Origin of the sequence: Streptomyces sp. LMG1-1-1.1 (genome assembly GCF_040815545.1) — a bacterium.
Classification (GTDB): Bacteria; Actinomycetota; Actinomycetes; order Streptomycetales; family Streptomycetaceae; genus Streptomyces.
In genome coordinates this window covers 113,376-170,610 of the sequence record NZ_JBFPNH010000013.1, presented here as the reverse complement: position 1 = coordinate 170,610, position 57,235 = coordinate 113,376, and the positions used below count along the sequence as shown (strand labels likewise).

Genomic DNA, 57,235 nt, shown 5'->3' with positions numbered 1-57,235 from the left:
CTCGTGGAGGCCCGCGATGGCCGGCAGGTCCCACCAGCGGGCCACCGCCTCCGCCGTCGCCGCGTACCCGAGGTGGTCGCCTCGGAACAGGTCCACGTACGGGGAGAGTTCGAGCCGCTCCAGGGCGTTGCGGGTCTCGTCGTACAGCCGCGCGGGCGCGATCCAGACGCCCGGCGCGGCCGATCCGAAGCCCAGCCGGGCGAGCCGCGAGCGCAGCAGGTGCCGCTTGTGCCGCTCGGCCTCCGGCACCGAGAAGACGGCCAGGACCCACCCCTCGGACAGCTTCGGCTCCGTACGGGCGTAGATCCGGCGGTCGCCGTCGTCCAGGAGCCGCCGCGCGTCCTCCGACAGGGCGTACCCCGCCGCCCCGTCCGCCGTCCGGCCCGGCAGGAGCAGCCCGCGCCGCTTCAGCCGCGACACCGAGGAACGCACCGACGGCGCGTCCACCCCCACTGCCGCGAGCAGCCGGATGAGCCCGGCCACCGGCATCGGCGAGCCGTCGGGCCCACGGCCGTACGCGCCGTAGAGGGAGACGATCAGGGAACGGGGAGTGTGCTGCTCGGCCACGTGATCACTTTAGGGGGTGTCCAGCCGATCGGGCCGGGCTCGCGGCGCCTCACACCCCTCGCACCTCCTCGCGCAGCCGGTAGCGCTGGAGCTTGCCCGTGGCCGTGCGGGGCAGCGCGTCGAGGAAGACGATCTCCCGGGGCGACTTGTACGGGGCGATGCGGGCGCGCACGAAGGCCCGCAGGGCGGCGGCGGTGCCGGCGTCGCGCGGCACCCCGGCCCGTACCACCGTGTACGCCACGACGACCTGGCCGCGCAGGTCGTCCGGGCGGCCCACGACCGCCGTCTCGACCACGTCGGGGTGGTCGAGGAGGACCTCCTCGACCTGCGGCCCCGCGATGTTGTAGCCGGCCGAGATGATCATGTCGTCGGCGCGTGAGACGTAGCGGAAGTAGCCGTCGGGTTCGCGGACGTACGTGTCCCCCGTGACGTTCCAGCCGTCCCGTACGTACTCGGTCTGCCGCGCGTCGGCCAGATAGCGGCAGCCCACCGGGCCGCGCACCGCCAGCAGCCCCTCCGTGCCGTCCGGGACGCCCCGGCCCTCCCGGTCCACGATCCTGGCCTGCCAGCCGGGCACCGGGCGGCCGGTGGTGCCGGGGCGGATGTCGCCGTCGGCGGCGGCGATGAAGATGTGCAGCAGCTCGGTCGCGCCGATGCCGTTGATCAGGCGCAGGCCCGTGCGTCCGTACCAGGCCCGCCAGGTCGCCTCCGGCAGGTTCTCGCCCGCCGAGACGCATCGGCGCAGCGAGCTCACGTCCGGGGCGGTGCCGTCGGACAGCTCGTCGACCATCACCCGGTAGGCCGTCGGCGCGGTGAAGAGCACCGAGACGCGGTGCCGTTCGATCGCGGCCAGCAGCTGCTTGGGGCCGGCCTGGGGGAGCAGGACCGCGCTCGCCCCGGCGCGCAGCGGGAAGACGACGAGCCCGCCGAGGCCGAAGGTGAAGGCGAGCGGCGGCGAGCCGGCGAACACGTCGTCGGGCAGCGGGCGCAGGACGTGCGCGGAGAAGGTGTCGGCGACGGCGAGGACGTCCCGGTGGAAGTGGACGCAGCCCTTGGGCCGTCCGGTGGTGCCGGAGGTGAACGCGATGAGGGCGACGTCGTCGGCGGCCGTGGCCACCGCCTCGTACGGGCCGGGGCGGCCGGCCGCGAGGGCCAGCAGGTCGTCCGGGCCGTCGCCGCCGAACGGGGTGACGCGGAGGCCGGGTATCCGGGCCTGGAGGAGGTCGTCGAGGACGTGGGCGTCGCAGAGCGCGTGGGTGCAGCGGGCCGCGTCCGCCATCACGGCCAGCTCGGCCGCCCGCTGCTGGGCCAGGACGGTGACGGCGACCCCGCCCGCCTTCATCACGGCGAGCCAGCAGGCGGCCAGCCAGGGGGTCGTCGGGCCGCGCAGCAGGACCCGGTTGCCGGGCTTGACCCGCAGGTCGGAGGTGAGGACGTGGGCGATGCGGTCGACCCGGTCCCGCAGCTCGCCGTAGCTCCAGACGCCGCCCTCGCCGTCGTGGAAGGCGGGCCGGTCCGGGCCGAACCGCTGCACCGTGCGGTCGAGGAGTTCGGCCCCGCAGTTGAGCCGGTCGGGGTACGCGAGCTCGGGAAGGTCGAAGAGGAGGTGCGGCCAGCGGTCCGGCGGTGGCAGCCGGTCCCGGGCGAAGGTGTCGAGGTGGGCCGAGGGTGTCAGCTCCATGAGTCCGTCCCCCTGTCGTGGTGGGGTCGCTCAACGCCACACGAGCGTATCGTGTTGGTGACGACAGTCAACGGTCCGCGACAAGGTAGCCCCACGGCACAGGGACGAAGACGCCCGAGGGCGTCAGAGAGGGCCCACATGCCCGCATTCTCGCTCGATCCGGAACAGACCACCTGGTGTGCGGAGCTCCGCGCCCTCGCCGCCGAACGCCTGAAGCCCCTCGCCGAGAAGGGCGAACCCGGCCGGGTCAACCGCCCCCTCGTCGCCGCCCTCGGCGACCTCGGCCTCCTCGCCCGCCTCTTCGACGCGGGCGCCCTCGAACTCTGCCTCCTGCGCGAATCCCTCGCCCGCACCTGCACCGAGGCCGAGACCGCCCTCGCCCTCCAGGGCCTCGGCAGCCACCCCGTCGCCGCCTTCGGCGCCCCCGCCCAGCGCGCCCGCTGGCTCCCCGAGGTCACCTCGGGACGCGCCGTCGCCGCCTTCGCCCTCTCCGAGCCCGGCGCCGGCTCCGACGCCGCCGCCCTCGCCCTCGACGCCGTCCCCGACGGACACGGCGGCTGGCACCTGCACGGCGAGAAGCGATGGATCTCCAACGCCCCCGAGGCCGACTTCGCCACCGTCTTCGCCCGCACCACCCCCGGCGCGGGCGCCCGCGGCGTCACCGCCTTCCTCGTCCCCGCCGACCGCCCCGGACTCGGCGGCGAACCCCTCGACATGCTCGCCCCGCACGCCCTCGGCACCCTCACCTTCGACGGCGTCCCCGTCGGCCCCGACGACCTCCTCGGCGCACCCGACCAGGGCTTCCGGGTCGCCATGAACACCCTCAACCTCTTCCGGCCCAGCGTCGGCGCCTTCGCCGTCGGCATGGCCCAGGCCGCCCTCGACGCCGCCCTCGCCCACACCGCCGCCCGCCCCGCCTTCGGCGGCGTCCTCGCCGACCTCCAGGCCGTCTCGCACCGCATCGCCGACATGGCCACCCGCACCGAGGCCGCCCGCCTCCTCGTCTACGCCGCCGCCACCGCCTACGACACCGGCGACCCCGACGTGCCCCGCCGCTCCGCCATGGCCAAACTCCTCGCCACCGAGACCGCCCAGTACGTCGTCGACTCCGCCGTCCAACTGCACGGCGCCGCCGCCCTCCAGCGCGGCCACCTCCTCGAACACCTCTACCGCGAGGTCCGTGCCCCCCGCATCTACGAAGGCGCCACCGAGGTCCAGCGCACGATCATCGCCAAGGAGCTGTACGCGTCCCGCCGGGAGGACCATGGAGAAGGGGCACCCGGCGCCGCACCGCGCCGCGCCGCCGCTCCCCGTACCGAGGAGGTCCCGTCCGCATGAGCCTGCACCGGCACAACCCGGCCGAACTCGCCCCGCCCGCCGGCTTCACCCACGCCGTCACCGCCACCGGCACCCGGTTCGTGTTCCTCGCCGGACAGACCGCCCTCGACACCGAGGGCAAGGTCGTGGGGGAGACGCTCCCCGAGCAGTTCACCACCGCCCTCGCCAACCTCCTCACCGCCCTGCGCCACGCCGGCGGCACCCCCGCCGACCTCGCCCGCGTCACCGTCTACACCACCGACGTCGACGACTACCGCGCCCACGCCCACGAACTGGGCCGCGTCTGGCGCAGGTTGGCGGGCCGCGACTACCCCGCGATGGCGGTCATCGGAGTCGTACGCCTCTGGGACGAACAGGCACGCGTGGAGCTGGACGGCTTCGCGGTCCTGGACGAGCCCGCCCACGCTTGATCAACTGGTCACCCGTCCGGGCCGGGCTTAGTGTCGAAAGGTGGACTGACCGGCCCACGGCTCACTCACCAGGCGAGGCCCGAGGCGCCCAATGAGTACACCAAAGCCGACGACACCAGCGCAGACCGCCACCCCGCGCAAGGGCGGTGACGGAAAGGGCATCGCCCTGTTCGTGATCGCGTCCTGCCAGTTGATGGTGGTCCTCGACATCACGATCGTGAACATCGCGCTCCCGCACATCCAGAGCGCCCTGGACTTCTCCACGACCAGCCTGTCCTGGGTCGTCAACGCCTACACGCTCACCTTCGGCGGCCTCCTGCTGCTCGGCGGGCGCGCCGGCGACATCCTGGGCCGGCGACGCGTCTTCATCTTCGGCGTGCTGCTCTTCGGACTCGCCTCCCTCTTCTGCGGACTGGCGCAGAGCGAATGGCAACTCCTCGCGGCCCGCGCCCTCCAGGGCGTCGGCGGCGCGATAGCCTCGCCGACCTCGCTCTCCCTCATCACCACGACGTTCGACGAAGGTCCGGAACGCAACCGGGCCTTCGGCGTCTTCGCCGGCGTCTCGGCCGGCGGCGGTGCGATCGGCCTGGTCGCCGGAGGCATGCTCGTCCAATGGCTCGACTGGCGCTGGATCTTCTTCGTCAACGTCCCGATCGCCCTGGTCATCGCGCTCCTCACACCCCGCCACGTCAAGGAGTCCGAGCGCCACCCCGGCCACTTCGACCTCGCCGGCGCGCTCACCTCGACGCTCGGCATGGTGGCGCTGGTGTACGGCTTCATCAGGGCCGCGCAGGAAGGCTGGAGCGACCCCTACACGATCGGCTCGTTCGCGGCCGCGGTCGTCCTCCTGGCCGCCTTCATCCTGATCGAGCGCCGCTCCCAGCAGCCCATCACGCCACTGCACATGTTCGCCGACCGCAACCGCTCGGGCACCTACGTCATCATGCTGTGCCTGGCGGCCGCCATCTTCGGCATGTTCTTCTTCCTCACCCTGTTCGTCCAACAGGTCCTGGGCTTCAGCCCCCTGACGACGGGTCTGGCCTTCCTCCCGGTCAGCGCCATCATCGGCGTCGGCGCCGGCCTCACCTCCAACCTGCTTCCCCGGTTCGGCCCCAAACCCTTCATGGTCACGGGCTCGATCCTCGCCGCGGCCGGCCTCTCCTGGCTCACGCTCACCGACGTGAACTCCACCTACCTGGGCAGCATCCTCGGCCCCATCCTCGTCTTCGGCCTCGGCATGGGCCTCATGTTCGTCTCCCTGACCATCATGGCCCTCTCCAACGTCGAGCCCCAGGAATCCGGCGCCGCCTCCGGCCTCCTCAACGCCATGCAGCAGGTCGGCGGCTCCCTCGGCCTCTCCATCCTCGTCACCGTCTTCGGCACCGCCAGCCGCAACGAGGCCGACACACAGGTCCCCGCCTTCCTCTCCCAAGCCGGCCCCCTAGAAAAGGCCCAGTTCGCCAAGACCGGCCAACTCCCTCCCCCCTACGCCGACCAGGTCCTCACCTCCGGCGTCTCCGCCGGCTTCGTCACCGCCGCCATCTTCGCCGTCGTCGGCGCCCTCGTCGCCCTCTTCGTCATCCAAGTCCGCGCCTCCGACCTCGAACGCCTCAAGGGCGGCATGGGCCCCCCGGGCGCCGCCTGAACAAGACCGGCCCCACCGACCCGTAGGAGGGTCGGCGGGGCCGTCGCTGGTGGGGTGGTGCCCCCCCGCGAAAGTTCCTAGATGTCCCGGAAGATCTCGATCTGCGCGCCGATCGAGTTCAGGCGCTCCGCCAGGTCCTCGTAGCCGCGGTTGATGACGTACACGTTCCGGAGGACCGACGTGCCCTCCGCCGCCATCATCGCGAGGAGGACCACGACGGCCGGGCGCAGGGCCGGCGGGCACATCATTTCGGCGGCGCGCCAGCGGGTGGGGCCTTCGACGAGGACGCGGTGGGGGTCGAGGAGTTGGAGGCGGCCGCCGAGGCGGTTGAGGTCGGTGAGGTAGATGGCGCGGTTGTCGTAGACCCAGTCGTGGATGAGGGTCTTGCCTTGGGCCGTCGCGGCGATGGCGGCGAAGAAGGGGACGTTGTCGATGTTGAGGCCCGGGAAGGGCATGGGGTGGATCTTGTCGATCGGCGCCTCCAGTTTGGAGGGGCGGACCGTGAGGTCGACGAGGCGGGTGCGGCCGTTGTCGGCGGCGTACTCGGGGGAGCGGTCGTGGTCGAGGCCCATCTCCTCCAGGACCGCGAGCTCGATCTCCATGAACTCGATGGGGACGCGGCGGATGGTCAGTTCCGACTCGGTCACCACGGCCGCGGCGAGGAGGCTCATCGCCTCGACCGGGTCCTCGGAGGGGGAGTAGTCGACGTCGACGTCGATCTGGGGGATGCCGTGGACGGTGAGGGTGGTGGTGCCGATGCCGTCGACCCGGACGCCGAGGGCCTCCAGGAAGAAGCAGAGGTCCTGGACCATGTAGTTGGAGGAGGCGTTGCGGATGACGGTGACGCCGTCGTGGCGGGCCGCCGCCAGGAGGGCGTTCTCGGTCACCGTGTCGCCGCGCTCGGTCAGGACGATCGGGCGGTCGGGGGCGATGCGGTCGACCTGGGCGTGGTAGATGCCCTCGGTGGCCGTGACGTCGAGGCCGAAGCGGCGCAGCGCGATCATGTGCGGCTCGATCGTGCGGGTGCCGAGGTCGCAGCCGCCGGCGTACGGCAGCTTGAAGCGGTCCATGCGGTGCAGCAGGGGCCCCAGGAACATGATGATGGAGCGGGTGCGGATCGCGGCCTCGGCGTCGATGGACTCCATGTCCAGCTCGGCGGGCGGCACGATCTCCAGGTCGACGCCGTCGTTGACCCAGCGGGTGCGGACGCCGATGGAGTTGAGGACCTCCAGGAGCCGGAAGACCTCCTCGATGCGGGCGACGCGGCGCAGGACGGTGCGGCCCTTGTTGAGGAGCGACGCGCAGAGCAGCGCGACGCAGGCGTTCTTGCTCGTCTTGACGTCGATGGCGCCGGAGAGCCGGCGGCGGCCGACGACGCGGAGGTGCATGGGGCCCGCGTAGCCCAGGGACACGATCTCGCTGTCGAGGGCCTCGCCGATCCGGGCGATCATCTCAAGGCTGATGTTCTGGTTGCCGCGCTCGATCCGGTTGACGGCGCTCTGGCTTGTGGCCAGCGCTTCGGCGAGCTGTGTCTGTGTCCAGCCGCGGTGCTGCCGGGCGTCACGGATGAGCTTGCCGATGCGTACGAGGTAGTCGTCTGCCATGGCGTCACGTTATCTCAGATATGAGATGCACCCCGTCATCGGGGTGGGCCGTCAGGGTGAATTGCCGTGAGCGGTGGGGTGGTGCGGTTCGTACAGGGGGAGTTCGGTGCCGCTCGGGAGTCGGACGGCGGCGAGCAGCCCCCATCCCTCGTCGCTGATGGCCCGTGAGATCTCCACACCCCGTTCGTCCAGAGTCGTCAGGGTCTGGGCGAGGTTGTCACACATGAGGTACATCTCGTGCCGCGGCTCGTCGTCCGTCGGGTGCACCGCGACCTCGGCCGGCGGGAGCTTGAAGATGAGCCAGCCCCGCCCGGCGTCCACGTGCTCGAAGCCGAGCACGTCCCTGAGGAAGGCGCGGTCCGCCTCGGCGTCCCGGCTGTAGAGGATCACGTGCGCGCCACTGAACATGCTCCGATCCTCGGCCGCCCGGCCCGGCCCGGCAATCGGGCCGCGGCCGTACGGGGTGGCTCGGGCGTCGGGCCGCGGCCGTGCGGGGTGGCGGATCGGACGTCGGGCCGCGGCCGTGCGGGATGGCCCAGGCATCGGACCGCGGCCGTGCCAGGTGGCCCGGACCTCGGATCGGGGTCGTACGCGATGGCCCGGCGGGAAGCCCGTACCGGATCCGGGGCATGCCAGGCATGACCGCGCGGCGGTGATGTACTAGAGTTATCTCGACATCGAGATATCTGCCGAGGCGCACCGCTGCCACGACCCCGGTAAGGTTTACCTAACTTAGCCTTACCTTAGCGGATCGACGACGTGTACGTGGCGGCAGGATGTGGTGGAACGCGCACATATATGAAGGAGACTGTCGTGTCGGCGAACAGCTTCGACGCCCGCAGCACGCTGCGCGTGGGCGACGAGTCGTACGAGATCTTCAAGCTGGACAAGGTCGAGGGCTCCGCGCGCCTCCCTTACAGCCTGAAGGTCCTCCTGGAGAACCTGCTCCGCACCGAGGACGGCGCGAACATCACCGCCGACCACATCCGGGCCCTCGGCGACTGGGACTCCCAGGCCCAGCCGAGCCAGGAGATCCAGTTCACGCCGGCGCGCGTGATCATGCAGGACTTCACCGGCGTCCCCTGTGTCGTCGACCTCGCCACCATGCGCGAGGCCGTCGCGGCGCTCGGCGGCGACCCGGCGAAGATCAACCCGCTCTCCCCGGCCGAGATGGTCATCGACCACTCCGTCATCGCCGACAAGTTCGGCACCAACGACGCCTTCGCGCAGAACGTCGAGCTGGAGTACGGCCGCAACAAGGAGCGCTACCAGTTCCTGCGCTGGGGCCAGACCGCGTTCGACGACTTCAAGGTCGTCCCGCCGGGCACCGGCATCGTCCACCAGGTGAACATCGAGCACCTGGCCCGCACGGTCATGGTCCGCAACGGCCAGGCGTACCCCGACACCCTCGTCGGCACCGACTCGCACACCACCATGGTCAACGGCCTGGGCGTGCTGGGCTGGGGCGTCGGCGGCATCGAGGCCGAGGCCGCGATGCTCGGCCAGCCGGTCTCCATGCTCATCCCGCGCGTCGTCGGCTTCAAGCTGACCGGCGAGCTCCCGGCCGGCACCACCGCCACCGACCTGGTCCTCACGATCACCGAGATGCTGCGCAAGCACGGCGTCGTCGGCAAGTTCGTCGAGTTCTACGGTGAGGGCGTCGCCGCCACCTCCCTCGCGAACCGCGCCACCATCGGCAACATGTCGCCGGAGTTCGGTTCCACCGCCGCGGTCTTCCCGATCGACGACGAGACCCTGAACTACCTCAAGCTCACCGGCCGCTCCGCGCAGCAGGTCGCGCTCGTCGAGGCGTACGCCAAGGAGCAGGGCCTCTGGCTCGACCCGGCCGCCGAGCCCGACTTCTCCGAGAAGCTGGAGCTCGACCTCTCCACGGTCGTCCCCTCCATCGCCGGCCCGAAGCGCCCGCAGGACCGCATCGTCCTCGCGAACGCCGCCGCGCAGTTCGCCCAGGACGTCCGCAACTACGTCGACGAGGTCGACGAGGCGGGCAAGGAGTCCTTCCCGGCCTCCGACGCCCCGGCGAACCACCCGAACGGCGCCCCGTCGAAGCCGGTCCAGGTGACCGCCCCCGACGGCACGACGTACGAGATCGACCACGGCGCCGTCACCGTCGCCGCGATCACCTCCTGCACCAACACGTCGAACCCGTACGTGATGGTCGCCGCCGCGCTCGTCGCGAAGAAGGCCACCGAGAAGGGCCTGACCCGCAAGCCGTGGGTCAAGACCACCCTCGCCCCGGGCTCGAAGGTCGTCACCGACTACTTCGACAAGGCGGGCCTCACCCCGTACCTCGACAAGGTCGGCTTCAACCTCGTCGGCTACGGCTGCACCACCTGCATCGGCAACTCCGGCCCGCTGCCGGAGGAGGTCTCCAAGGCCGTCAACGAGCACGACCTGGCCGTGACCTCGGTGCTCTCGGGCAACCGCAACTTCGAGGGTCGCATCAACCCCGACGTCAAGATGAACTACCTGGCCTCCCCGCCGCTGGTCGTCGCGTACGCCATCGCGGGCTCCATGAAGGTGGACATCACCAAGGACGCGCTCGGCGTCGACCAGGACGGCAAGCCCGTCTACCTGGCCGACATCTGGCCGTCGGAGGCCGAGGTCAACGACGTCGTCGCCAACGCCATCGGCGAGGACATGTTCAACAAGTCCTACCAGGACGTCTTCGCGGGTGACGCCCAGTGGCAGGCGCTGTCGATCCCGACCGGCAACACCTTCGAGTGGGACGCCGAGTCCACCTACGTCCGGAAGCCCCCGTACTTCGAGGGCATGACGATGGAGACCTCCCCGGTCACCGACATCGTCGGCGCGCGCGTCCTGGCGAAGCTGGGCGACTCGGTCACCACCGACCACATCTCCCCGGCCGGCGCCATCAAGGCCGACACCCCGGCCGGCAAGTACCTCACCGAGCACGGTGTGGAGCGTCGTGACTTCAACTCCTACGGCTCGCGCCGAGGCAACCACGAGGTCATGATCCGCGGCACGTTCGCCAACATCCGCCTGCGCAACCAGATCGCGCCGGGCACCGAGGGCGGCTTCACCCGCGACTTCACCCAGGCCGACGCGCCGGTGTCGTTCATCTACGACGCCTCGCAGAACTACCAGGCCGCCGGCACGCCGCTGGTCATCCTGGGCGGCAAGGAGTACGGCTCCGGTTCGTCCCGCGACTGGGCCGCCAAGGGCACCGCGCTCCTCGGCGTCAAGGCCGTCATCACCGAGTCGTACGAGCGCATCCACCGCTCGAACCTCATCGGCATGGGCGTCCTGCCGCTCCAGTTCCCGGCCGGCCAGTCGGCCGACTCCCTCGGCCTGACCGGTGAGGAGACCTTCTCCATCGCCGGTGTCACCGAGCTGAACGAGGGCACCACGCCCAGCACGGTGAAGGTCACCACCGACACCGGTGTCGAGTTCGACGCGGTCGTCCGCATCGACACCCCCGGCGAGGCGGACTACTACCGCAACGGCGGCATCATGCAGTACGTGCTCCGCAACCTCATTCGTGGATAAGCACCGTCGCGGCTGACCCCCCGGCTCCAGGCAGCACGAAGCGGGCCCCGCTCCTCGGAAGAGGAGCGGGGCCCGTTCGGCTTTCCCACTGACCGCGCCACGAGGGCGCGAGGCGTCAGGAGAAGATGAGGCGGTACGTGTTCCAGCCGGTGCCGATCTTCGTACGCGGCTTGAACGCCGGGTAGGAGATGCCGGAACCCGGGTACAGCCACAGCACGCCGGTCGAGTCGCGGGCGACCACGTCGGGGATGCCGTCGAAGTTGACGTCACCGGGGGACACGAAGGCGTTCAGGCCGTTCCACCCGTTGCCGGCCTTGACCCGGGGGCCGAGCGGCTTGAGGTAGTTGCCCGTGCCCGGGTACAGCCACAGGTAACCGGCGGAGTCGCGGGCGATGACGTCGTCCTTGCCGTCGCCGTTCATGTCGCCCTTGCCGGTGATCTGGTTGAAGATGTTCCAACCGGTACCGATCTGCACACGCGGGGCGAGCTTGCCGTTGCCGTACCCGAGGTACAGGTACAGACGGCCCGCGGTGTCGCGCGCCAGCAGGTCCGGAGCGGCGGCGCCACCCAGGTTGCCGGTCGAGACGACCTTGTTGAAGACGCCCCAGCCGGAGCCGAGGGAGACGCCGTCCTGGCCCCACGCGGTGTAGGACAGCTGGCCACCGGTGACGTCCCAGGCGCCGTCGGTCTCGCCGTCGCCGTTCTGGTCGGCCATGGTGAGCTGGTTGGTGTACTTCCAGCCGCTGCCGACGTACTGACGGCCGATGAAGCCACCGGTGCCGTTCGGCAGGTACGCGTACATGTAGCCGTTGCCGTCGACGCCGCGCAGCTCGCCGTCGGCGACGGTGGAGGCGGAGGAAGCGGCGAGGGTGCTCGCCTTCGGCGCCGCCTTCTGGACGGCCGAGGCCGAACGGGCGGGCTGCGGGGCGTCGGCCGCGACGGCGGCCGTGGTGGTGCCCACGAGGGCCGCGGTTATCGCCGCGACCGTGACACGGGACAGGACGCCCGTGCGGTTCAGGCCAGAAGACTTGGCCACGTAGTACTCCAGTTCCGAGTGGAATAAGGCAGGTGCCGCCGCGCGTGTGCCCGAGGGGCGGAGGCGGCGGAACCTCTATGATCCAGGATCCTTCTCACGGGATCTTCACCGGGCAACCGGTTTGTGACACGACTGTTTCGATCCAAGACCGTATGTCCTGATTGTCGGTTAGTGTCCCACCGGTATCCGGGCCGGCCTCGCCGGTGACGGCGCGTGGGGCCTCAGTACGGGCAACTCGGGCGTGGTGTCAAGGGTGTTGGTTGACGAATGGTTGGACGAAACGCCGCAGATCCAACGTGCTTATCCCGCAGGTCTCAACTCGGGAAAGATGGCCGTGAAAACCTGCTTTCGATCTTGCTCCGGCGAAGGGAAGTGGACTATACCTGTCGGCGTCCAGCCAGTCGTTTCCATCGGACGACGGCCCGACGCCTGCACGACCCGGCTGCAAATGACCGCGGTGGCGGGGCCCTTCGCCTGTGGCGAGCGAGTAGTACGGGCGACCGGTACACCGCCTGAGTCCTGAATGAAGGCGAGGACTTGAGCATGGGATCCACCCCCGCACAGACCAATGAGGGCGGCCTCGGCCGTCGCGATCTGATCAAGCGTTCTGCCGCTATCGGTCTGATCTCGGTGCCGACGATGAGCTTCCTGTCCGCCTGTGCGAGCAGCGACAGCGGTGGCAACGGGAAGGTCGAGAAGGGCACGAAGTCCGAAAAGAACCCGCTCGGGGTGAACGAGTCGGCCCCGCTCGATTTCGTCCTCTTCGACGGTGGATTCGGACAGGAGTACGCCAAGGACGCGGTCAAGATCTACGAGACCAATTTCCCCAAGGCGAAGGTCAAGTTCACCCCCACCCAGAAGATCACCACCACGCTCCAGCCGCGCTTCAACGGCGGCAACCCGCCGGACCTCATCGACAACTCCGGCGCCGAGCAGATGGACATGGGTGTCCTCGTCGGCCAGAAGCAGCTCGCGGACCTCACCCCGCTGCTCGACTCGCCCTCCGTCGACGACCCGAAGAAGACGGTCCGCGACACCCTGCGGCCCGGCATCGTCGAGATGGGCCAGTTCGACGGCGAGCCGTGCTGGATCCTCAACTACGCCTACACGGTCTACGGCGTCTGGTACTCGCAGAAGCTCCTCGACTCGCTCGACGCGAAGTACCCCGAGACCTGGGACGAGATGCTGGCCGTCTGCGAGAAGGCCAAGAAGAAGGGCATCGCGGGCTGGACGTACGCCGGCAAGCACCCGTACTACGTCCCCTTCTCGCTCTACCCGATGATCGCCAAGGTCGGCGGCCGCGAGGTCCTGGACGCCATCGACAACCTGGAGCCGAAGGCCTGGGAGCACCCCGCGGTCAAGGCGTGTTTCGAGGCCTACTACGAGCTCGTGCAGAAGGGGTACATCCTCAAGGGCACCCCCGGCCTCGACCACATCCAGTCGCAGACCGCCTGGACCGAGGGCAAGGCGCTGTTCATCCCGAACGGCTCCTGGGTCGAGAACGAGGCCGCGAAGACCATGCCGGCCGACTTCGGCCTGGCCGTCTCGGCCCCGACCGGCATCGACGCCTCGGACAAGATGCCGTTCGGCACCATCTGGGCCGCCGGCGGCGAGCCCTTCATCGTCCCGGCCAAGGCGGCGAACGCCGAGGGCGGCATGGAGCAGCTGCGCATCATGCTCAGCGAGGCCTCGTCCAAGAACTTCACCCAGTCGGTGAAGTCCCTGACCGCCCTCAACGGCGGCACCGACGGCATCGAGCTCTCCCCGGGCCTCAAGTCCGGCGTCGCCGCCCTGCAGAAGGCCGGCCAGAACGTCGTCAACCCGCGCCTCCAGGACTGGTACGTCGCCCTCCAGAAGGAGAAGATCGGTGTCGCCGGCATCGGCGAGATGATGGCCGGCCGCGCGACTCCGGCCGAGACGATCAAGAAGATCCAGAAGTACGCCGACGAGGCGGCCCAGGACTCGTCGATCAAGCACTACAAGCATCAGTGAGCAGTGCCGGGGCCCCTTCCCGCCGACCGGGAGCGGGCCCCGGCCCCCTCGCGCGCAGCACCAGCGGCGCGCCTCCGCGGGAAGATCGGGGTCGGTAGGAATGCAACACGGCAAGTACCGTTTCATCGTGGGGTTCCTGGCGGCCCCCCTCGCGCTCTACGTGCTCTTCGTCATCTGGCCGTTCATCCAGTCGATCTACTACTCCTTCACGGACTGGACCGGACTGAGTCCCGAATTCGGGATGGTCGGATTCGACAACTACAGCAGAATGCTGGACGACGAGATCTTCTGGAAATCGCTCCAGCACAGTCTGACCTTCGCGGTGGTGCTGCCGCTGGTGACCGTCGGTCTCGCGCTGTTCTTCGCCTTCATGCTCAATGTCGGCGGTCGGCGCCGCAGGGGGGCCGCCATCGCGGGCGTGCGCGGTTCGTCCTTCTACAAAATCGTGTACTTCTTCCCGCAGGTGCTGTCGATCGCGATCGTGGCGCTGCTCTTCCAGTTCGCGTACAACCCGAATAGCGGAGCGATCAACTCCGTACTGAAGGGGGTCGGGCTCGGAAGCGTCCAGCCGGACTGGCTCGGCGATCCGGATCTCGCCCTCATCTGCGTGATGGTGGTTCTCGTCTGGTCCACCGTCGGATTCTTCGTCGTCCTCTTCTCGGCCGGCATGGCGTCCATTCCGAGGGATTTCTACGAGGCCGCGCTGCTCGACGGCGCGAACCGCTTCACCACGTTCTTCAAGATCACCCTGCCGCTGCTGTGGGACACCGTGCAGTCCGGCTGGATCTACATGGGCATCCTCGCGCTCGGCGCGGAGTCCTTCGCCGTCGTCCAGATCATGACCGTCGGCCCCAACGGCGGCGGGCCCGACTACTCGACCATCGTCATGCCGCTGTACGTGTACCAGAAGGCATTCCGGGACGGTCAGGCCGCCTACGCAACGACCATCGGCGTCGCGCTCCTCCTCGTCACGCTCGCCTTCGCGGCCGTCGTGATGAAGCTGGGCCGGCGCGAGCGGCTGGAGTTCTGATGAAGACGACCGACACTGCCTCCCCCGGCGTCGAGGACCCCTCCGGTTCCCCGGCCGGCCCGGGCCCGACGCTCGGCAAGACCTCGACCCCGGCCTCCGCCGAGCGCTCCAAGGGGACCAAGGGTTCGAAGGGCGAGGGCGCGACCCTCAACGTCTTCTCGCACGGGATGCTGATCGTCTGGGCGATCATGGTCGTCATGCCGCTGCTGTGGGCGGTCATGACCTCCTTCAAGACCGACCGGGCGATCTTCACCTCGCCGTGGGCGCTCCCGGACAAGCTGCACTTCGAGAACTGGTCGCGCGCCTGGACCGAGGCGCACATGGGCGACTACTTCCTGAACACCGTCCTGGTGGTCGCCGGATCGCTGGTGGGCACGCTCCTGCTCGGCTCGATGGCGGCCTACGTGCTGGCCCGCTTCGACTTCCCGGGCAACCGCTTCATCTACTTCCTGTTCATCGGCGGGATGAGCTTCCCGATCATCCTCGCCCTGGTGCCGCTGTTCTACGTGATGCAGAACATGGCCCTGCTGAACACGCTGCACGGCCTGATCCTCGTCTACATCGCGTACTCGCTGCCGTTCACCGTCTTCTTCCTCACCGCCTTCTTCCGCACCCTGCCGACCTCGGTCGCGGAAGCGGCCTTCGTGGACGGCGCCTCGCACACCCGGACCTTCTTCCAGGTGATGCTGCCGATGGCCAAGCCCGGTCTCATCAGCGTCGGCATCTTCAACTTCCTCGGCCAGTGGAACCAGTACCTGCTGCCGACCGTGCTCAACACCGAGCCGGAGAAGAAGGTGCTCTCCCAGGGACTCGTCCAGCTCGCGGTCAGCCAGGGCTACAAGGGCGACTGGTCAGGGCTCTTCGCCGGCCTGGTGATGGCCATGCTCCCGGTCCTCGCGGCGTACATCGTCTTCCAGCGGCAGGTGGTGGCCGGTCTGACGGCCGGTGCCGTGAAGTAAGTCGTGAAGTAACCCGTATCGCGGTCCGAAGGGCCCCCGGCGCACCCCGCGCCGGGGGCCCTTCGCGTCGTGTGACCCGTACCGTCGGCAACTCAAGGTCTTGACGGGGAGCAAGCCGAAAGAGTCCCCTTAGAGTTCACATGTTGGAGAAAACGGTGGGAGTGAGTGAGTCGATGGAGACTCCGGGGTCGCAGACGTCTCTGCACAGGGCCAATCTCGAACGGGTCGTCCGGGCGGTGCGCATGGCCGGCTCGCTCACCCAGGCGGAGATCGCCAGGGCGACGGGCCTCTCGGCCGCCACGGTCTCCAACATCGTGCGGGAGCTGAAGGACGGCGGGACCGTCGAGGTCACGCCGACCTCCGCGGGGGGCCGCCGGGCCCGCAGCGTGTCGCTCTCCGGTGACGCCGGCATCGTCATCGGCGTCGACTTCGGCCACACGCACCTGCGGGTCGCGGTGGGCAACCTCGCCCACCAGGTCCTCGCCGAGGAGTCCGAGCCGCTCGACGTGGACGCCTCCGCCGCCGAGGGCTTCGACCGGGCGGAACAGCTGGTCAACCGGCTGATCCAGGCCACCGGCATCGGCCGGGACAAGGTCATCGGCGTGGGCCTCGGCGTGCCGGGACCCATCGACGTGTCCTCCGGGACCCTCGGCTCGACGTCGATCCTGCCGGGGTGGAGCGGCATCAATCCGGCCGAGGAGCTCTCCGGGCGGCTCGGCGTGCCCGTGCACGTCGACAACGACGCCAACCTCGGCGCGCTGGGCGAGCTGGTCTGGGGGAGCGGCCGGGGCGTCAAGGACCTGGCCTACATCAAGGTGGCCAGCGGCGTCGGCGCCGGCCTGGTGATCGACGGGCGGGTCTACCGGGGGCCGGGCGGCACCGCGGGCGAGATCGGGCACATCACGCTGGACGAGTCGGGCCCGGTCTGCCGCTGCGGCAACCGGGGCTGCCTGGAGACCTTCACGGCCGCCCGCTACGTCCTGCCGCTGCTCCAGCCGAGCCACGGCCCCGATCTGACCATGGAACGGGTGGTCCAGCTGGCCCGGGAGGGCGACCCCGGCTGCCGCCGGGTGATCGCCGACGTCGGCCGGCACATCGGCAGCGGCATCGCCAACCTCTGCAACCTCCTGAACCCGAGCCGCGTGGTGCTCGGCGGCGACCTCGCGGAGGCCGGAGAGCTGGTCCTGGCGCCCATCAGGGACTCCGTCTCGCGGTACGCGATCCCCAGTGCCGCCCGCCAGCTCTCGCTGGCCCAGGGGGCCTTGGGCGGCCGCGCCGAGGTGCTCGGCGCACTCGCCCTCGTCCTGAGCGAGATGGGTGATTCGTCCCTGTTGGAGAGTGCGCTGCCCGCGGCCGCTCCGGTCTCGCGGCTTGCCTTCACTTAGATAACGAACACCACCGTTGTCATCTCGTTAAGAATTTACTTCTTGACGGCAACGTTGCGGCCGAGTTGACTTCGGGACACCTCGGCCGCAACGTCGCGGCCTCGTCAGGGAGGCAACCACACATGAACGCAGTGACGCGTCGTGCCGTCATAGCAACGGCCGCGGTCTCGATGGCTCTCACGCTCGGCGCCTGCGGCAAGGCCGGCGGCGACGACAGCGGGGACAAGGGCAGCTCGACCAAGATCGGTCTGCTCCTCCCCGAGAACAAGACCTCGCGCTACGAGGCGCTGGACAAGCCGCAGTTCGAGAAGGCCGTCAAGGCCGCCTGCGGCGACTGCGAGATCGTGTACAACAACGCGGTCTCCGACGTCGTGAAGCAGAAGCAGCAGTTCGACCAGCTGATCGCCGACGGCGTCAAGGTCATCGCCCTCGACCCGGTGGACGCCGAGAAGGCCGCGGGCTGGGTCAAGGACGCGAAGGCCAAGGGCGTCAAGGTCGTCGCGTACGACCGTGCCGTCGCGGGCGCCGACGCCTACGTCAGCCACGACAACAACAAGGTCGGCGAGCTCCAGGGCCAGGCCCTGGTCACCGCCCTCGGCGCCAAGGCCGCCTCCGCCAACGTCGTCATGATCAACGGTGACGAGAAGGACCCGAACGCCGGGCTCTTCAAGAAGGGCGCCCACACCGCGCTCGACGGCAAGGTCGGCAAGATCGCCTACGAGGCCTCCGGTGAGTGGGACCCGAAGATCGCCGGCGAGAAGATGGCCGCCGCCATCTCCTCGGTCGGCAAGGACAAGATCGGCGCGGTGTACTCCGCCAACGACGGCATGGCCGGCGGCATCATCACCTCCCTCGAGAACGCCGGCATCAAGGGCATCCCGGTGGGTGGCCAGGACGCCGAGGTCGCGGGCATCCAGCGCATCATCGCCGGTACGCAGACCTTCACCATCTACAAGTCGCCGCTCCAGCTGGCCCCCGAGGCCGCCAAGTTCGCGGTGAACCTGCTCCAGGGCAAGGACCTCGGCGCCCAGGGCGCCACCGACGGCGTGCCGTCGACGCTCTTCGCCCCGGTCGTGGTCGACAAGACCAACATCCAGACCACGGTGGTCCAGGACGGCATCTACAAGGCCGCCGACCTCTGCACGGCGGACCTCGCCGCCAAGTGCACCGAGCTGGGCATCAAGTAGTCCTCGCCCCACCCCGCCGGGCCCCCGAAGGCCCGGCCCCCCGGATCCCCGGTACGGGGCGCGCACAGCGCCCCGCCGCCTCCCCTGAGCGAGCCGCCCCGGTCGCGTACACCGGGTGAACACCCCGTGATCACCCGCGTACGGCCGGCCGGTGCCGCTCGGCGAACGGATCCGTCCCCCAAGCCCGTCCGGTCCCCGGCCGACCCAGACCCCGCTGTCGGTCCGGGGGCCGGACGAGCCCAGCCCCCCTCGAAACTTCGGCGCTGCACCGGCGGCGCGACATGCCGCCGCCCGCGGGCGGCGAAGGAGTTGGTTCACGTGTCCCAGACGCCCGTGCTGGCGTTGCGCGGGATCTTCAAGCGGTTCGGAGCGGTTCAGGTCCTCTCCGGTGTCGATCTCGAAGTCCACGCAGGAGAGGTCGTCGCGCTCGTCGGCGACAACGGAGCGGGAAAGTCCACGCTGGTCAAGACCATCGCGGGCGTGCACCCCATCGACGAGGGCGTCATCGAGTGGGAGGGCGAGCAGGTCGAGATCCAGCGGCCGCACGACTCCCAGAACCTCGGTGTCGCGACCGTCTACCAGGACCTCGCGCTCTGCGACAACCTCGACGTCGTCGCCAACCTGTTCCTCGGCCGCGAGATCAAGAAGGGCGGCGTCCTCGACGAGGTCGCCATGGAGAAGCGGGCCAAGGACCTGCTCTCCACGCTCTCCATCCGCATCCCCAGCGTCCGCATCCCCGTCGCCGCCCTCTCCGGCGGCCAGCGGCAGGTCGTCGCCATCGCGCGCGCCCTGGTCGGCAACCCCAAGATCGTGATCCTGGACGAGCCGACCGCCGCCCTCGGCGTCGAGCAGACCGCCCAGGTCCTCGACCTGGTCGAGCGGCTGCGCGAGCAGGGCCTCGGCGTCATCCTCATCAGCCACAACATGGCCGACGTCAAGGCCGTGGCCGACACCGTCGCGGTGCTCCGCCTGGGCCGCAACAACGGCACCTTCCCGGTCGCCACCACCACGCACGAAGAGATCATCGCCGCGATCACCGGTGCCACGGACAACGCCGTGACCCGCCGTCAGGCCCGCAACGCGGAGGTAGCGAAGTGAGCAACACCCCTTCCACCGCGAGCGACCAGGCCGCGGTGCCGGACCCCCGCACCCCGGCGACCGAGGCCCCGGCCCCGGCCGCGGTCCCCGCCGTCGACCCCCGCCTCCTCGTCCGCGAGCAGGGCTTCAAGGGATACGTCGACGAGTTCAAGCGCAAGATCCGCTCCGGCGAGATCGGCTCGCTTCCGGTCGTCATCGGCCTGATCGTCATCGGCGTCGTCTTCCAGGCGCTCACCGGCAACTTCATCACCTCGTACAACCTCGACCAGATCACGCTGTACGCGGTCGGCCCCGGCATCATGGCCGTCGGCATCGTCTTCGTGCTGCTGCTCGGCGAGATCGACCTCGCCGTCGGCTCCGTGGCGGGTCTGGCCGGCTCGGTCTGGGGCGTCCTCGGCACGGACATGCCGGACGGCCTCGCGATCCTCCTCGGCATCCTCTCCGGCACCCTCCTGGGCGCCTTCCACGGCCTGGTCTTCGCCAAGATCGGCGTGCCCGCCTTCGTGGTCACCCTCGCCGGCTTCCTCGGCTGGGCCGGTCTGCAGACCTGGGTGATGGGCGACAAGTCCACCATCCCGACCCCGATCGGCAGCTTCGTCGGCGACCTCACCAAGTACTACTTCGCCGACGTCGCCGCCGCCTACGGCCTCGCCGTGGTCGTCGTCGCCGCCTTCTACCTGGCCCAGCTGCGCGACTCCCGCCGCCGCAAGGCCGCCGAGCTGCCGCACCGCCCGCAGAGCGAGATCATCCTGCGCACCGCCGTCCTCGCGGTCCTGGTCCTCGTCGCCGCCTACGGCTTCAACCAGGAGCAGGGCCTCCCGCTCTCCCTGGTGATCTTCCTGCTGATCCTGCTCGTCACCGACTTCGTGCTCCGCCGCACCACCTACGGCCGTCAGGTCTTCGCGGTCGGCGGCGGCATCGAGGCCGCGCGCCGCGCCGGCATCAACGTGTCGTGGATCCGGATCTCGGTGTTCATGATCTCCGGCACCATGGGCGCCATCGGCGGCCTGTTCCTCGCCTCCGCGACCGGCGGCGCCGACCGCTCCCTCGGCGGCGGCAACCAGCTCATGATGTGCATCGCCGCCGCCGTCATCGGCGGTACGTCCCTGTTCGGCGGACGCGGCAAGGTCTGGTCGGCGCTCCTCGGCATCCTGGTCATCCAGTCGATCGTCCAGGGCCTCAACCAGATGAACCTGTCCTCGAACGCGATCCAGTACATGATCACCGGCGCGGTCCTGCTCATCGCCGTCATCATCGACTCGGTCTCCCGCAAGACCCAGAAGACCGCGGGACGCGCCTAGGGACCCCGTCCCGCGCGCGCGTAACGCTCGCCACACCGCCCGGCGCCGCGAAACCGGCGCCGGGCACTGCTGCGTCCGGAGCAGTGCGGGGACGCGTACGCAGCCGTACAGATCAGCGGGATGTCGGCCGTGAGGGTGACGCCTGACCCCCCGGCCCGATGCCCACGATCCAAGACGGAACATTAGACTCGACAAATCGGCAAGCTCGACCAGCTCAAACGCAAGGAGGCACGGGTGGCTCTGCTGACCCGTATCAGGGGACCGCGAGATCTGGACCGGCTCTCCCCGGAACAGCTGGATCTGCTGGCCGACGAGATCAGGACGTTCCTCGTGGACGCCGTCTCCAAGACCGGCGGGCACCTCGGCCCCAACCTCGGCGTGGTCGAGCTGACCATCGCCCTGCACCGGGTGTTCGACTCCCCGAAGGACCGGGTCCTCTGGGACACCGGCCACCAGAGCTACGTCCACAAGCTCCTCACCGGACGCCAGGACTTCTCGAAGCTCAAGATGAAGGGCGGCCTCTCCGGCTACCCGTCGCAGGCCGAGTCCGACCACGACGTGATCGAGAACTCGCACGCCTCGACGGTCCTCGGCTGGGCCGACGGCCTCGCCAAGGCCAACGAGGTCCTGAAGAAGGACGACCACGTCGTCGCCGTCATCGGCGACGGCGCGCTCACCGGAGGCATGGCCTGGGAGGCGCTGAACAACATCGCCGCCGCCAAGGACCGCCCGCTCGTCATCGTCGTCAACGACAACGAGCGCTCCTACGCGCCCACCATCGGCGGCCTCGCCAACCACCTGGCCACCCTGCGCACCACCGACGGCTACGAGCGCTTCCTCGCCCGCGGCAAGGACATCCTGGAGCGCACCCCGGTCGTCGGGAAGCCGCTCTACGAGACCCTGCACGGCGCCAAGAAGGGCCTCAAGGACTTCATCGCCCCGCAGGGCATGTTCGAGGACCTCGGCCTCAAGTACGTCGGCCCCATCGACGGCCACGACATCGAGGCCCTGGAGTCCGCCCTCACGCGCGCCAAGCGCTTCGGCGGCCCGGTCATCGTCCACTGCCTCACCGAGAAGGGCCGCGGTTACCAGCCCGCCCTCCAGGACGAGGCCGACCGCTTCCACGCCGTCGGCAAGATCCACCCCGACACCGGCCTGCCCATCGCCTCCTCCGGCGCCGACTGGACCTCGGTCTTCGGCGAGGAGATGGTGAAGCTCGGCAAGGAGCGCGCGGACATCGTCGCCATCACCGCGGCCATGCTCCAGCCCGTCGGCCTCGACAAGTTCGCCAAGGCCTTCCCCGAGCGGGTCTTCGACGTCGGCATCGCCGAGCAGCACGCGGCCGTCTCCGCGGCGGGCCTGGCCACCGGCGGCCTCCACCCGGTCTTCGCGGTCTACGCGACCTTCCTCAACCGCGCCTTCGACCAGGTCCTCATGGACGTGGCCCTGCACAAGTGCGGCGTCACGTTCGTCCTGGACCGGGCCGGCGTCACCGGCACCGACGGCGCCTCCCACAACGGCATGTGGGACATGTCGATCCTCCAGGTCGTGCCCGGCCTGCGGCTCGCCGCGCCGCGCGACGCCGACCAGGTCCGCGCCCAGCTCCGCGAGGCCGTCGAGGTCACCGACGCCCCCACCGTGGTCCGCTTCTCCAAGGGCGCGGTCGGCCCGGCGGTGCCCGCCCTGCGCCGCGTCGGCGGCATGGACGTGCTCCGCGAGCCCGGCAGCGACCGGCCGGACGTCCTGCTGGTCTCCGTGGGCGCCCTGGCCCCCATGTGCCTGGAGATCGCCGACCTCCTCGACCGGCACGGCATCTCCACGACCGTGGTCGACCCCCGTTGGGTCAAGCCCGTCGACGAGGCCCTCGCCCCGCTCGCCGAGCAGCACCGCGTGGTCGTCACCGTCGAGGACAACAGCCGCGTCGGCGGCGTCGGCTCGGCCGTCGCCCAGGCGCTGCGCGACGCCGGCGTCGACGTCCCGCTGCGTGACTTCGGCATCCCGCCGCGCTTCCTCGACCACGCGTCCCGTGGCGAGGTCATGGCCGAGATCGGGCTGACGGCCCCGGACATCGCCCGCCAGGTCACCGGTCTGGTCTCCCGGCTCGACGGACGGTTCGAGAGCAGCGCGCAGGCCGTGGAGCCCGCCCGCGACTGACGTCCACCGTCACCCCGCGTCACCCTTGGGCCGGTCGGATCACTCTTCGGAGTGCCGACCGGCCCTTTCGCGTGCATTCTGACCACAGAGCGGGCAGCCCCATGGCAGGAGGTACGACGGTGAGTACGGACCAGCAGCCACGCGCGAACAACGGAGTGTTCCGGACCAAGTCGGTCGAGCAGTCCATCCGCGACACGGAGGAACCGGAGCACGCGCTCCGGAAATCCCTGTCCGCTTGGGACCTGACCGTCTTCGGCGTCGGCGTCATCATCGGCACCGGCATCTTCGTGCTCACGGGCAAGGTCGCCAAGGAGAACGCGGGGCCGGCCACCGCGCTCGCCTTCGTCGCGGCCGGCATCGTGTGCGCCCTCGCCGCCCTCTGCTACGCCGAGTTCGCCTCGACGGTGCCGGTGGCGGGATCGGCGTACACCTTCGCGTACGCCTCGATCGGCGAGCTGCCGGCCTGGATCATCGGCTGGGACCTCGTCCTGGAGTTCGCCCTCGGCACGGCGGTGGTCGCGGTCGGCTGGTCCGGCTACGTGCGCTCGCTGATGGACAACATCGGCTGGCACCTACCCGCCGCGCTGGAAGGCCCCGACGCGAGCGGGGGCACCTTCGACATCCTGGCGTTCCTGCTCGTCCTCGTGCTGACCGTGGTCCTCGTCCTGGGCATGAAGCTGTCCGCCCGGATCACCGCGGTCGTCGTGGCGATCAAGGTCACCGTCGTCATGATCGTGATCGTCGCCGGTCTCTTCTTCATCGTCGGCGACAACTACAAGCCGTTCATCCCGCCGGCCGTGACCCCGGAGGGCGGCGGTTCCAACTGGGACTCCCCGCTCGTCCAGCTGATCTTCGGCTACGAGCCGACGAACTTCGGCGTCATGGGCATCTTCACCGCCGCCTCGGTCGTCTTCTTCGCCTTCATCGGCTTCGACGTCGTCGCCACGGCCGCCGAGGAGACCAAGCTGCCGCAGCGGGACATGCCCCGGGGCATCCTCGGCTCGCTCTTGATCTGCACCGTGCTCTACGTGGCGGTGGCCCTCGTCGTCACCGGCATGCAGCACTACACCGAGCTGTCCGTGAGCGCCCCGCTCGCCGACGCCTTCAAGGCGGCCGGGCATCCCTTCTACGCGGGCGTGATCAGCTTCGGCGCCGCCGTCGGCCTCACCACGGTCTGTCTGATCCTGCTCCTGGGTCAGACCCGCGTCTTCTTCGCGATGAGCCGCGACGGCCTGCTGCCCCGCTTCTTCTCCATCACGCACCCGCGCTTCAAGACGCCGTACCGGCCGACGATCCTGCTCGGCGCGATCATCGCGATCGTCGCCGGCTTCACCAGCATCAACGAGCTCGCGACCCTGGTGAACATCGGCACGCTCTTCGCCTTCGTCGTGGTCGCCGTCGGCGTCATGGTGCTCCGCCGCACCCGCCCCGACCTGCCGCGCGCCTTCCGCACGCCGTGGGTGCCGGCGCTGCCGATCATCTCCATCGCGGCCTCGCTCTGGCTGATGCTCAACCTGCCGGGCGAGACCTGGTTCCGGTTCGCCGTCTGGATGGTGATCGGCTTCTTCGTGTACTTCCTGTACGGGCGCCGTCACAGCCGGCTCGGACGCCTGGGCGAGGACGCGAAGTACTGAGCGGGCGATACCGAAGGCGCGGAAGGGACCGTTCGGGAGGGCGACTAAAGTCGGCTCGTACCCGAACTCCTTCCGACGACCGGAGTGCTGGATCCCCCCATGGCGAATCGATCCCAGGCCCCCGCTGACCGTTCTCACGGCGCCTCCACCGCCCCCCTGCTCCAGGGCTCCTGGCTGACCAGAGGGGAGGAGGGCCGGTTCAGCGCCTACCTGCCCAGGGACGGGGAAGTGGTGCGCTGGACCGAGGAGGCAGGCGGCCGCTGGAGCGGTCCCGTCTCGCTCGGCGGCGACGGACTGACCCCGTTCCTCGCGGTCGGCCAGGGACCGGACCGCTACGTCCACCTCGTCGGCCTGCGGTCCACCGCCGGCGGCGAGGGGCACGTCGAGCTGGTGCACTGCGTCCAGTTCCAGACGGGCCGTCCGGCGGCGCCCTGGCGCCCCATCGGGCACTCGAACGGCAAGGGGCCCTGGACGGGCAACCCGGCCGTCGCCGTGGACGCCCAGGGCCGCGCGTACGCCTTCGTCCGCAACGGGGGCGGCGGACTCAGCGTGCGGGCGCAGAAGGACGCCGGCGGCTGGCACCCCTGGTGGGACCTGCACGGCTGGGGCACCGACCCCTCCCCGGTCGCCGTCCGCAACGGTGAGGGGCGCGTCGAGCTCCTCACGGCGACCGACAAGGGCCTGCTCCGCTACGTCCAGGAGGAGTCGGGCGGCCGCCCCGTCCGCAAGGACGTCCTGCCCGCCGACGTCACCTTCGGCACCCTCGCGGCGGTCACCGGCCCCTCCGGCCACGTGACGCTGTTCTACGTCGACCGGGCCGGGCAGGTCCGTGCCTGGTCGGCCGGGCGCGACCTGGAGCCGACGGCCATCGGCGAGGCGGTCGGCACCGGCCGGCTCGCCGCCGCCACCTGTCTCGTCGACGGCGTCGAGACGACGGTCCTGGCCCGGCAGTCCGCCGACGGCCGGCTCGCCGTCGCCTCCTACCCGAGCGAGCGGGAACCCGAGGCGCTCGCCTGGTCGGAGCACGGGGAGCCGCAGGCGTCCCTCGACACCGTCCTTACCCGCGGGACCGACGGGCGCCTCGTCGCGATGGCCCTGGCCGGCGGCGGTTCGCCGATCGCCACCCGCCAGAAGGCGACGGCGGGGCTGCACCTGGAGGGCTGGCGCTCCATAGGGTGACCGCCCCCGAAGCGAACGGGAACGGCCCCGGCACCTGGAGAAGGTGCCGGGGCCGTACGCGTACGTCCCGCGGTGTTACGCCGGGACGCTCGCCACGCCCTGGGCGAGGAAACGCTTGCCGTTGACGCGCTCGGAGACGCCCTCACGGTCCAGGTACGGCGTGATGCCGCCCAGGTGGAAGGGCCAGCCCGCACCGGTGATCAGGCAGAGGTCGATGTCCTGCGCCTCGGCGACGACACCCTCCTCCAGCATCAGGCCGATCTCCTGCGCCACCGCGTCCAGGACGCGGTCGCGGACCTGCTCCTCGGTCAGGACGGAGTCGCCCTGGACGAGGAGGGCGGCGACCTCCGGGTCGAGCTCCGGCTTGAAGCCGTTCTCGGCGTTGTAGACGTAGAAGCCGCGCTTGCCGGCCTCGACGACGCGCTTGAGGTTCGGCGAGACGGTGAAGCGCTCCGGGAAGGAGCGGTTCAGGGTCTCGGAGACGTGCAGACCGATGGCCGGGCCCACGAGCTCCAGGAGCACCAGCGGGGACATCGGCAGACCGAGCGGCTCGATGGCCTTCTCGGCCGTCTCGACCGAGGTGCCCTCGTCGATGACGTTCTGGATCTCGCCCATGAAGCGGGTCAGGATGCGGTTCACGACGAACGCCGGGGCGTCCTTGGTGAGGACCGCGGTCTTCTTCAGCTTCTTGGCGACACCGAACGCGGTGGCCAGCGAGGCGTCGTCCGTCTTCTCGCCGCGGACGATCTCCAGGAGCGGGAGGATCGCGACCGGGTTGAAGAAGTGGAAGCCGACCACGCGCTCCGGGTGCTGGAGCTGGGAGGCCATCTCCGAGACGGACAGCGAGGAGGTGTTGGTGGCGAGGATCGCGTGCGCCGGGGCGACCGCCTCGACCTCCGCGAACACCTTCTGCTTGACGGACATCTCCTCGAACACGGCCTCGATGATGAAGTCCGCGTCCGCGAAGCCCGCGGCCTTGTCCAGGACACCGGAGACCAGGCCCTTGAGGCGGTTGGCCTTGTCCTGGTTGATACGGCCCTTGCCGAGCAGCTTCTCGATCTCGGCGTGGACGTAGCCCACGCCCTTGTCGACGCGCTCCTGGTCGATGTCGGTCAGGACGACCGGCACCTCGAGGCGGCGCAGGAAGAGCAGGGCCAGCTGGGAGGCCATCAGACCGGCGCCGACGACACCGACCTTGGTGACCGGGCGGGCCAGCGACTTGTCCGGCGCGCCGGCGGGGCGCTTGCCGCGCTTCTGCACCAGGTTGAAGGCGTAGATGCCGGAGCGCAGCTCGCCGCCCATGATCAGGTCCGCGAGGGCCTGGTCCTCAGCGTCGAAGCCCTTCTGCAGGTCCCCGTCCTTGGCGGCCTCGATGATGTCGAGGGCGCGGTAGGCGGCCGGGGCGGCGCCGTGCACCTTGGAGTCGGCGACGAGACGGCCCTTGGCGACGGCCTGGTCCCAGGCCTCGCCGCGGTCGACCTCGGGGCGCTCGACGGTCACGGAGCCGTTCAGGACGGAGGCCGTCCAGATCAGCGACTGCTCCAGGAAGTCCGCGCCCTCGAACAGCGCGTCGGCGATGCCGAGCTCGAAGACCTGCTTGCCCTTGAGCTGGCGGTTCTGGTTCAGCGAGTTCTCGATGATGACCGAGACGGCCTTCTCCGCGCCGATCAGGTTCGGCAGGATCGCGCAGCCGCCCCAGCCGGGCACCAGGCCGAGGAAGACCTCGGGCAGCGAGAAGGCCGGCAGGGCCTTCGACACGGTGCGGTAGGTGCAGTGCAGACCGACCTCGACGCCGCCGCCCATGGCCGCGCCGTTGTAGTACGCGAAGGTCGGCACGGCGAGCGCGGACAGGCGCTTGAAGACGTCGTGGCCGCCCTTGCCGATGGCGAGCGCCTCGTCGTGCTTCTTCAGCAGCTCGACGCCCTTGAGGTCGGCGCCGACGGCGAAGATGAACGGCTTGCCGGTGAGGCCGACGCCGGTGATCTCACCGTTCGCGGCCTCGGCCTCGACCTGGTCGATCGCCGCGTTCAGGTTGGCGAGGGACTGCGGGCCGAAGGTGGTCGGCTTGGTGTGGTCGAAGCCGTTGTCCAGCGTGATCAGCGCGAACCGGCCCGCACCCGCGGGCAGTTCGAAGTGCCGTACGTGGGCGCTGGTGACGACCTCGTCGGGGAAGAGCTCCGCGGCGCCCTTCAGAAGCTCGGCGGTGGTGCTCACTTGCCCTCCCAGTGGGGGTTTTCCCAGATGACCGTGGCGCCCATGCCGAAGCCGACGCACATCGTGTTGAGGCCGTAGCGGACCTGCGGGTTCTCCTCGAACTGGCGGGCCAGCTGCGTCATCAGACGGACGCCGGAGGAGGCGAGCGGGTGACCGTAGGCGATGGCGCCGCCGTACTGGTTGACGCGGGCGTCGTCGTCGGCGATGCCGTAGTGCTCCAGGAACGCGAGCACCTGGACCGCGAAGGCCTCGTTGATCTCGAAGAGGTCGATGTCCTCGATCGACAGACCGGCCTTGGCGAGGGCCTTCTCGGTCGCCGGGATCGGGCCGTAGCCCATGACCTCGGGCTCGACGCCGGCGAAGGCGTACGAGACGAGGCGCATCTTCACCGGGAGGTCGTGCTCGCGGGCGAAGTCCTCGGAGGCGATGATCGAGGCGGTGGCGCCGTCGTTCAGGCCGGCCGCGTTGCCTGCGGTGACGTTGCCGTGGACGCGGAACGGCGTCTTCAGGTTGGCCAGCGACTCCAGGGTGGTGCCCGGGCGCATCGGCTCGTCGGCGGTGACCAGGCCCCAGCCGGTCTCGCCGGTGGAGGCGTCGGTGCGGCGGACCGAGATCGGCACCAGGTCCTGCTGGATCTTGCCGTCGGCGTACGCCTTGGCGGCCTTCTCCTGCGAGCGCACGGCGTACTCGTCGGCGCGCTGCTTGGTGATGCTCGGGTAGCGGTCGTGCAGGTTCTCGGCGGTCATGCCCATGAACAGGGCGGACTCGTCGACCAGCTTCTCGCTGACGAACCGCGGGTTCGGGTCGACGCCCTCGCCCATGGGGTGGCGGCCCATGTGCTCGACGCCACCGGCGATGACGGCGTCGTAGGCGCCGAAGGCGATCGAACCGGCGACGCTGGTCACGGCCGTGAGGGCGCCGGCGCACATGCGGTCGATGGAGTAGCCCGGCACCGACTGCGGCAGCCCGGCGAGGATGCCCGCCGTACGGCCGAGGGTCAGACCCTGGTCACCGATCTGCGTGGTCGCGGCGATGGCGACCTCGTCGATCTTCGCGGGGTCCAGGCCGGGGTTGCGGCGCAGCAGCTCCCGGATGGCCTTGACGACGAGGTCGTCGGCGCGGGTCTCGTGGTAGATGCCCTTCGGGCCCGCCTTGCCGAACGGGGTGCGGACGCCGTCGACGAAGACGACGTCCCTGACGGTACGAGGCACGATGGCTCTCCTCCAGGGTGCGGGATGGCACTGCTGCGGCACACGCTAAGCGTGCGCTTGCTCCACCCATGCTACTTGTGGGTAACCAAGCTGCCCAGCCCCTGGGGCCCAAGCGGCGAAGGTCACATCCCGCGCACCGCCACCGAACCTGTGCGCCCCCTCCGCGCGCCCGTCCGATCGGAGGGTTCCGCAACCCGATGGGCCCAGGCCGGCGGCGGAGCCGTGGGCGCCGGGCGCCCCTCGGGCAGAGGCTGGCACGGCCGGGGCGCGAGGCCCCGGACCGAGCGCACGGAGGATACCCATGCCGATCGTCACCAAGGACCACGAGGTCCCCCACAAGTCCACCGTCCCCGCGAACAAGGACGAGCCCGTCAAGCTCTTCGTGCGGGAGCGGGACGGCACGTCCCTGGGGCTCCTCCCGGCGCGCAAGGCGGTTCTGATGCTGCACGGCCGGAGCGTTCCGGTGCTCGCGGGCTTCGATCTCCAGCACACCTCCTACGGCTGGGCGGAGCACCTGGCCAAGGCCGGCTACGACGTCTTCATGATGGACCTCCAGGGCTCCGGACGGTCACCGCGTCCCAAGATGGACGAGCCGCGCAACGCCAGCCCCGCCAACCAGAACCTCCTGAAGCCGAGGCCACCGGGCTTCACCCCCGGCCCGGTGGACTACGCGTTCCAGCTGAACAACTCGAACAGCGACCGGGACGAGCTGAACGCCGTCGTGGAGTGGATCCGCAAGGAGCGCCACGTGGACAAGGTCGCCTTCATCGGCTGGTCCGCCGCGGCGATCACGATGGGTCCGTACGCGGTGAACAACCCCACCAAGGTGGAGAGCCTGTTCCTGCTGGCGCCGGTCTTCCCGCCCGAGGGCACGTCGACCCCGCCGACCGTGCTGCCGAGGCCCGGCTTCCCGATGTTCCTGGGCACGAGATGGGGCCTGGAGTCGGGGTGGAACACGGAACTGGCCTGCGCGGACCAGCGTGAACCCGGCATGGTCGAGAGGGCGTGGGCCGCGATGATGGAGAACGACGCGAAGGGAAGGACATGGGGGCCGCCGGAGGGCCTCAACCGGATCCGGAACTTCGTGCGGTGGGGCTGGAACAAGACGACCGCGGCGCAGGGCGGTGTCCTCGGCGGAAGCGTGCCCGTGCTGATCGTGTACGGGGACCACGACACCCAGGTGAACACGTCACCGCCCAGCACCGACCCGGAGCTCAACTTCTCGGTCCCCGCGCTCTACGACGCCGTCACGGGCTCCCACAAGCTGATGGTCAAGCTGGCCTGCGCCGGGCACTCGGTGGTCTGGGAGATGCAGCACAAGAACGTGCACAACCTCTCGAAGCACTGGCTGGGGCACCTCAAGGTCGACGGCAAGACCCAGGGCGTCTTCGACATGGACACCGACGGCAACCTCAGCCCGGCCCCGTAGGACGACGGAGCCCCGGTGCCTGGAGAGGCACCGGGGGCTCTTGTTCCGTCAGGGTCACGCGCTCGCCGTCAGCGCCCCCACGAGCAGCGGGGTCACCAGTTCCACCTGCCAGGGGCGGGCGCCGTACCCGCTCAGCGCCGCCGCGACCGTGTCCGGGGTGCCCGGGGACGGGGGCTCCCAGCAGACCCGGCGCACGGTGTCGGGGGTGATCAGGTTCTCCTGGGGGAGGTTCAGCTCCTCGGCGAGGGCCGAGACGGCCGTGCGGGCCGCCGCGAGGCGGGCGGCGGCGGCCGGGTCCTTGTCGGCCCAGGCGCGGGGCGGCGGCGGGCCGGCGACCTGCTGGCCCGGCTGGGGCAGCTCGCTCTCGGGCAGTGCGCGGGCGCGGTCGACCGCGGCCTGCCACTGCTCCAGCTGGCGGCGTCCCATTCGGTTGCCGAAACCGGGCAGGGCGGTCAGCGCGGCGACGTTCACCGGGACGGCGAGCGCCGCCTCGACGATGGCCGCGTCGCTGAGGACCTTGCCGGGGGAGACGTCGCGGCGCTGGGCGACCTTGTCACGGGCCGTCCACAGCTCGCGCACGACCGCCATCTGGCGGCGGCGGCGCACCTTGTGCATGCCGGAGGTCCGGCGCCACGGGTCCTTGCGGGGCGGCGCGGGCGGGGCGGAGGCGATGGCGTCGAACTCCTGGAGGGCCCACTCCAGCTTGCCCTGCCGGTCGAGCTCCTTCTCCAGCGCGTCGCGCAGGTCGACGAGGAGCTCGACGTCGAGCGCCGCGTAACGCAGCCAGGGCTCGGGCAGCGGGCGGGTGGACCAGTCGACGGCGGAGTGGCCCTTCTCCAGGGCGTAGCCGAGGACGGACTCGACCATCGCGCCGAGGCCGACCCGCGGGAAGCCCGCGAGCCGACCGGCCAGCTCGGTGTCGAAGAGCGAGGTGGGAAGCATGCCTATGTCGCGCAGGCACGGCAGGTCCTGGGTGGCGGCGTGCAGGATCCACTCGGTGCCGGCGAGCGCGTCGCCGAGGCCCGACAGGTCGGGACAGCCGACGGGGTCGATGAGCGCGGTGCCCGCGCCCTCGCGCCGGAGCTGGACGAGATAGGCGCGCTGCCCGTAGCGGTAGCCGGACGCGCGCTCGGCGTCCACGGCCACGGGGCCGGTCGCGGCGGCGAAGGCGGCGATCACCTCGGCGAGGGCGTCCTCCGTCTCGACGACGGGCGGAATCCCCTCGCGGGGCTCCAGCAACGGGATCGGAAGCCCATTCGCAGGGACATCGTCGTCCGGGGGGCCGCCCCCGGTGGTGCGCAGTGCTGTGTCTGCTGCGGTCTCTTGGGCGTCGGTCACCTGTCAAGGGTATCGGTGAACGGCAAGCGCCTGTCGACGGAACGTTCCGTCGACAGGCGCCGGCTTCTCGTCGAGCACTCGTCAGTGGATGATCCCGGTCCGCAGGGCCACCGCGACCATGCCGGCGCGGTCGCCGGTGCCCAGCTTGCGGGCGATGCGGGCGAGGTGGCTCTTCACGGTGAGGGCGGAGAGGCCCATGGAGACGCCGATCGCCTTGTTCGACTGGCCCTCCGCGACGAGCCGGAGCACCTCGACCTCACGGCCGGAGAGCTCGCGGTAGCCGCCCGGGTGGCTCGGAGCACCCGGGGGGCGGCGGTGGCCGAGCCGTGCGGCCGTGGCGCCGATGGGGGCGGCGCCGGGTCGGGTCGGGTGACCGATGTTGGTCCGGGTGCCGGTGACGACATAGCCCTTCACGCCGCCCGCCAGGGCGTTGCGTACGGCGCCGATGTCGTCGGCGGCCGAGAGGGCGAGGCCGTTGGGCCAGCCCGCGGCGCGGGTCTCGGACAGCAGCGTGAGACCGCTGCCGTCGGGCAGATGGACGTCGGCAACGCAGATGTCGCGTGGGTTGCCGACGCGGGGACGGGCCTCCGCGATGGACGAAGCCTCGATCACGTCACGTACTCCGAGGGCCCACAGGTGGCGGGTCACGGTGGAGCGGACGCGCGGGTCGGCCACGACGACCATGGCCGTCGGCTTGTTCGGGCGGTAGGCGACCAGGCTTGCGGGCTGCTCGAGGAGAACGGACACCAGGCCTCCTGGGGGGAAGGGTGCGGGACGGAGCCGGCTCGGGGAAGAAGCCGGGGGTGAACCCGTGCTGTGAAGGGGTCACTGACTCCTTCGGCAGGTGGGCCGTCCGCCTTTAGGGAAAGATCACGATTTGGTGAGTAACAATTAGGGCAATTCGGACGCATGATCGATCATCCTACGAGCGGCCCTCGCCCCGTCACCCCCACGAGGGAGTACCGGGGCGTCCTTCCGAACGGCCCGGCGCGCCTCCCGGAAAGCCCCCTCAGGCCTGCTGCGGCCCCCGCCGCTGGGGCAGCGAGACGACCCCCGCGCCCGCCACCGTCCCCGCGCCCGGATCCGCCGGAGCGGGCGGAAGCCCCGCGATCTGGCAGAGCAGATCGCACCAGGCCGCCAGGTGCGCCGCCGTGTCCGGCACCCCCGCGAGACCCTCGCGCGGCGTCCAGGACGCCCGGATCTCGATCTGGGTCGCCGGCCTGCGGTCCGCCAGACCGCCGAAGTAGTGCGAGCCGGCCATGGTCACGGTCCCGCTCGCCTCCCCGTACGCGAGCCCCCGCGCCTCCATGGCCCCGGTCAGCCAGGACCAGCAGACCTCCGGCAGCAGCGGGTCCGCGGCCATCTCCGGCTCCAGCTCCGCCCGCACCAGCGTCACCAGCCGGAACGTGCCCTTCCAGGCCTCGTGGCCGTCCGGATCGTGCAGCAGCACGAGCCGCCCGTCCGCCAGGTCGTCCTCGCCGTCCACGACGGCCGCCTCCACCGCGTACGCGTAAGGGGCCAGGCGCTGCGGGGGCCTGGTCGGGTCGATCTCGATCTCGGACCGCAGTCGCGCCGAGCGCAACGCCTCCACCGCCCGCCGGAACGCGGGTGGAACCGGGTTCGCCTCCGTACTGTCCGCCGTTTCGTCCGTCCCTCGATCGCCGTCGGAATGATCGGAAAAATGTCCCTGAGCCGCAGCCATGCGGGGAAGAGTAGGCGGAACGGGGCCTCTGCGCAGGGAGGGACACCCGGCCCGGACGAGCGGCTTCCCGCCACATGCGAAGATTCTGGGCGTGAGTGCCATGGACAGCCCGCAGGGCCAGCAGTCGAAGCAGCAGTCGCGGACGTACGACTCCGCGTTCCTCAAGGCATGCCGGCGCGAGCCCGTGCCGCACACGCCCGTCTGGTTCATGCGACAGGCCGGGCGCTCCCTCCCCGAGTACCTGAAGGTCCGCGAGGGCATCCCCATGCTCGAGTCGTGCATGCGGCCCGAGCTGGTCACCGAGATCACGCTCCAGCCGGTGCGCCGCCACAAGGTCGACGCCGCGATCTACTTCAGCGACATCGTCGTCCCCCTCAAGGCCATCGGGATCGACCTCGACATCAAGCCCGGCGTCGGCCCCGTCGTCGCCGACCCGATCCGCACCCGCGCCGACCTCGCCCGGCTGCGCGACCTCACGCCCGAGGACGTCCACTACGTCACCGAGGCCATCGGGATGCTCACCGCCGAGCTCGGCGACACCCCGCTCATCGGCTTCGCCGGCGCGCCGTTCACCCTCGCGAGCTACCTCGTCGAGGGCGGCCCCTCGCGCAGCCACGAGCACACCAAGGCGCTCATGTACGGCGACCCGCAGCTCTGGGCCGACCTGCTCGACCGCCTCGCGGAGATCACCTCGGCCTTCCTCAAGGTCCAGATCGAGGCCGGCGCCTCCGCCGTCCAGCTCTTCGACTCCTGGGTCGGCGCCCTCGCCCCCGCCGACTACCGCCGCTCGGTGATGCCGGCCTCCGTGAAGGTGTTCGACGCGGTCGCCGGCTACGGCGTCCCGCGCATCCACTTCGGCGTCGGCACGGGCGAGCTCCTCGGCCTCATGGGCGAGGCCGGCGCGGACGTCGTCGGCGTCGACTGGCGCGTCCCGCTCGACGAGGCCGCCCGCCGCGTCGGCCCCGGCAAGGCGCTCCAGGGCAACCTGGACCCGGCCGTGCTCTTCGCCTCGCGGGACGTGGTGGAGGCCAAGACCGACGAGGTCCTCGCCGCCGCGAAGGACCTGGAGGGACACGTCTTCAACCTGGGCCACGGCGTCATGCCGGCGATGGACCCGGACGCCCTGAGCCGCCTCGTCGAGTACGTGCACACGCGGACGGCCGTCTGACCCGCGGACCGGCACACACGACGGCGACGGCCGCCGGGGGAGACTCCCGGCGGCCGTCGCCGTTCCCCGCTCAGCCCGCCGCGCGGACCGCCGCCGTCGCCTTGCGGGCCGCGACCAGGACCGGGTCCCACACCGGCGAGAACGGCGGCGCGTACCCCAGGTCGAGGGCCGTCATCGACTCCACGGTCATCCGCGCCGTCAGCGCCACCGCCGCGATGTCCACCCGCTTCGCCGCGCCCTCCCGGCCCACGATCTGCACCCCGAGCAGCCGCCCCGTACGCCGCTCGGCCAGCATCTTCACCGTCATCGGCGCGGCGCCCGGGTAGTAGCCCGCGCGACTGGTCGACTCGATCGTCACCGTCACGTACCGCAGCCCCACCTCGCGGGCGTCCTTCTCCCGCAGGCCCGTCCGGGCGATCTCCAGGTCGCAGACCTTCGACACGGCCGTCCCCACCACCCCGGGGAACGTCGCGTAGTCGCCCCCCACGTTCGCCCCGATGACCTGGCCGTGCTTGTTCGCGTGCGTCCCCAGGGGCACGTAGCGCTCCCGGCCCGACACCAGGTCGAGGACCTCCACGCAGTCACCGCCCGCCCAGATGTTCCCGTGGCCGCGCACCCGCATCGCCAGATCGGTGAGGAGCCCGCCGGACGTGCCGAGTGGCAGCCCCGCCGACCGCGCGAGCGACGTCTCCGGCACCACGCCCGTGCCCAGGACGACCAGGTCCGCCGGGTACTCGGCCGCGTCCGTCGCCACCGCCCGCACCCGGCCGTCGTCACCGGTGAGGACCTTCGTCACCGCGGCCGAGACGACCGTCCTGATCCCGAGCCCGTCCATCGCCCGGTGCACGAGCCGGCCCATGTCGGGGTCGAGGGTCGCCATCGGCTGCTCGCCCCGGGTCAGCACCGTCACCTCGTAGCCCCGGGCGAGCAGCGCCTCGGCCATCTCCACCCCGATGTAGCCGGCGCCGACGACCACCGCGCGCCGCCCCGGCGTCCGCGCCAGCGAGTCGAGCAGGGCCCGGCCGTCGTCCAGGGTCTGCACCCCGTGCACCCCGGGCGCGTCGATGCCCGGAATCGGCGGGCGCGCCGGACGCGCGCCGGTCGCGATCACCAGCTTGTCGAAGCCCGTCCAGGACTCCGTGCCCGCCTCCAGGTCCCGGGCCAGGACCCGCTGCCCCGGCACGTCGATCGCCGTCACCTCGGTCCGCATCCGCAGATCGATGTCCCGGGCCCGGTGCTCCTCCGGGGAGCGGGCGATCAGCTCCGCCGCCCCGGCGACGTCACCGCCGACCCAGTAGGGGATGCCACAGGCCGAGTACGAGGAGAAGTGACCGCGCTCGAAGGCGACGATCTCCAACTCCCCGCCGGACCTGAGCCTGCGCGCCTGCGACGCGGCGGACATGCCCGCCGCGTCGCCACCGATGACCACCAGTCGTTCGCTCATGGGGAGAAGCTACTTCTCGGGGGCCTCCGGAGGCTCGGCCACCGGGGTCACCCCGGCCGCGTTCGCCACCGCTCCCGCCGCGTTCCGCTCCACCCGGGCCCCCGGCACGGGAACGGGCGCGGGGCGCCGGGCCGCGCGGGCGGCGAGGCGGGGCCGCACCAGCCGGCGCCAGAGGACGAAGACGATCAGGGCCGCCGCGAGCCAGGGCGCGAGCGCCGCCAGGACGATGCCGACCCAGGTCACCGCGCCGACCAGGGCGTTCCAGCCGCCGCTCAGGGCGTCCCCGAAGCCGGGGCGGCCCTCCTCGGGCGCGGCCGACGGCTTCGCCTTCTCCACGAGTTCGAGGGTGATCGTCGCGAGCGTCGTCCGGTCCTTCAGCGAGGCCTGCTGGGCGAGGAGCGACTCCAGGTCGGCCTGGCGGCGGCTCAGCTCGCCCTCCAGGGTCACGACGTCGGCCAGCCGCTCCGCCCGCTGCATCAGCGCCCGCACCCGCGCCACGCTGGCACGCTGGGTGGCGATCCGGCTCTCCACGTCGACCACCTGGTCGGTGACGTCCTTGGCGTCGGCCTTGCGGGAGAGGAGCTTGCCCGTGCCCGCCAGCTCGGTGAGGACGGAGTCGTACCGCTCCTGCGGCACCCGCAGCACGACCTGGGAGGTGACGTACGCGTCGTCGACGCGCTCCGTGGCCTCGTTCTCGACCCGCCCGCCCGCGCCCGCCGTCACCCGCCGGGCCGTGGCCAGCGCCTTCGGCACGTCCGCGACCTCCACGGACAGCGAGGCGGTCCGGATGACGTGCTGCGGCCGCGCGGGCGTCTGCTGCGCGGGCTTCTGGGCGCCCGACGAGCCGTCGACGGCGCCGCTCCTGTCCGCGCCCGCCGCCGCCCCGTCGGCGGGCCGCGCCGCGCTCACGTCCGACTTCTCGTCGCCGCCCGAGTCCGCGCTCCCTCCGGCGCCGCAGCCGGTCAGCACCAGCGCCGCCGTGAGCAGCGCCGCCGCCACGGTCCTGGCCCGCACCGCCGTCCCCGGCCGTGCCGTCGTCCGCGTTCTCGCCGTCGTTCGTACGCTCCGCATGAGTCCCCCCGGGGGTTTCGTGGGTGAGTGCCGGCGGTTGGACGTACGGGCGGGCGGAACGGGTTGCCCTCGGACGGTAGCGATGCGGTCACGGTCCGGCCTCGGAACGGGAGCGGCGGACGGCGCCCGGCCCCGGACGGCCGACAGGCGGACGGCGGTCCGCCGGAGACGGGCGATTTGAGAGAGTGGTCCCATGAACGCGGACACCACGGGATCCCATGTCGTCGTCGCCGGAGGCGGTATCGCCGGACTCGCGGCCGCCCACCGGCTGGCCCTCGCCGGCCACCGGGTGACCCTCCTCGAAGCGGGTGACCGGGTCGGCGGCAAGCTCCTCGCCGGCGAGATCGCGGGCGCGCCCGTCGACCTCGGTGCCGAGTCGCTGCTCGCCCGCCGTCCCGAGGCGGTCGCCCTGGCCCGCGCCGTCGGCCTCGGCGACCGGCTCCAGGCCCCGGGCACCACCACCGCCTCCGTCTGGTCCCGCGGCGAGCTGACCCCCATGCCCAAGGGCCATGTGATGGGCGTCCCCGGCGACGCGCGCGCCGTCGAGGGGCTCGTCTCCCCGGAGGGCCTGCGCCGGATCGACCGCGACCTGGAACTGCCGCCGACCGAGATCGGCGAGGACGTCGCCATCGGCGCGTACGTCGCCGAGCGCATGGGCCACGAGGTCGTCGACCGGCTCGTCGAACCCCTCCTCGGCGGGGTGTACGCCGGTGACGCCCACCGGATCTCGATGAAGGCGGCCGTGCCCGCCCTGTTCGAGGCCGCCCGCGTCCACCCCACCCTCACCGCGGCCGTCCGCGCCGTGCAGCAGGCCGGCGCGGCCGTCCCCGCCGACGCGGCGGGCGCCGCCACCGGTCTCGGCGGCGCGGTGTTCCTCGGGCTCGACGGCGGCGTCGGCACCCTGCCCGGCGCGGTCGCCGACGCGATCCGCGCCGCCGGCGGCGAGATCCTCACCGGCACGCCCGTCACGGCGCTCGTCCGCTCCGGCGCCACCGGCTGGCAGGTCGTCACCCGCGACCGGGCGTTCGAGGCCGACGCCGTCGTCCTCGCCACCCCCGCCGGCGTCGCGGCCGGACTCCTCGGCGGCCACGCCCCGGACGCCGCCGCCGAGCTCGACGGGATCGAGTACGCCTCGATGGCCCTGGTCACCCTCGCGTTCCGCCGCTCCGAGGTGCCGGACCTGCCCGGCTCCGGGTTCCTCGTCCCGCCCGTCGACGGCCACACGATCAAGGCCTCCACCTTCTCCAGCCGGAAGTGGAACTGGGTCGCCGACTCCGCCCCCGACCTGTTCGTGCTGCGCACCTCCGTCGGCCGCCACGGCGAGGAGGCGCAGGTCCACCGCGAGGACGCCGACCTCGTCGCCGCCTCCGTCAAGGACCTGGCCGCCGCCACCGGGCTCACCGCCCGCCCCGTCGCCACCACCGTCACCCGCTGGATCGGCGGCCTGCCCCAGTACCCGGTCGGCCACCTGGACCGCGTCGCACGCGTCCGCGGGGCGCTCGAAGCCCTTCCCGGACTGCGGATCGCGGGAGCCGCGTACGACGGCGTCGGCATCCCCGCCTGCGTCGCCTCGGCCCACCGCGCGGCGGACGAGATCGCGGACGAGATCATCGCCACGTCGCGAAGGACCGACCCCGGTGCGGGGCACTCCTCGTGACGGGCGAGAATAGGCGTATGAGTGCGCCCGAAAAGATCCCGAACGCCGGTAAGAAGGCGAAGGACCTCAACGAGGTCATCCGCTACACCCTGTGGTCTGTCTTCAAGCTGCGCGACGTTCTGCCCGAGGACCGCGCCGGCTACGCCGACGAGGTCCAGGAGCTGTTCGACCAGCTCGCCGCCAAGGACATCACGATCCGCGGCACGTACGACCTGTCCGGTCTGCGCGCCGACGCCGACGTCATGATCTGGTGGCACGCCGAGACGAGCGACGAGCTCCAGGAGGCGTACAGCCTCTTCCGCCGCACCAAGCTGGGCCGCGCTCTGGAGCCGGTCTGGTCGAACATGGCGCTGCACCGCCCCGCCGAGTTCAACAAGTCGCACATCCCGGCCTTCCTGGCCGACGAGACCCCGCGCGACTACGTCTCGGTGTACCCGTTCGTGCGCTCGTACGACTGGTACCTGCTGCCCGACGAGGACCGTCGCCGCATGCTCGCCGACCACGGCAAGATGGCCCGCGGCTACCCCGACGTCCGCGCCAACACGGTCGCCTCCTTCTCGCTCGGCGACTACGAGTGGATCCTCGCCTTCGAGGCCGACGAGCTGCACCGCATCGTCGACCTCATGCGCCACCTGCGCGCCTCCGAGGCCCGGATGCACGTCCGCGAAGAGGTCCCCTTCTACACCGGTCGCCGCAAGAGCGTCGCCGACCTGGTGGCGGGCCTGGCCTGACACGGCCGTACGAACCTGGTGGCGGCCCGGCTCCCGGCCGGGCGCGCCACCCCTCGACCCGGAAGATCAGACGGCAGGCGGGAGACACGTGCCTGCCGCTCCAGCGACACCGGGTCCGGCTCCGGGTGCGGCGCGCGTGAACGCGCGCCGCACCGGCGTCATTTCCGGGGCCTTCTCGAAGCGCCCGGACCTCCTGAGGCCGCTGCCGGGTGTCGCGTCCCCGCACCTCCTGAAGCCGCTGCCGGGTGTCGACTCCCCGGACCCCTACGGCCGGTGACGGGTGCCCTGTCCCCGGAGGGCCGCGCGGAGCTCGGGCTCCAGGACCGCGGGACCGCGCGTCGCCAGGGCGGTGAGCGGATCGGCGGGGGAGAGGCCGGAGAGCAGCCGCTGCCCGGCCGGTGAGGCCCAGCGCGTGTACGGGTACCGCTCGATCACGCCGATCAGCAGACAGAGCCCCGAGGCCAGCAGCGGCAGCGTGAACGCGGCCAGCACCGGGGCCCGCTCGGCGGCCGGCACGAGCAGCGCCGCGGCCGCCCCGAGCACCAGGCTCAGCACGAAACCCGCCTTCACCGCCCGCAGCCCGTCCGCGACCTCGCGGCGGCCGGCCTCCGGCACGGCGAGCCCCAGGCCGACGAGCCGCTCCTCGATGGACCGCACCGCGTCGTCGGCGGCCACCAGCGGACGTACAGCGGGGACGGGGCACTGGCCGCCCGGCCCGATGGCACCGAGCACGGCACGCTCCAGCGCGTCCCGGTCGGCGCCGCCCGCGTCGACGACCGTCGCCCAGCCGGTGTGGGCGAGCAGCAGTCGCCGCTCCCGGTGCATCGACACCAGGGTCAGATCGGTGACCCGCAGCGGACCGCCGGCCAGGAACGCGGCCTCGCACAGGGTGAGGTCAGGGTCGACTCCGCTCCCCGGGTCACCGGGGTGGGGCCGGGCGGTGGCGAGCGCCGCACGGCAGACCCGCGCGCAGCCGACACCCGCCACGACGCAGGCCACCAGGAGCAGGGGAACCCAGATCATGTCCGAGTTCTACGGGAGGACGGGCGGGACCGCCACTCGATGGGGCGCGCCCGCCGTGTGCACGAGGTCAGCCGCTGGAGCTGGAGCACGAACTCCCGCTGGAACTCGAACACGAACTCCCGCTGGAGCTGGAACACGAGCTGCTCGAACCGCCACCGCAGCCGGAACCGCCCGAGGAGCAGGAACCCGAGGAGCAGGAGCCGGACGAGCAGGAACCCGACGAGCACGACGACCCGGACGGGCCGGACCCGACGCTCCCGCCGCAGGAGCCGTTGGCCGCGCACCACGTGGTGGCCACGCCGAGGACCGCGGCGTCCGCCGACGAGAAGTGGGCCGACGACGACGTCCGCTGCCCGCGCCCACGCCCGCGTCGGCCCGGCCGCCCGTGGATCCGCGCGGCCGCGAGGAGCTGCTCGCGCAGTACGGGGTCCGGCAGCCCCCGCAGCCCGTGCAGGGCCACCAGGTGCCCGGCGTCCGCGAGGTGCCCGTGCCCGCGACCGTAGGCCGACAGGGCCCGCAGCCCGGCCGGGGTGACCGGCTTCGCGGAGACCGCCCCGCACACGAGGGCCGTGACCCCCGCGCCGAAGAGCAGCGGCAGCACCTTCACGAAGTACGGCACCGACGCGTCGGGGTCGGTGGCGAAGTCCACGATCGTCAGGACCGCCGCGACCGGGAAGAACAGGAAGGCGGAGAAGCCGAGGACGGCGCACCACCTCAGCGTCGTCCGCCGGGTCGCCGGGTCCACGATCAACCCGCGCGCCGCGAGCCCGTCGCCGATCTCCTGGACCGCCGGGTGCCGCATCACGGCCATCCGCAGGTGGTGCAGGGCCCCGTGCGGGGCGGCGGCGTGCTCCTGGAGCACCGCGCGCTCCACCGGGTCGTACGCGGTGGGGCGCACGACGGCCACGATGCCGGGGCCGCCGACCGCGATCCTGCCGTCCGCCTGGAGCGCGGCGAGCGCCGTGTCGACGACCCGGGCGGGTCCGCCGCTCAGGAAGGCGGCCTCGTACCGGTCGTGCACCGGCCCGCCGGAGCCGCCGCGCGACCGGATCACCCGGGCGACGAGCAGCACGATGCCGGTGACACCGGCCGTGTAGAGGAGGACGGTCAGCGTGCCCATGATCATCTCCGTACGAGTGCGTGACGGGCGGCCCGGACGAGTCGGGTCGCACGGCCGGGCGGTCGGCTGCCGGAACGGTCCTGCCACCACTCGGTGAGCCGGCGCCGCGCCTCCGCGTCCTCCGGACGCTCGGCCACCAGCAGGTGCTCGGCGAAGTCCAGCGCGTCCCTGCGGTAGCCGCCGCTCATGGGACGCGACCTCGCGTACGCCAGGAACGCCGGCCGGAACCCCTTCCCCAGGATCTCCGGCAGCTCCGGCGCCACCTTCGCGACGACTCCGGCCCGCTTCGCGGCCAGCGCCCTGCTCTGCACCCCGAGCCTCCGGCTGTCGAAGCCCTCGGGCACCGGCGTCCCCGCGACCAGCGCCGACAACAGCGAGGCCTGCGCCAGCCCCAGGCGCTGCCGGGCGTCCCCGCGCGGGGCGGGGGCCTCCACCGGGGCGGGGGCCTCCATCGTGGCGGCGCCCGGCATGGGGCCGCCCGAGACGCGGGCGCCGGCGCCGATGAGCAGGGACTGCTCCGGGGCGGTGACGGCTCGGCGGGGCGCGAGTACCGAGGTACGGGCGCCGTGCTGGTGGGCCGTGCCCGCCGTCCCCCGCGCTCCGTCCTGGGAGGACCCCCTCGCCCCTGCGGAACGCACGCCCGCCGCGGTGGCGGTGGTGACGGTGGTCCGGATCACGCTCAACTCCCCGGCCAGCTCCTCCGCGGGAGGGAAGTCGTCGTCCCGCTCCAGCAGCACCCCCGGCGGCGAGACCCGCGACGCGAGGTCCGCGAGGACGTCGAGCACCGCCCCCGGCACGGGATGCGCGTGGGTGTCGTGCCAGACCCCGTCGCGCTCGACCCCGCCCGCCACGTGGACGTACGCGATGGCCTCCACGGGCAGTTCGGACAGGGCCTTCGCCGGGTCCTCGCCGCGGTTGACGTGGTTGGTGTGGAGGTTGGCGACGTCGACGAGCAGCCGCACCCCCGTGCGCTCGACGAGTTCCGCGAGGAACTGCCCCTCCGTCATCTCCTCGCCCGGCCACGAGATGAGGGCCGCGATGTTCTCCAGGGCGAGCGGCACCGGCAGCGCGTCCTGGGCGATCCGGACGTTCTCGCAGAGGACGTCGAGCGCGTCGCGGGTCCGCGGCACCGGCAGCAGGTGGCCGGCCTCGATCAGGGGCGTCGCCGTGAGCGGCCCCCCAGCCCGTACGAAGGCGATGTGCTCGGAGACCAGCGGCGCCCCCAGGGCCACCGCCTTCTCCCCGAGCGCGGCGAGCCGCGCCGGGTCCGGCCGGTCCGCGCCGCCGAGCCCCAGCGAGACGCCGTGCGGGACGACCGTCACGCCGCGGGCCCGCAGCCGGGTCAGCGAGTCGGGCAGGTGGCCGGCGCAGATGTTCTCCGCGACCACCTCGACCCAGTCGAGGCCGGGCAGCGCCTCCACCGCCTCCGCGATCTCGGGACGCCAGCCGATGCCGATGCCGAGTTCCGTCATGTCCCCCTCCTTCGGTCCTCAGTCACCCCGGTGATGACCCGGGCGGCGACGTTCGAACCCCACGAGGGGGACGTTCAGAGCTTCATTTGAGGTTCGGGAACGCGGACACCACCGTGCACGAGCCCGGTGCGATCTCCGTGAAGCCGGCGTCCCGCACCACCGGGAGCCCGCTCGTCGTCAGATCCGCCCAGTCCCCGGCCGTCGCGGTCCGGACCGCGAGCGGGAAACCGGCCTCCTGCCACGCCGTGCGCTCGGCCTCCGACATCGCCCACCACAGCAGTTGGGCGCCGTGTCCTGCCTGCGCCATCGTCTTGCCGGCCGACATGTCGAGCGCGGGATTGAGCCAGAGCACCGCCGCCCCGTCCGGTACGGGGCCGGGCGCGGCCGGGTCGTCGAGGTCGGTGCCCGAGACCTGGAGCTTGGCCAGTTCCTTGGGCCAGCCGTCGAGCGGGACCGGCGGGAAGACCCGTACCTCCGCCTCCTTGCCGTCGACCGTGATCCCGGGGAGCGCGCCCGCCTTCCGCCACTCGGCGCCGCGCGCCCGGCGCACCACCTTGCGGATGCGGGCGTCCTGCCAGTCGGTCATGACCTGCGCCCACTCGCCGTCGCCGAGGGAACGGTCGTCGGTGAGGATCTCCAGGACGGCCCGCGCCGCGGTCTCCAGGGCGTCGGTCCTGGCCGGCGGCGCGTCCTTCTCGATGCGGACGACCAGGGGGAGGACGAACTGGGGCTTGTCGTCACGGAGATCGGTCTCGTTGCTGCTCACCCGGCAAGTCTGCCACTGCCGTGACGAGTGATTCTTGTGGGAATCATCGCTTCCGGGCCAGGATGCCCCTCATGAAGAGTGATCTTTTCGCCGGCGAACACCTCGCCGAGACCGCGGGCTTCCCGGGGATGACCCTCCAGAACGCCAAGTCGGTCAAGTACACCGTCAACGGCGAGATGCACGCCCGACAGGGCTCCATGATCGCTTTCCGCGGCGACCTCCGGTTCGAGCGCAAGGGCCAGGGCATCGGCGGCCTCCTCAAGCGGGCCGTCACCGGCGAGGGCCTCGCGCTGATGGCCGTGCGCGGTCAGGGCGAGGCCTGGTTCGCGCACGAGGCGCAGAACTGCTTCATCGTCGAGATCGAGCAGGGCGAGGCCTTCACCGTCAACGGCCGCAACGTGCTCTGCTTCGACGCGACCCTCCACTACGACATCAAGACCGTGAAGGGCGCCGGAATGACCGGCGGCGGCCTCTTCAACTCCGTCTTCTCCGGCTACGGCAAGATCGCCCTGATGTGCGAGGGCAGCCCGATCGTCATTCCCGTCACCCCGCAGGCCCCGGTCTTCGTCGACACCGACGCCGTCGTCGGCTGGAGCGAGCAGCTCCACACCTCGCTGCACCGCTCCCAGTCCCTCGGCTCGATGATCCGCGGCGGTTCGGGCGAAGCGGTCCAGCTCAAGCTGGAGGGCCAGGGCTTCGTCGTCGTCCGCCCCAGCGAGCTCACCCCGCAGAAGAACTCGTCGAGCTGAGACCGAAGCGGGACCGGAGCGAGGCAGGAGCGGGGCCGCGGTGAGAGCCGAAGCGAGCGTCGAGGCGGGTACGGGAACGAGGCTGGAGCGGGTCGGGCGACGGCACGGGCTCCGCGGACCGTGGGTCCTGCGCGAGGTCGGTCTGACGCTGCCCGCCGCCTCCCTCGTCCGGATCGTCGGCGCCAACGGCACGGGCAAGTCCACCCTGCTCCGGCTCCTCGCCGGCATCGACGCGCCCACCGAGGGCAGCATCACCGGCCGCCCGGCCCGCACCGCGTACGTCCCCGAGCGCTTCCCGGCGGCCCTGCCGTTCACCGCCGCGGACTACCTCGTCCACCTCGCGCGGATCCAGGGCGCCGGCCGCACGGCCGCCCGGACCCGCGCGGCGGAGTGGCTGGAGCGCTTCGGCGCCGCCGACCACGCCCGTACCCCCCTCGCCGAACTCTCCAAGGGCACCAGCCAGAAGGTCGCCGTGGCGCAGGCGCTCCTCGCCGACCCGGACCTCCTCGTCCTCGACGAGGCCTGGACCGGCCTCGACACCGGCGCCCGCGCGGAGCTGGACGGCGCCGTCCGCGAACGCCTCGCGGCGGGCGCGACCGTCGTCTTCGTCGACCACGATCCACGGCGGCTCGCGGGGGAGGCGGACGCGGTACACGCGGTGGAGGCGAGCCGCGTACGGGAGGTGCGCGAGACGGCGGCGAACACCCAGGGACCCCTCGTCCGGATCACCGCGTCCGGCGGCCGGCCGCTTCCGGCACGTCTGCCGGGCGACCCGGTGACCGCGCCGGCACCCGACGGCGCGGGCCCCGGCACCCGTACCGGCACCCTCGTCCTCACCGTGGACGCGGCGCACTCCGACGCACTCCTCGGGGTGCTCCTCGCGGCGTCCTGGCACGTCCACCACCTCGACAGCGAAGGCGTACGGGTATGACGGCGCTCCTGCGCTACCAGTCGGGACTGCTGCTCCGCTCGCAACGCTGGCTGGCGCCGCTGCTCCTGTACGTGGCCGTCGTCGGTGTCGGGGTCCGCGCGGGCGAACCCGTGCTCGGCGCCCTGGGCTTCACCGCCGCCGCACTGCTGCCCGTCGCGGCCTGGTCCGTGCGGATCTGCCTCACTCAGGAGCCGCCCGCCGCCCGGAGCGTGATCGCCGCCGCCGCGGGCCGGGGCCGCGCGCACCTCGCGGCGCTGCTCACCGGGACCGCCTGGCCGGCGCTCGTCGGCACCGTCGCCGTCCTCACCGTGACGGCGGTGAGCGACCGCCGCGGTGTCACGGCGCTCTCCGCCGGCTCCACCGGCCTGCTCGCCGCGCTCACCTGCGCCCTGACGGGCGCCGCCGTCGGCGCCCTGTCCTCCCGGCCCTTCCTTCCCGCCCCCGGCTGGTCCCTCACCGCCCTCGTCCTCGGTTCCCTGCTCGCCCTGGTCACCACGGGCTCACCGGCGAAGCACGCCATGACCGCCCTGATCACCGGCGCCCGGACGACGACCGCCGCCCCGCCGCTGCTCGCCTGCGCCGGCGCCGTCCTCCTCGTGGCGGTCGCGGCCGGCCTCTCCTGCCGGGCCACGGCCCGTCTGGAGTGAGCAGCGGCCGCGGTCGGCTCACCGGCTCATGAGCTCCGAGACCTTCACGAAGCGGTAGCCGCGGGCGCGGAGCTCCGGAACGATGCGGCGGACGGCCTGCTCGGTCACGGGGGCGGCGCTGCGGGTGCAGTGCAGGACGACGAGGGAGCCCGGCTTCACCTCGTCGACGACCTGGTCGGCGACGGGGCCGGGGTCCTTCGCGAAGGCGTCCCCGCTGACGACGTCCCACTGGACGGCCGTCACGCCGGTCGGGGCGAGGGCGCGGAGCGCGGCGTCGTCGTAGCAGCCGCCGGGGAAGCGGAAGTACGGGACGACGTTGACCGCCCCGGCGTCGCGGAAGGCGTCGAAGGCGCGCTGCACGTCGGTCGCCATGTCCGGGCCGGCGACGGTCGGCAGGCCGTAGCAGGGCGACGCGAACGAGTAGTGGCTGTAGGAGTGGTTCGCGATCTCGAACCGCGGATCCCCGCCGATCGACTTCGCCTGGTCGGGGTACTCCTCCGCCCAACGGCCCGTCATGAACACGGTGGCGTCGACCTTGAGTCGCCGCAGCGTCGCGATCAGCTCGGGGTTGTCGAACCGCTCGCCCCGCGCGGCCCTCGGCCCCTGGTCCGCCGTCATGTCCGCGTCGAACGTCAGCGCGACGACCTTCTCCGTCCCCTTCGCCCGCCGCTTGTACACGGGCGTGAGCCCGCCCGGACCCGCCGCCATCGTCGGCGGCGCGGTCGGCACACGCGCCGGCTTCGCCCCCGCCGCCGCCGCACTCGCCTTCGCCGACGCGCTACGCGACACGACGGGCGCATCCGTCCTGTGCGCCGGGCCCTCCGCGGCGCCCCCACCACAGCCGACGAGGACGGCGCCCAGTACACCAAGCCCCGCCATCTTCCGTACAGAAATGTTCACGATCGGAAGTTAACCGATCAAAGTGTCTAACGCTCGCGACGCGACAGCGGCAGCACCCGAGTCCACGCACTGAGCTGACGCACCTTCGCCCGCGCCCGCGCGGGCGCCACGAGGACCGCTCACGTCTCCAGGAGCCGCTCCCGGCATTCCTTCACGTCGAAGTCGCCGGGCGGGTAGGTCGGGGCCAGGGCTTCGAGGTGTTCGAGGAGGAGGGTGCTGATGGCCCAGTTGCGGTACCACTTGCGGTCGGCGGGGACGACGTACCAGGGGGAGTGGTCGGTGGTGCAGCGTTCGAGGGCGAGGGCGTAGGCGTCCTGGTAGGCGGGCCAGAGGAGGCGTTCGTCGATGTCGCCGGGGTTGAACTTCCAGTGCTTGTCGGGGTTGTCGAGGCGTCGGAGGAGGCGCGCGCGCTGTTCCTCGTAGGAGAGGTGGAGGAAGACCTTGACGAGGGTGACGCCGTCGTCGGTGAGGGACTTCTCGAACTGGTTGATCTCGTCGTAGCGGAGGTCGAGCCGGGGGCGGGGGACGAGGTCGCGGACGCGGGCGATGAGGACGTCCTCGTAGTGGGAGCGGTCGAAGATGCCGATCTCGCCGGGGAGGGGGAGGGCCTTCATGACGCGCCAGAGGAACGGATGGCCCCGCTCCTCGGGGGTGGGGGCCTTGAAGGCGTGGATGCGGCAGCCGGACGGGTTGAAGAGGCCGATGACGTGCTTGACGGTGCCGCCCTTGCCGCTGGTGTCCATGCCCTGGAGCACGAGGAGGAGGCGTCGGCGGTCGCCGGCGGTGCTCGACGCGTAGAGGCGCTCCTGGAGGGCGGCGAGGCGTGGGACGAGGGCGGCGGTCGCGGCGAGGCCGGCGGCCTTGTCGGTGGGGCCGGCCGGGGCGGCCGAGGTGTCGTACGAGCCGAGGTCGACGCGCTCGCCCCCGGGGACGCGGAGCACGTCGCGCAGGACCGGTTCCCGGGGCTCGCGAGGCGTGCGCTTGCTCTTCCCGTCGCTCTTCTTCGCCATCGGGTGCCCCTTCGCCGCCGCGGTGCTCGTCCTCCCCCGATCCTGCGACGGAACTCCGGCGGCCGCACGCGCGTGGCGCGGCCGCCGGGAACGGGGTCAGGTCAGCACCAGGGGCCGGTGACCGCGAAGGTCGTGCCGGGGGTGTAGCAGTTCACGTACATGGTGCCGCGGTCGGGGGAGAAGGTGACGCCGGCGAACTCGCCCCATTCGGGGGCGTCCGGGGTGCCGATGTTCTGGGCGCCGCGGGCGACGGGGTACACCTCGCCCTTGCGGCTGACGCCGAAGACGTGCTGGGCGCCCTCGCCGTCCTCGCAGACCATGAGGCCGCCGGTGGGGGCGAGGCAGATGTTGTCGGGGGATTCGCCGGGGAGCCGGACGTCGGTGTCGGGGCCGAAGACGACGACGAGGGTGAGCCGGCGGTGGTGGGGCTCGTACTTCCAGACCTGGCCGAAGTGGGTGGCGGCGGAGCCGTCCTTGAGGCGGGCGAAGGAGGAGACGAAGTAGACGGCCCCACCGCCCCAGTAGCAGCCTTCGAGCTTCTGGGCATGGGTGATGCCCTTGGGCCCGAAGTCCTGGAGCCGGATGGGGGTCGCGGTGGCCAGGGGGTCGGGTACGGGGACCCATTCGACGCCCTCGAAGCGGGCGCCGGGCTCCTGGACGGCGGAGAGGTCGGGGACGCCGGGGACACGCATGGCCTCCAGGGCGCCGCCGGCGCGGAGTGATCCCGTACCGCCGAGTGGCCGGTGGGGCAGGAAGCGGTAGAAGAGGCCGAAGGGGCGGTCGAAGGCGTCCTCGGTCTCGTAGACGATGCCGCTGCCGGGGTCGACGGCGATGGCTTCGTGCTGGAAGCGGCCCATGGCTTCGAGGGGGACGGCTCCGGTGCGGTGCGGGTCGGCGCCGTCGACCTCGAAGATGAAGCCGTGGTCCTTGGTGTAGCCGTTGGTGCCGGCCCGGTCCTCGGTCTCCTCGCAGGTCAGCCAGGTGTTCCAGGGGGTCGGCCCGCCGGCGCAGTTGACGGCGGTGCCGGCGATGGCGACGCGTTCGCCGAGGACGTCGTTGCGGCCGTCGAGTTCCAGGACGGTACAGCCGCCTTTGGCGGCGGGGTCGTACGTCAGTCCGGGGACGGTCGGGACGGCGATCTTCCCGGTGACCCGGTTCTCGTGGTTGCGGACGAGGTGCACGCGGCCCCGGCGGCCCGGGAAGGCGCCCATGCCGTCGTGGTTGCTCGGGACGGGGCCTTCGCCGGAGCGGAGCGGATCGCCCTGCCGGGAGAGGACCTTGTAGCGGAAGCCGGCCGGCAGGTCGAGGAGTCCGGCCGGGTCGGGGACGAGGGGGCCGTAGCCGCCCCGGCTTCCGGCGGCGGCCGCGCTGCCGGCGAAGAGTTCGGTGAGGGCGCCGGTGAAGGCGATGCCGGCGACGGACGCGCCGGTGCGGGACAGGAGCTGACGTCGTGTTGCGGACATGAGGCAACAACCCACTTCCTGTTGGCGGACAGACAGGTGGTGTGTGACGTGTGACCCGCATGTGTGTATCACGCACCCTCGTGACGCGTGAACCATGCGGGCCACAACTGCCCCGTGTGGCGCGTGATCTGACCGAAGGTCAGGCGAGGTTCGCGGTGAGGGTGATCGTCGTGCCCGTGAGCGCCTGGCTGACCGGGCAGTTCTTCTTCGCGTCCTCGGCGAGCGCCTGGAACTGGTCCGCGTCCAGGCCGGGGACCTCGCCGGTCACGGTCAGGTGGATGCCGGTGATGCCCTCGCCCGGCTGGAAGGTGACGTCGGCCTTGGTCTCCAGGCGGGTCGGCGCGCTGCCGGCCTTGGCCAGGCCGTTGGAGAAGGCCATCGAATAGCAGGCGGAGTGCGCGGCGGCGATGAGCTCCTCGGGGCTCGTCTTGCCGTTCGGTTCCTCCGACCGGGCGGGCCAGGAGACGTCGTACGAACCGAGGCCGGAGGAGTCGAGGGTGACGACGCCGGAGCCCTTGAGGAGGTCGCCCTGCCAGACGGTGTGTGCGTGACGCACGGTGGCCATGGTGGATCCCTTTCGATCGGGTACGGCCACCAAGCTACTGCGCGACGAGGCCCTTCGCGTCGCGGGCGAGCGCGGTGAGCCGGGAGATCGCCCGGAAGTACTTCTTCCGGTAGCCGCCGTTCAGCATCTCGTCACTGAACAGCTTGTCGAAGGGGAGTCCGGAGGCGAGGACGGGTATCTCGCGGTCGTACAGCCGGTCGGCCAGGACGACGAGCCGCAGCGCGGTCGACTGGTCGGGGACGGGCCGGACGTCGGTGAGGCAGACCGCGGTGAGGTCGTCGGTGAGCGCGCCGTACCGGCTCGGGTGCACCTTGGCCAGGTGTTCGAGCAGGTGCGGGAAGTCGTCGAGGGAGGAGCCCGGTGTGGCGTACGCCGTCTCCGTGACGACCTGGTCGGTGTACGGGGCGGGGGCTTCGGGCAGGCCGCGGTGGCGGTAGTCCTCGCCGTCGATCCGCAGCGGCATGAAGTGGGCCGAGAGGCCCTGGATCTCGCGGAGGAAGTCGGCGGCGGCGAAGCGGCCCTCGCCGAGCTTGCCGGGGAGCGTGTTGGAGGTGGCGGCGAGCGCCACGCCCGCCTCGACGAGCTTGGCGAGGAGGCTGGAGACGAGGACGGTGTCGCCCGGGTCGTCGAGCTCGAATTCGTCGATGCAGAGGAGGCGGTGACCGCTGAGGGTCTTCACGGTCTGCTGGAAGCCGAGCGCGCCGACCAGGTTGGTCAGCTCGACGAAGGTGCCGAAAGCTTTCAGCGAGGGCTCGGCGGGGGTGGCGTGCCAGAGGGAGGCGAGCAGGTGGGTCTTGCCGACGCCGTATCCGCCGTCGAGGTAGACCCCGCGCGGCCCGGTCGGCGCGGCCGGCTTCCTGGCGAACCAGCGGCGCTTGCCGGCTCCGGAGGCGTGCGCTCCGCCCAGTCCCCCGGCGAACGAGCTCAGTGCCTTGACGGCGTCCGTCTGGCTGGGCTGGTTGGGGTCCGGGAGGTACGTGTCGAACCGGACCGAGTCGAACCGCGGCGGCGGCACCATCTCCGCGACGAGGCGGTCGGCGGGGACACGGGGCTCTCGGGAGCAGAGCGAGAGCGGGGCCGCCTCGGCGGAGGCGGCTTCGGTAAGGGCGCGGGTCGACACAGTTCCCCACTGTAATCGTCATGTCAGACTGCGAGGATGCGACGCCTGCTCCCTGTGACGGACATGACAGCCTCCGAGACCTCCGCCGGCCCGGCCGCCGCCGACGGTCGCGAGTGGTCGCTCGACGAGCTCGCCGACGCCTACGCGTACCCGGAGGGTGACGGTGTGTGGCTGCGGGCCAACATGGTCTCCTCGCTCGACGGCGCGGGGCAGCACGACGGGCGCTCCCAGCCGCTCTCCTCCGAGACCGACATGCGGATCTTCGGCACCCTGCGGGGCCTGGCCGACGTGGTGGTCGTGGGCGCCGAGACGGTACGTCTGGAGGGTTACCGCCCCGCACGGGCGCGCGAGGCGTTCGCCGCCCGCCGGGCCGCCGCGGGGCAGGGCGAGGCCCCCGTGATCGCCGTGGTCAGCGCCTCCCTCGCCCTGGACTTCTCGCTGCCCCTCTTCACCTCGCCGCTGGTGCCGACGCTCATCCTGACCGGGGCCGCGGCCTCGCCCGACCGGGTCGCCGCGGCCCGGGCGGCGGGCGCCGAGGTGCTGTTCGCGGGCGACGGGGCCGGGGTCGAGCCGGCCCGCGCGGTGGCGGCGCTGGCGGAGCGCGGGCTCCGGCGGCAGCTGACCGAGGGCGGGCCCCGGCTGCTGGGCCAGTTCGTGGCCGCGGGGGTCCTCGACGAACTGTGCCTGACGCTCTCGCCGACCATGACGGCGGGCGGTGCCCAGCGGATCGCCGGGGGCCCTTCGGTGGCCGTCCCGACACGCTTCCAGGTGGCTTCCGTGCTGGAGCAGGACGGCTTCCTCTTCACCCGCTACCGTCGGATCTGACAATCGGCGGAATTTGTCGTTCCGCTTACCGTCCGCTGGGCACACTTACTGTCGCAGACCCCGTGCGGGCACGGGGAAGGATGGTTTCCGCAGAAGGGCTCCTGAGGTGTTCACAAGCGTTCTGATGATCGAGAAGCCCCTGACGTCCGTCGACGTGGAATTCGTCACCACCCTGCACGGCGACGAGGGCGTGTCCTTCATCGTCCTTATGCAGCCGCGTGGTGACCAGGCCGATGTACTGCTGCGTGCCATCGACGACGTAGCCATGGGCGAGCTGAAGGAAGCGGCCCGCGAGGGCGACGAACCGGAGGGCAAGGCGGCCCGGCTCCCCGCCGAGCAGGCCCTGGAGCTCTCGCTCCAGGCCCTGAGAGACGCCGGCTGCGAAGCGGTCGGCCAGGTCGTCGAGGACCACCCCCTCACCAAGATGAAGGCGGTGGTCGAGGAGTCGGAGGCGGACGAGGTGATCGTGCTCACCGCACCCCACTACGTGGAGGAGTTCTTCCACCGGGACTGGGCCTCCCGGGCCCGCCACAAGGTCGGCGTACCCGTGCTCAAGCTCTTCGCCCACAGCGACTGACGGACCCCGGCCGTGTCCGCGCCCCGTGCAGGGGGCGCGGACACGGCCGCCCGTCCGCCGGGGGCGCCCGGCCGGAGCCACTAGGCTGGTGACCTCCAGAACCACCACCCCGGGGAGAGATCCGCATGGCACCCGCCATTCCCGCCGCCATGGAACGGCCGCACTTCATCGGCATCGGCGGTGCCGGAATGTCGGGCATCGCGAAGATCCTCGCCCAGCGCGGCGCCAAGGTCGCGGGCAGTGACGCCAAGGAGTCCCCGACCGCCGAGTCGCTGCGCGCCCTCGGCGCGACCGTGCACATCGGGCACGCCGCCGAGCACCTCGCCGACGACGCCTCCGCCGTCGTCGTCTCCAGCGCCATCCGCGCCGACAACCCGGAGCTGGCCCGCGCCGCCGAGCTCGGCATCCCGGTCGTCCACCGCTCCGACGCGCTCGCCTCCCTCATGGACGGCCTGCGCGCCATCGCCGTCGCCGGTACGCACGGCAAGACCACGACCACGTCGATGCTGGCCGTCGCGCTCACCGAGCTCGGTCTCGACCCGTCGTACGCCATCGGGGGCGACCTCGCGGGCCCCGGCACCAACGCCCTGCACGGCGCGGGCGACGTCTTCGTCGCCGAGGCCGACGAGAGCGACCGCAGCTTCCAGAAGTACGACCCCGAGGTCGCGATCGTCCTCAACGTCGAGCTGGACCACCACGCGAACTACGCCTCCATGGACGAGATCTACGAGTCCTTCGAGGCCTTCACCGCCAAGATCCGCCCCGGCGGCACCCTGGTCGTCGGCGAGCACGCGGGCGCCCGCGAGCTCGCCCGCAGGGTCGCGGACCGCGACGGTCTGAACATCGTCACGGTCGGCGAGTCCGCCGACTCCGACGCCCGCATCCTGAAGATCGTCCCGAACGGGATGAAGAGCGAGGTGACCGTCCTCCTCGACGGTGCCGAGCACACCTTCACCGTCTCCGTCCCCGGCCGCCACTACGCCCACAACGCCGCCGCGGCCCTCGCCGCCGGCGCCCGCGTCGGCATCGACCCGGCCGAGCTGGCCCAGGCCCTCACCGCCTACACCGGTGTCGGCCGCCGCCTCCAGCTCAAGGGCGAGGCGCGGGGCGTCCAGGTCATCGACTCGTACGCGCACCACCCCACCGAGATGACCGCCGACCTGGAGGCCATGCGGGGCGCCGCCGGGGCCTCCCGCCTCCTGGTCGTCTTCCAGCCCCACCTGTTCTCCCGCACCCAGGAGCTGGGCAAGGAGATGGGCGACGCGCTGGCCCTCGCCGACGCCTCCGTCGTCCTCGACATCTACCCGGCCCGCGAGGACCCGATCCCGGGCATCACCAGCGAGCTGATCATCGCCGCCGCACAGCGCGCCGGCGCCGACGTGACGCCCGTCCACGACAAGGCCGCCGTGCCCGACGTCGTCGCGGGAATGGCGGGCCCCGGGGACCTCGTTCTCACGATGGGCGCGGGCGACGTCACGGACCTGGGTCCGCAGATCCTCGCCCGCCTGTCGAACTGAGGGAGCGGACGAACGATGGCGTACGAGGTCGAGAAGACCGACGAGGAATGGAAGGCGCAGCTGAGTCCGTCGGAGTACCAGGTACTCCGGCAGGCCGGCACGGAGCCCGCTTTCCGTGGTGAGTACACGGACACGAAGACGCAGGGCGTCTACTCCTGCCGTGCGTGCGGCGCGGAGCTCTTCACGTCGAACGAGAAGTTCGAGTCGCACTGCGGCTGGCCGTCGTTCTTCGACCCGAAGGACAGCGAGGCCGTCGAGCTGATCTCCGACACCTCCCACGGCATGGTCCGCACCGAGGTCCGCTGCTCCCGCTGCGGCTCCCACCTGGGCCACGTCTTCGAGGGCGAGGGCTACCCCACGCCGACCGATCAGCGCTACTGCATCAACTCCATCTCGCTCCGCCTGGAGCCGGGCGAGAGCTGACGCCGGGGAGGGTGGTCCTCGTGCCGCGCATGGAGACCGCCCAGGACGTCGACGCCTGGTTCGGGGAACACGGATGGTTCCCCGGCCGGGACGTCGCCGGTCTGCTACCGGCGATCCTCGCGGACGTCACCGAGGACGCCCGGCACCAGGGGTTCCCTCTGGAGCCGTTCGCCGCCGCCACGGACTTCCTCACGGAGCACGCGGGACTCCGGCTGACGCTCGACGCCCGGCGCGGCGACCACCTCCACCTCACCCCCGCGCTCCTCTGGCATTCGACGGCCGGCGGCATCGCCGAACTGGGCCACCACCTCGGCGTGCGGCTCTTTCCCGTCGGCTGGGACTCGTCGGAGGGATCACCCGTCGTCATCGACGAGCGGGGCCGGTTCTTCTACCTGCACCACACCGGCGACTACTACATGGGTGCCGACAAGCACGAGGCGATGATCGCCCTGGCCCACGCGCCCATGAGGGACGCGGAGGACTTCTACGTCCGAACGGCCGGTGGGCTGAACGGGCTTTAGGGGGCGAGGGGTTCGGGGGCTAGCTCGTCGGCGGGAGCGGGGCGCGGGGCGCGGTCGAGGAGGGTGATGACGGGGCGGACCAGGGCGGCGGCGAGGACGAAGAAGACGGCGAGGCCGATCCAGCCGATCCGGCCGGTGGCGATCACGACGGTGGTGACGATGCTGGGGCCGATGATGCCCTGTCCGGTCGAGCCGAGGTTGAAGACCGAGAGGTAGGTGGCCTTCTGCTCCTCGGGGGCGTAGAGGTAGGAGAGCTGCCAGCCGCCGACGGCCTGCCAGAGCTCGCCGAAGGTGAGCAGTACGCAGCCGATGGCCAGCACCCCGACCGCCACGACGGCGCTCGTCCCCTGGGCCAGTGCGAAGGCGACGCAGCAGCCGGCCAGCGCCAGCCCGCCGCGCCGCAGTGCCCGCCCCGCCCCGGTGGAGTCGTCGGCCCCGTTGGAGAAGGGCACTTGGAGCAGGACGGCGAGCACGGTGTTCGTGAACACCAGGATCGGGACGATCGCGGCGGGCGCCTTGGTGGCCTGGACGGTCCACAGCGGGATGCCGACCGAGAGGATGGTCATGTGCAGGGAGAGCACGCCGTTGAGCCCGGCGAGGGTGACGTAGCGCCAGTCGCGGAAGCCGCGGATCGCGCGCAGGGCGCTGCGGGAGGTGCGGGCGACGGTGCTCTTCGGCAGGCGCAGCCGCAGCAGCAGCGCGGCGGAGAGGGTGAAGGCCAGCGCGTTGCCGAGCACGATGCCCCGGTACGCGGTGGTGCTGGAGGCCGAGAGTAGGGGAGCGGCGAGCAGCGCGCCGAGCGAGAAGCCGACGTTGCGGACGGTGCGGATGATCGCCATGGTGCGGACCCGGTCCTCGGGGCCGGTGGTCTCGGCGACCACGGCCTGGGTGAGGGGCGGGGTGGAGCCTTCGGCGGCGGCCATGCAGGAGGCGACGACGACGAAGGCGAGCGGTCCGTTGACGAAGACCAGGCCGACGAAGCAGCCCGCTCGCCAGAGTTGGGTGCCGATGAGCGTGCGGTGCGGCCCGAAGCGGTCGCCGATGACGCCGACCGGGACGGTGGCGAGGAAACCGAAGCCGGCGGCGACGGCGAGGCCGAGGCCGATCTGGGCGTTGCTGAGGCCGACGTAGCGGATGAAGAAGACGGTGGAGCCGGCCAGGAAGAGGCCGGTGCCGACCGAACTGATCAGCGCGGTGAGGGCGAAGGTCCGTCCGGCGGGGGTGGCCGGGATGTAGTCGGCGGCCGAGGGCAGCTTCACGACCGGTCGCCCTCCGTAGGAGCGGGGGCGGGGGCGTCACCGGAGCGGTCCGCCTCGGAGGCCGCGGGAGCGGAGCCGGAGGCGGGGGCGGGGGCCTCCACCGAGCGGACGGTGATGCGGTCGGCGGCGGCCAGCGCGTTGGCGGCGGCCTCGGGCCCGTCCGCGCCGATGGCGATGATCTGTCCGGCCCGCTCCCAGGAGCTGGTGGTGGGCTTGACGGTGTCGCCGGCGGCGACGGCGAGCTGGACCTGGTGCACGCCCTTGGCCTGCCGTGCCTCCTCCTCGCCCTGGACGGCTTCGACCAGGCCGGGGGCGGCGCTGAGGAAGCGCACCGCCGCTCCGGCCACCGGATCCCGCGACGGGACCGGCCCGTGGCCTTCGAGCAGTCCGAGCAGGTCGGCGACGAAGTTGCCGCCGTAGGCGAGCGAGATGAGGACGGAGATGCCGTCCCCGGGCAGCCGGGCCGCGCACTCCACCAGGTAGGGGCCGCCGTCACCGAGAATCCACTCGGCGTGCAGCACGCCGTCCTGGAAGCCGGCAGCGGTGGCGAGCTGCTGGACCGCGTCGTGCAGTGCGGCCTCGGTGGCGGCGGGCAGCGCGGCGGGTACGGCGTGGGCCAGCTCGACGGGGTGGCGGGAGCCCTGGACGGTC

At 71.7% G+C, this 57,235-nt stretch carries 49 protein-coding genes (2 of these 49 only partly in view); 26 read left to right on the top strand and 23 right to left on the bottom strand.

The window, feature by feature from the left end; genetic code table 11:
• Positions 1-567, bottom strand: the 5' portion of a protein-coding gene (locus MRBLMG1_RS05505; protein WP_367821276.1) for a PaaX family transcriptional regulator C-terminal domain-containing protein. It extends 252 nt beyond the left edge of the window; 567 of the gene's 819 nt are visible here — the first part of the coding sequence; it begins with the start codon at positions 565-567; the stop codon falls past the left edge of the window.
• Positions 568-616: 49 nt separating this feature from the next.
• A complete protein-coding gene (locus MRBLMG1_RS05500; RefSeq protein WP_367821274.1) occupies positions 617-2,248 on the bottom strand; it encodes an AMP-binding protein in 1,632 nt (543 codons plus the stop codon).
• A gap of 138 nt (positions 2,249-2,386) precedes the next feature.
• Between MRBLMG1_RS05500 and MRBLMG1_RS05495 the strand changes: the two genes are divergently transcribed.
• The 3 genes from MRBLMG1_RS05495 to MRBLMG1_RS05485 all read left to right on the top strand — a co-directional run bounded on the left by MRBLMG1_RS05495 (position 2,387) and on the right by MRBLMG1_RS05485 (position 5,641).
• Positions 2,387-3,586: an acyl-CoA dehydrogenase family protein gene (locus MRBLMG1_RS05495; protein WP_367821272.1), complete on the top strand. Its 1,200-nt coding sequence runs from the start codon at positions 2,387-2,389 to the stop codon at positions 3,584-3,586.
• On the top strand, positions 3,583-3,996 hold the full coding sequence (locus MRBLMG1_RS05490) for a RidA family protein (RefSeq protein ID WP_367821270.1): 414 nt from the start codon (positions 3,583-3,585) through the stop codon (positions 3,994-3,996). Before MRBLMG1_RS05495 ends, MRBLMG1_RS05490 begins: the two co-directional genes overlap by 4 nt.
• 91 nt (positions 3,997-4,087) lie before the next feature.
• Positions 4,088-5,641 carry an MFS transporter gene (locus MRBLMG1_RS05485; protein ID WP_367821269.1) on the top strand — a complete coding sequence of 518 codons (1,554 nt, stop codon included), beginning with the start codon at positions 4,088-4,090 and terminating at the stop codon, positions 5,639-5,641.
• 77 nt (positions 5,642-5,718) lie between these two features.
• Here the strand turns inward: MRBLMG1_RS05485 and MRBLMG1_RS05480 are convergent, their stop codons facing one another.
• Together MRBLMG1_RS05480 and MRBLMG1_RS05475 are read right to left on the bottom strand one after the other, a co-directional pair.
• Complete coding sequence (locus MRBLMG1_RS05480) at positions 5,719-7,245, bottom strand: helix-turn-helix domain-containing protein (RefSeq protein WP_367821267.1); 1,527 nt, start codon at positions 7,243-7,245, stop codon at positions 5,719-5,721.
• 51 nt (positions 7,246-7,296) lie between these two features.
• Positions 7,297-7,653: a VOC family protein gene (locus MRBLMG1_RS05475; protein WP_367821265.1), complete on the bottom strand. Its 357-nt coding sequence runs from the start codon at positions 7,651-7,653 to the stop codon at positions 7,297-7,299.
• Positions 7,654-8,058: 405 nt separating this feature from the next.
• Here MRBLMG1_RS05475 and acnA point away from each other — a divergent pair, with 405 nt between their 5' ends.
• Positions 8,059-10,776 carry an aconitate hydratase AcnA gene (gene acnA, locus MRBLMG1_RS05470; protein WP_367821263.1) on the top strand — a complete coding sequence of 906 codons (2,718 nt, stop codon included), beginning with the start codon at positions 8,059-8,061 and terminating at the stop codon, positions 10,774-10,776.
• 115 nt (positions 10,777-10,891) lie between these two features.
• On the opposite strand, the gene MRBLMG1_RS05465 is transcribed toward acnA, so the two are convergent.
• A complete protein-coding gene (locus MRBLMG1_RS05465; RefSeq protein ID WP_367821261.1) occupies positions 10,892-11,812 on the bottom strand; it encodes an FG-GAP repeat domain-containing protein in 921 nt (306 codons plus the stop codon).
• Between the two features lie 543 nt (positions 11,813-12,355).
• On the opposite strand from MRBLMG1_RS05465, the gene ngcE reads away from it, so the two are divergent.
• The 10 genes from ngcE (at position 12,356) to MRBLMG1_RS05415 (ending at position 25,731) form a co-directional block, all read left to right on the top strand.
• Positions 12,356-13,804, top strand: coding sequence for an N-acetylglucosamine/diacetylchitobiose ABC transporter substrate-binding protein (gene ngcE / locus MRBLMG1_RS05460; RefSeq protein ID WP_367821259.1), 1,449 nt, complete (start codon positions 12,356-12,358; stop codon positions 13,802-13,804).
• 100 nt (positions 13,805-13,904) lie between these two features.
• The gene (locus MRBLMG1_RS05455; protein WP_367821257.1) at positions 13,905-14,834 is read left to right on the top strand and encodes a carbohydrate ABC transporter permease; all 930 of its coding nucleotides are present in this window, start codon (positions 13,905-13,907) and stop codon (positions 14,832-14,834) included.
• Positions 14,834-15,793 (top strand): carbohydrate ABC transporter permease, encoded by a 960-nt coding sequence (locus MRBLMG1_RS05450; protein ID WP_367821255.1) that lies wholly within the window; start codon positions 14,834-14,836, stop codon positions 15,791-15,793. Before MRBLMG1_RS05455 ends, MRBLMG1_RS05450 begins: the two co-directional genes overlap by 1 nt.
• 173 nt (positions 15,794-15,966) lie before the next feature.
• The gene (locus MRBLMG1_RS05445) at positions 15,967-17,178 is read left to right on the top strand and encodes an ROK family transcriptional regulator (RefSeq protein WP_362569947.1); all 1,212 of its coding nucleotides are present in this window, start codon (positions 15,967-15,969) and stop codon (positions 17,176-17,178) included.
• 122 nt (positions 17,179-17,300) lie between these two features.
• Positions 17,301-18,365 carry a sugar ABC transporter substrate-binding protein gene (locus tag MRBLMG1_RS05440; RefSeq protein WP_367821253.1) on the top strand — a complete coding sequence of 355 codons (1,065 nt, stop codon included), beginning with the start codon at positions 17,301-17,303 and terminating at the stop codon, positions 18,363-18,365.
• Between the two features lie 309 nt (positions 18,366-18,674).
• Entirely contained in the window at positions 18,675-19,463 is a 789-nt protein-coding gene (locus MRBLMG1_RS05435; RefSeq protein ID WP_181924844.1) for an ATP-binding cassette domain-containing protein, read from the top strand.
• Positions 19,460-20,764: a sugar ABC transporter permease gene (locus MRBLMG1_RS05430; protein WP_414721491.1), complete on the top strand. Its 1,305-nt coding sequence runs from the start codon at positions 19,460-19,462 to the stop codon at positions 20,762-20,764. The genes MRBLMG1_RS05435 and MRBLMG1_RS05430 overlap by 4 nt, the downstream gene beginning before the upstream one ends.
• A gap of 234 nt (positions 20,765-20,998) precedes the next feature.
• Entirely contained in the window at positions 20,999-22,918 is a 1,920-nt protein-coding gene (dxs, locus tag MRBLMG1_RS05425; protein WP_367821250.1) for a 1-deoxy-D-xylulose-5-phosphate synthase, read from the top strand.
• 119 nt (positions 22,919-23,037) lie between these two features.
• Positions 23,038-24,552 (top strand): amino acid permease, encoded by a 1,515-nt coding sequence (locus MRBLMG1_RS05420; protein ID WP_367821248.1) that lies wholly within the window; start codon positions 23,038-23,040, stop codon positions 24,550-24,552.
• A 99-nt stretch (positions 24,553-24,651) separates the two neighbouring features.
• Entirely contained in the window at positions 24,652-25,731 is a 1,080-nt protein-coding gene (locus tag MRBLMG1_RS05415) for a hypothetical protein (protein ID WP_367821247.1), read from the top strand.
• A 75-nt stretch (positions 25,732-25,806) separates the two neighbouring features.
• Here MRBLMG1_RS05415 and MRBLMG1_RS05410 read toward each other — a convergent pair whose 3' ends face one another.
• Together MRBLMG1_RS05410 and MRBLMG1_RS05405 are read right to left on the bottom strand one after the other, a co-directional pair.
• Positions 25,807-27,945 carry a 3-hydroxyacyl-CoA dehydrogenase NAD-binding domain-containing protein gene (locus MRBLMG1_RS05410; protein WP_367821245.1) on the bottom strand — a complete coding sequence of 713 codons (2,139 nt, stop codon included), beginning with the start codon at positions 27,943-27,945 and terminating at the stop codon, positions 25,807-25,809.
• Complete coding sequence (locus tag MRBLMG1_RS05405) at positions 27,942-29,156, bottom strand: thiolase family protein (RefSeq protein ID WP_367821244.1); 1,215 nt, start codon at positions 29,154-29,156, stop codon at positions 27,942-27,944. Before MRBLMG1_RS05405 ends, MRBLMG1_RS05410 begins: the two co-directional genes overlap by 4 nt.
• A gap of 301 nt (positions 29,157-29,457) precedes the next feature.
• On the opposite strand from MRBLMG1_RS05405, the gene MRBLMG1_RS05400 reads away from it, so the two are divergent.
• On the top strand, positions 29,458-30,585 hold the full coding sequence (locus tag MRBLMG1_RS05400; protein ID WP_367821242.1) for an alpha/beta fold hydrolase: 1,128 nt from the start codon (positions 29,458-29,460) through the stop codon (positions 30,583-30,585).
• Positions 30,586-30,639: 54 nt separating this feature from the next.
• On the opposite strand, the gene MRBLMG1_RS05395 is transcribed toward MRBLMG1_RS05400, so the two are convergent.
• From MRBLMG1_RS05395 to MRBLMG1_RS05385, 3 genes are all read right to left on the bottom strand, one after another.
• Positions 30,640-31,923 carry an HRDC domain-containing protein gene (locus MRBLMG1_RS05395; RefSeq protein ID WP_367821240.1) on the bottom strand — a complete coding sequence of 428 codons (1,284 nt, stop codon included), beginning with the start codon at positions 31,921-31,923 and terminating at the stop codon, positions 30,640-30,642.
• 81 nt (positions 31,924-32,004) lie between these two features.
• The gene (locus tag MRBLMG1_RS05390; RefSeq protein ID WP_352024269.1) at positions 32,005-32,670 is read right to left on the bottom strand and encodes a response regulator transcription factor; all 666 of its coding nucleotides are present in this window, start codon (positions 32,668-32,670) and stop codon (positions 32,005-32,007) included.
• A 262-nt stretch (positions 32,671-32,932) separates the two neighbouring features.
• Entirely contained in the window at positions 32,933-33,625 is a 693-nt protein-coding gene (locus MRBLMG1_RS05385) for a DUF3000 domain-containing protein (protein ID WP_367821238.1), read from the bottom strand.
• Positions 33,626-33,716: 91 nt separating this feature from the next.
• Here MRBLMG1_RS05385 and hemE point away from each other — a divergent pair, with 91 nt between their 5' ends.
• Positions 33,717-34,793, top strand: coding sequence for a uroporphyrinogen decarboxylase (hemE, locus tag MRBLMG1_RS05380; protein ID WP_414721490.1), 1,077 nt, complete (start codon positions 33,717-33,719; stop codon positions 34,791-34,793).
• 70 nt (positions 34,794-34,863) lie between these two features.
• Here hemE and MRBLMG1_RS05375 read toward each other — a convergent pair whose 3' ends face one another.
• Both MRBLMG1_RS05375 and MRBLMG1_RS05370 read right to left on the bottom strand, forming a co-directional pair.
• Complete coding sequence (locus MRBLMG1_RS05375; protein ID WP_367821236.1) at positions 34,864-36,237, bottom strand: FAD-dependent oxidoreductase; 1,374 nt, start codon at positions 36,235-36,237, stop codon at positions 34,864-34,866.
• A gap of 9 nt (positions 36,238-36,246) precedes the next feature.
• A complete protein-coding gene (locus MRBLMG1_RS05370; protein ID WP_367821234.1) occupies positions 36,247-37,308 on the bottom strand; it encodes a DUF4349 domain-containing protein in 1,062 nt (353 codons plus the stop codon).
• Between the two features lie 193 nt (positions 37,309-37,501).
• Here MRBLMG1_RS05370 and hemG point away from each other — a divergent pair, with 193 nt between their 5' ends.
• Positions 37,502-38,965 carry a protoporphyrinogen oxidase gene (hemG, locus tag MRBLMG1_RS05365; protein ID WP_367821232.1) on the top strand — a complete coding sequence of 488 codons (1,464 nt, stop codon included), beginning with the start codon at positions 37,502-37,504 and terminating at the stop codon, positions 38,963-38,965.
• A gap of 17 nt (positions 38,966-38,982) precedes the next feature.
• Positions 38,983-39,696: a hydrogen peroxide-dependent heme synthase gene (gene hemQ / locus MRBLMG1_RS05360; protein WP_033207967.1), complete on the top strand. Its 714-nt coding sequence runs from the start codon at positions 38,983-38,985 to the stop codon at positions 39,694-39,696.
• 264 nt (positions 39,697-39,960) lie between these two features.
• Here the strand turns inward: hemQ and MRBLMG1_RS05355 are convergent, their stop codons facing one another.
• From MRBLMG1_RS05355 to MRBLMG1_RS05340, 4 genes are all read right to left on the bottom strand, one after another.
• Positions 39,961-40,719: a TIGR04222 domain-containing membrane protein gene (locus tag MRBLMG1_RS05355; protein ID WP_367821229.1), complete on the bottom strand. Its 759-nt coding sequence runs from the start codon at positions 40,717-40,719 to the stop codon at positions 39,961-39,963.
• A 67-nt stretch (positions 40,720-40,786) separates the two neighbouring features.
• Positions 40,787-41,839 carry a TIGR04222 domain-containing membrane protein gene (locus MRBLMG1_RS05350; RefSeq protein WP_367821227.1) on the bottom strand — a complete coding sequence of 351 codons (1,053 nt, stop codon included), beginning with the start codon at positions 41,837-41,839 and terminating at the stop codon, positions 40,787-40,789.
• A gap of 2 nt (positions 41,840-41,841) precedes the next feature.
• Entirely contained in the window at positions 41,842-43,311 is a 1,470-nt protein-coding gene (locus MRBLMG1_RS05345) for a DUF692 domain-containing protein (protein ID WP_367821225.1), read from the bottom strand.
• An 82-nt stretch (positions 43,312-43,393) separates the two neighbouring features.
• Positions 43,394-44,077, bottom strand: a complete 684-nt coding sequence (locus MRBLMG1_RS05340) for a peptidyl-tRNA hydrolase (protein ID WP_367821224.1) — start codon at positions 44,075-44,077, stop codon at positions 43,394-43,396.
• A gap of 71 nt (positions 44,078-44,148) precedes the next feature.
• On the opposite strand from MRBLMG1_RS05340, the gene MRBLMG1_RS05335 reads away from it, so the two are divergent.
• From MRBLMG1_RS05335 to MRBLMG1_RS05325, 3 genes are read left to right on the top strand one after another with little or no spacing between them, the layout of a single operon-like run.
• Positions 44,149-44,826 (top strand): AIM24 family protein, encoded by a 678-nt coding sequence (locus MRBLMG1_RS05335; protein WP_367821222.1) that lies wholly within the window; start codon positions 44,149-44,151, stop codon positions 44,824-44,826.
• 40 nt (positions 44,827-44,866) lie between these two features.
• A complete protein-coding gene (locus MRBLMG1_RS05330) occupies positions 44,867-45,757 on the top strand; it encodes an ATP-binding cassette domain-containing protein (protein ID WP_367821220.1) in 891 nt (296 codons plus the stop codon).
• Positions 45,754-46,404 (top strand): ABC transporter, encoded by a 651-nt coding sequence (locus tag MRBLMG1_RS05325; protein WP_367821219.1) that lies wholly within the window; start codon positions 45,754-45,756, stop codon positions 46,402-46,404. The genes MRBLMG1_RS05330 and MRBLMG1_RS05325 overlap by 4 nt, the downstream gene beginning before the upstream one ends.
• A gap of 18 nt (positions 46,405-46,422) precedes the next feature.
• On the opposite strand, the gene MRBLMG1_RS05320 is transcribed toward MRBLMG1_RS05325, so the two are convergent.
• The 5 genes from MRBLMG1_RS05320 to zapE all read right to left on the bottom strand — a co-directional run bounded on the left by MRBLMG1_RS05320 (position 46,423) and on the right by zapE (position 51,462).
• Complete coding sequence (locus MRBLMG1_RS05320) at positions 46,423-47,283, bottom strand: polysaccharide deacetylase family protein (protein WP_367821332.1); 861 nt, start codon at positions 47,281-47,283, stop codon at positions 46,423-46,425.
• A gap of 140 nt (positions 47,284-47,423) precedes the next feature.
• Positions 47,424-48,314, bottom strand: a complete 891-nt coding sequence (locus tag MRBLMG1_RS05315) for a PPK2 family polyphosphate kinase (protein ID WP_367821218.1) — start codon at positions 48,312-48,314, stop codon at positions 47,424-47,426.
• Positions 48,315-48,415: 101 nt separating this feature from the next.
• Positions 48,416-49,777 carry an alkaline phosphatase PhoX gene (locus MRBLMG1_RS05310; protein ID WP_367821216.1) on the bottom strand — a complete coding sequence of 454 codons (1,362 nt, stop codon included), beginning with the start codon at positions 49,775-49,777 and terminating at the stop codon, positions 48,416-48,418.
• A 139-nt stretch (positions 49,778-49,916) separates the two neighbouring features.
• Entirely contained in the window at positions 49,917-50,342 is a 426-nt protein-coding gene (locus MRBLMG1_RS05305) for an OsmC family protein (RefSeq protein WP_367821214.1), read from the bottom strand.
• A 34-nt stretch (positions 50,343-50,376) separates the two neighbouring features.
• Positions 50,377-51,462 (bottom strand): cell division protein ZapE, encoded by a 1,086-nt coding sequence (zapE, locus tag MRBLMG1_RS05300; RefSeq protein ID WP_367821212.1) that lies wholly within the window; start codon positions 51,460-51,462, stop codon positions 50,377-50,379.
• Between the two features lie 36 nt (positions 51,463-51,498).
• Here zapE and MRBLMG1_RS05295 point away from each other — a divergent pair, with 36 nt between their 5' ends.
• The 5 genes from MRBLMG1_RS05295 (at position 51,499) to MRBLMG1_RS05275 (ending at position 55,325) form a co-directional block, all read left to right on the top strand.
• Positions 51,499-52,287, top strand: a complete 789-nt coding sequence (locus MRBLMG1_RS05295; RefSeq protein ID WP_367821210.1) for a pyrimidine reductase family protein — start codon at positions 51,499-51,501, stop codon at positions 52,285-52,287.
• 106 nt (positions 52,288-52,393) lie between these two features.
• Positions 52,394-52,864: an indole-3-glycerol phosphate synthase gene (locus tag MRBLMG1_RS05290; RefSeq protein WP_367821208.1), complete on the top strand. Its 471-nt coding sequence runs from the start codon at positions 52,394-52,396 to the stop codon at positions 52,862-52,864.
• A gap of 125 nt (positions 52,865-52,989) precedes the next feature.
• Positions 52,990-54,381 (top strand): UDP-N-acetylmuramate--L-alanine ligase, encoded by a 1,392-nt coding sequence (gene murC, locus MRBLMG1_RS05285; protein WP_367821207.1) that lies wholly within the window; start codon positions 52,990-52,992, stop codon positions 54,379-54,381.
• Between the two features lie 15 nt (positions 54,382-54,396).
• A complete protein-coding gene (gene msrB, locus MRBLMG1_RS05280) occupies positions 54,397-54,804 on the top strand; it encodes a peptide-methionine (R)-S-oxide reductase MsrB (protein ID WP_367821205.1) in 408 nt (135 codons plus the stop codon).
• A gap of 29 nt (positions 54,805-54,833) precedes the next feature.
• Positions 54,834-55,325: an SUKH-3 domain-containing protein gene (locus MRBLMG1_RS05275; protein ID WP_367821330.1), complete on the top strand. Its 492-nt coding sequence runs from the start codon at positions 54,834-54,836 to the stop codon at positions 55,323-55,325.
• Here MRBLMG1_RS05275 and MRBLMG1_RS05270 read toward each other — a convergent pair.
• Complete coding sequence (locus tag MRBLMG1_RS05270; protein WP_367821204.1) at positions 55,322-56,584, bottom strand: MFS transporter; 1,263 nt, start codon at positions 56,582-56,584, stop codon at positions 55,322-55,324. The two genes, MRBLMG1_RS05275 and MRBLMG1_RS05270, sit on opposite strands and share 4 nt — an antisense overlap.
• On the bottom strand, positions 56,581-57,235 hold the 3' portion of the coding sequence (locus tag MRBLMG1_RS05265) for an ATP-grasp domain-containing protein (RefSeq protein ID WP_367821203.1). The gene runs 698 nt beyond the window's last position; the window shows 655 of its 1,353 coding nt (coding positions 699-1,353); the start codon falls outside the window, past its right edge; its stop codon occupies positions 56,581-56,583. The genes MRBLMG1_RS05270 and MRBLMG1_RS05265 overlap by 4 nt, the downstream gene beginning before the upstream one ends.

Bases quoted from the DNA above. Each gene is read 5' to 3' on its own strand.
- MRBLMG1_RS05500 (WP_367821274.1), bottom strand. From the start codon at position 2,248: ATGGAGCTGACACCCTCGGCCCACCTCGACACCTTCGCCCGGGACCGG.
- MRBLMG1_RS05495 (WP_367821272.1), top strand. From the start codon at position 2,387: ATGCCCGCATTCTCGCTCGATCCGGAACAGACCACCTGGTGTGCGGAG.
- MRBLMG1_RS05490 (WP_367821270.1), top strand. From the start codon at position 3,583: ATGAGCCTGCACCGGCACAACCCGGCCGAACTCGCCCCGCCCGCCGGC.
- MRBLMG1_RS05485 (WP_367821269.1), top strand. From the start codon at position 4,088: ATGAGTACACCAAAGCCGACGACACCAGCGCAGACCGCCACCCCGCGC.
- MRBLMG1_RS05480 (WP_367821267.1), bottom strand. From the start codon at position 7,245: ATGGCAGACGACTACCTCGTACGCATCGGCAAGCTCATCCGTGACGCC.
- MRBLMG1_RS05475 (WP_367821265.1), bottom strand. From the start codon at position 7,653: ATGTTCAGTGGCGCGCACGTGATCCTCTACAGCCGGGACGCCGAGGCG.
- ngcE (WP_367821259.1), top strand. From the start codon at position 12,356: ATGGGATCCACCCCCGCACAGACCAATGAGGGCGGCCTCGGCCGTCGC.
- MRBLMG1_RS05455 (WP_367821257.1), top strand. From the start codon at position 13,905: ATGCAACACGGCAAGTACCGTTTCATCGTGGGGTTCCTGGCGGCCCCC.
- MRBLMG1_RS05450 (WP_367821255.1), top strand. From the start codon at position 14,834: ATGAAGACGACCGACACTGCCTCCCCCGGCGTCGAGGACCCCTCCGGT.
- MRBLMG1_RS05445 (WP_362569947.1), top strand. From the start codon at position 15,967: ATGGAGACTCCGGGGTCGCAGACGTCTCTGCACAGGGCCAATCTCGAA.
- MRBLMG1_RS05440 (WP_367821253.1), top strand. From the start codon at position 17,301: ATGAACGCAGTGACGCGTCGTGCCGTCATAGCAACGGCCGCGGTCTCG.
- MRBLMG1_RS05415 (WP_367821247.1), top strand. From the start codon at position 24,652: ATGGCGAATCGATCCCAGGCCCCCGCTGACCGTTCTCACGGCGCCTCC.
- MRBLMG1_RS05400 (WP_367821242.1), top strand. From the start codon at position 29,458: ATGCCGATCGTCACCAAGGACCACGAGGTCCCCCACAAGTCCACCGTC.
- MRBLMG1_RS05385 (WP_367821238.1), bottom strand. From the start codon at position 33,625: ATGGCTGCGGCTCAGGGACATTTTTCCGATCATTCCGACGGCGATCGA.
- MRBLMG1_RS05375 (WP_367821236.1), bottom strand. From the start codon at position 36,237: ATGAGCGAACGACTGGTGGTCATCGGTGGCGACGCGGCGGGCATGTCC.
- MRBLMG1_RS05370 (WP_367821234.1), bottom strand. From the start codon at position 37,308: ATGCGGAGCGTACGAACGACGGCGAGAACGCGGACGACGGCACGGCCG.
- hemG (WP_367821232.1), top strand. From the start codon at position 37,502: ATGAACGCGGACACCACGGGATCCCATGTCGTCGTCGCCGGAGGCGGT.
- hemQ (WP_033207967.1), top strand. From the start codon at position 38,983: ATGAGTGCGCCCGAAAAGATCCCGAACGCCGGTAAGAAGGCGAAGGAC.
- MRBLMG1_RS05355 (WP_367821229.1), bottom strand. From the start codon at position 40,719: ATGATCTGGGTTCCCCTGCTCCTGGTGGCCTGCGTCGTGGCGGGTGTC.
- MRBLMG1_RS05350 (WP_367821227.1), bottom strand. From the start codon at position 41,839: ATGGGCACGCTGACCGTCCTCCTCTACACGGCCGGTGTCACCGGCATC.
- MRBLMG1_RS05345 (WP_367821225.1), bottom strand. From the start codon at position 43,311: ATGACGGAACTCGGCATCGGCATCGGCTGGCGTCCCGAGATCGCGGAG.
- MRBLMG1_RS05335 (WP_367821222.1), top strand. From the start codon at position 44,149: ATGAAGAGTGATCTTTTCGCCGGCGAACACCTCGCCGAGACCGCGGGC.
- MRBLMG1_RS05325 (WP_367821219.1), top strand. From the start codon at position 45,754: ATGACGGCGCTCCTGCGCTACCAGTCGGGACTGCTGCTCCGCTCGCAA.
- MRBLMG1_RS05320 (WP_367821332.1), bottom strand. From the start codon at position 47,283: ATGGCGGGGCTTGGTGTACTGGGCGCCGTCCTCGTCGGCTGTGGTGGG.
- MRBLMG1_RS05315 (WP_367821218.1), bottom strand. From the start codon at position 48,314: ATGGCGAAGAAGAGCGACGGGAAGAGCAAGCGCACGCCTCGCGAGCCC.
- MRBLMG1_RS05310 (WP_367821216.1), bottom strand. From the start codon at position 49,777: ATGTCCGCAACACGACGTCAGCTCCTGTCCCGCACCGGCGCGTCCGTC.
- MRBLMG1_RS05305 (WP_367821214.1), bottom strand. From the start codon at position 50,342: ATGGCCACCGTGCGTCACGCACACACCGTCTGGCAGGGCGACCTCCTC.
- MRBLMG1_RS05295 (WP_367821210.1), top strand. From the start codon at position 51,499: ATGCGACGCCTGCTCCCTGTGACGGACATGACAGCCTCCGAGACCTCC.
- murC (WP_367821207.1), top strand. From the start codon at position 52,990: ATGGCACCCGCCATTCCCGCCGCCATGGAACGGCCGCACTTCATCGGC.
- msrB (WP_367821205.1), top strand. From the start codon at position 54,397: ATGGCGTACGAGGTCGAGAAGACCGACGAGGAATGGAAGGCGCAGCTG.
- MRBLMG1_RS05275 (WP_367821330.1), top strand. From the start codon at position 54,834: ATGGAGACCGCCCAGGACGTCGACGCCTGGTTCGGGGAACACGGATGG.